We start from the raw sequence: 45,293 nt of genomic DNA on the forward strand, positions 1-45,293 counted from the left end.
ACCAGCCACACCCGCCTGCCCACCCGGAGGTGTTGCTGGGCCAGGGCCTTGGCCCCGGGCCAGATCCGGGAGGCGATCATCTCGTCATAGACTTCCTCGCCGAGCGCCTTGATGTCGGCAACACTGATGCCGGCGGCGAGGGTGAGGGCTGAATCGCGGACGGCATGGACGTCGTCGATGTTTTCGCCACGGGCAACAAACTTGAACTGCTTCCACGCCATGCCCGCGGCCTCCCGCAGCGTGAACGCCCCGCGCTGGTGCATCTTCCTGGCCACGTGGAACAGGCTGGCACCGCGCATCAGGGTGTTGTCCACGTCGAAGAACGCCGCCTCGCCCGGCTGCGGCGCAGCAACCGGGCTTGTGACGACGGCGACATATCTCTCCACGGGCATGGACTCGAGTCTAGTCAATCCGCAGGCCCGGCGGCGTCGCGTCACCGGGCAGCGTCAGCGGGGCTACGGTTAAGGCATGGCTGCACCTACCGTTGTCCTGATCACCAAAGCCGACTGCCACCTGTGCGAGGAGGCCCGCCGCACCGTGGGCAGGGTGGCCGCTGAACTGGGGCTGGAGTGGTCCGAGGAACAGGTGGACCAGCAGCCGGAACTCCGCGAGCGGTATGCCGAGGAGATTCCCGTGGTGCTGGTGGACGGGGTGCAGCGCGACTTCTGGAAAATTGATGAAAACCGGCTGGCCCGGCTCCTGCGGCGCGCGCTGGCGGAGTAGGGACCGCACGTGGCAGGCGGCCGGCCTTTGCGGGCAGGTGCTTTGTTGGCACTGGCGCCGGGGCTTTAGAGTGGAGTTCCAACGTGATGCAAGGAGGGGCTGGTGACTTCGCTGGACCCAACGCCCCAGGCTGTCCCGGACCTGCCGGACGCCTCGGCCAAGCAGATTCCCCCCGCGGCCGTGGCCCGGTTGACCATTTATCTGCGCGCCCTCAATACGCTCCTGGCTGACGGTGTGGAGCGGGTCTCCTCCGAGTCCCTGGCCGAGGCCTCCGGCGTCAGTTCAGCCACGCTGCGCAAGGACCTCTCCCATGTGGGTTCCTACGGCACCCGCGGTGTGGGCTACGAGGTGCAGTACCTCAGCCGCCACATTGCCGCCGCCCTGGGCCTGACCCACGACTGGAAAGTCGCAATCGTTGGTGCCGGCAACCTGGGCAAGGCATTGGCCAGGTATGGCGGGTTCGAGTCCCGCGGCTTTGACGTGGTGGCCATCTTCGATGCCGACCAGATGGTGGTGGGGAACGAGGTGGGCTGGCTGCGTGTCAGCGACGTGGCAGACCTCGAGACCGTGCTGCAGCGCACGGGGGCGAACATGGTGGTGCTGGCTTTGCCGGCCGCCGTCGCCCAGGGCGTCTGCGACAGGGTGGTGGCGGCCGGAGTGAACAGTGTCCTCAGCTTCGCCCCCGTGATGCTGCAGGTCCCCGAGGGCGTCAACCTGCGCAAGGTGGACATGGCCACCGAACTGCAGATTCTTGCGTACCACGCACAGCGGGCGCAGGCCCCGGGTCAGACCGCTTAGGTTCCGGCGGTTCCGGGGCCCACGCCCGCAGGGGTGGTGGTTTCGGCCGGGCTTAGCGGCCGTACGGGCTGCCGCCGTACGGGTTGGCAAACGGCTGCTGCTTCCGAAAGTAGGGCGCAGCCTTGGGCAGGTAAAGCAGCACGATTGCCACAATGCCGGCCACGGTGCCCAGGGTGCCGATGGAGGGGATGCCAAAGAGGCCGATGATGGACAGCGCCGCGAAGACGGTGCCCAGGATGCGGGCCCAGTTCTTGCCCTTGCGGACAAAGAAGGCCACCAGGAGGTACAGGGCAACGCCGATGATGGCGAAGACCACCAGGGAGCCGGTCATAAAGCCCTTGACGTCTTCATAGGAGACTCCGCTGCCCTCAAGCTGATCGTCGATGGGACCGCGCATTGCAGGATCATCCAGCTGGCCCAGGCCGGTGAACATCGAGATTACATAGATCACGGCCGAGGCGATGATGAGCCAGAAGGAGATGGTCACCAGCTGCGGAACGCCATTGGTGCCGGCATCCTCAGGCTGCCCGTACGGGGACTGCGCATAGGGCGACTGGCCGTACGGGGGCTGTCCGGCAGGCTGCTGGTTCCAGGCGGGAGCCTGCGGTGGGTTCTGGCCGAACTGCGGCGGGTTCTGGCCGTACTGCGGTGCGTCCTGGCCCGGCTGCTGGCCGTACTGCGGCGCATTTTGGCCGTACTGCGGTGCGTTTTCGCCATAGCGGGGCTGGCCGGGCTGCGGCTCGCCTGACTGCGGATCATTCGGGACGGGAGGAGTGCTCATGAAGCGGTCCTTTGCTCTCGGATTTCCAGGTGGGCTGCCGGGGGAGCGGACCTGGGCCGTACCCCCAGCATGGCTTCCTTCCACCGTACCCTTGCGCGTGCGCGTTATGGGTCATTCCTGGGAGGTATTCCGAGGGCCCGCGGGCTGCGCGGCCGGGGCGTTAGACGCCGAACCCCGGCACTGGACCTGACGGTCCGGTGCCGGGGTTCCGGGTACTGCCAGTCAGGCAGCGGGGGCGATCAGTTACGCGGCCGGAGCGATGAAGGCCAGTTCCAGGCTGATGGCAACCTTGTCGCTGACCAGGACGCCACCGGTCTCCAGGACGGCGTTCCAGGTGAGGCCGAAGTCCTTGCGGCTGATGGTGGTCTCGGCGGAGACGCCGGCGCGGGTGTTGCCGAACGGGTCAACGGCCACGCCGTTGAATTCGGTGTCCAGGGTGACCGGACGGGTAACGCCCTTGATGGTGAGGTCGCCGGCGAGTTCGTAGCTGTTGCCCTTGGCAACCAGGCCGTTGGAAACGAAGGAGATTTCCGGGAACTGCTCGACGTCGAAGAAGTCGCCGCCGCGGACGTGGCCGTCGCGGTTGGCGTCGCCGGAGTCGAAGCTGGCGGTTTTGATGGTGGCGTTAATCCGGGAATCGGCGACGTCCTCGGCCAGCTCAAGGGTGGCGGCCGCGTCGGTGAACTGGCCGCGGACCTTGCTGATGCCTGCGTGCCGGACGGTGAAGCCGATCTCGCTGTGGGAGTTGTCGAGGGTCCAGGTGCCGGTGGTGATGTCTGCGGGAAGTGCCATGGTGTGCTCCTTGAGGTGTTATGCCGGGTTCGGTTCGCTGGGACTCAATAACTTGAAGTCTCAACTAACTGCTGCATCCAGTATAAACATGCATTTGCATGTTTTGTTCCCTCCCGCGGAACATTTCTTCAAAAACTTAAGTTCTACTGGATGTAGAAGATTTCGGATCGCACGCCATCTTTGAGAAACTGGTAAACATGCCCCAAGCCACTGTCCATCTGCTCCGCCACGGCGAGGTCCATAATCCTGATGGCGTCCTGTACGGCAGGCTGCCCGAATTCCACCTGTCCCGGCTGGGCCAGGAGATGGCCCAGCTGCTGGCGGAATACTTCCGGGAACGGGCCGCTGCCGGTGCCCGCATCACCTACCTGGCAGCGTCACCGCTGGTCAGGGCCCAGGAAACCGCCGCGCCCACGGCTGACGCCCTGCACCTGCCGGTCCATACGGACAGTCGGATCATCGAGGCCCAGAACTACTTCGAGGGCATGAAGGTCAGCAAGGCGGAGCTTCGACGGCCCCGGCACTGGCCGCACCTGGTCAACCCGCTGCGGCCCTCCTGGGGCGAACCGTACAAGGAGCAGGCGGCACGGATGATGGCCGCCGTCCAGGACGCCAGGCTCCAGGCCATCAGCCTGGCTGCAGGCGATTTCGGAGCTGACGGCCCCGAGGCCATCATGGTCAGCCACCAGCTCCCCATCTGGGCCACGCGGCTCAGCGCGGAAGGCCGCCGGCTGTGGCACGATCCACGCAAGCGCGAATGCACGCTCACGTCGGTGACCTCCCTGGTGTTCGACGACGGCGGGAACCTTGCGGACGTCCGTTACAGCGAGCCCGCTGCCGCACTCCTCCCCGGTGCGGCCAGCACCCCGGGAGCCTGACCATGGCCCGGAACATCGACCGGGGGACCGGCAACCTGCCCCTCACCTCGCGCCGCAGCATGCTGGTCACCGGCGGCCTGGCCCTGACGGCCCTGACAGTTGGCCTGTCCGGCTGTGCCCAGGAGGACGCCCTGGCCAAGCAGGCCAAGGCAGGGGACAACAAAAACTACGTGGCCGGTGACGGCTCCGTCACCGAATTCGCCGCCGCGGACCGCAAATCCGCCATCCAGGTCAGCGGCACCCTGTTTAACGGCACTGACGTGGCACCCGCCGACTTCCAGGGCCAGGTCACGGTGCTGAACTTCTGGTTCGCCGCCTGCGCGCCGTGCCGCGTCGAGGCGCCGCTCCTGGAGGAACTGCACCTGGAGTTCAAGGACCAGGGCGTCCAGTTCTTCGGCGTGAACCTCCGGGACGAGAAAGCCACGGCTGAAGCGTTCGATAAGACGTTCAACCTCACCTACCCCAGCTTCGACGACAAGGATGGCGGCGTGCTGCTGGCCGTCTCGGGGCTGGTCCCTCCCGGCGCGGTCCCTACCACCCTGGTCCTGGACAAGCAGGGCCGGGTGGCTTCCCGCGTCCTTGGCGAGATCCAAAAAGGCACGCTGAAAGCCCTCATTACCGCCGCCGTGGCAGAGTAGCCCCGGGCGCCCGTGAACAGCCCCTTCGCTGAAACCATCCTCAACGGCTCGCTGCTGCTGGCCATCCCGGTGGCGCTGCTGGCCGGCCTGGTGTCTTTCCTCTCACCGTGCGTACTGCCCCTGGTGCCCGGCTACCTGGGATACGTGACCGGGCTCAGCGGCGTTGACCTGCAGAAGCAGAAACGTGGCCGGATGTTCGCCGGAATCGGGCTCTTTGTCCTGGGCTTCTCCGTGATCTTTGTCCTGCTGGGCGGCGCGTTCGGCCAGCTGGGCACCCTGATCACCGGCTCGCAGAACGCATGGATCACGCAGCTGCTGGGCCTCCTGGTGATCATCATGGGTGTGGTCTTTATGGGTGGCCTCGGCTGGCTGCAGCGCGACGCCAAGATCCATGCCAAGCCGCCCGCCGGCCTTTGGGGCGCCCCATTGCTGGGGCTGACCTTCGGACTGGGCTGGGCGCCGTGCATCGGCCCCACGTACTCCGCAGTGCAGCTGCTGAGCCTGTCCGGCGGCTCCTCCGCCGCCAAGGGCGCCTTCCTGGCCTTTGTGTACAGCCTGGGCCTGGGCATCCCCTTCCTCCTGATCGCCCTCGCGGTCCGCCGGGGGATGGGTGTGATGTCCTTCTTCCGCAAGCACCGCCTGGCCATCCAGCGGACCGGCGGCGGCATCCTGGTGCTGCTGGGCATCCTGATGGCCAGCGGTGTCTGGGGAACCTGGGTGACCGGGCTGCAGTACTGGTTCCAAACCGATGTGAAGTTGCCGATCTGATGAGCGAGCGTGTGAAGGTAAAAAAGAAATCCCCGGCCCCCGTCGCCGCCGCGAAAGCGGACGCGGCGCTGCCAGCCCTCGGGATCAAAGGTATGCTCCGCTGGGCATGGACCCAGCTGACCAGCATGCGCACGGCGCTGTTCCTGCTGCTGCTCCTGGCTGTTGCCGCGGTGCCGGGTTCCCTGTTCCCGCAGCGCCCCGCGAACCCCTCGATCGTCACGCAGTACATCAAGGACAACCCGGACTACGGCAAGGTGCTTGATGCGCTGCAGCTCTACGATGTGTATTCCTCCGCGTGGTTCTCGGCGATCTACCTGCTGCTTTTTGTCTCCCTGATCGGCTGCGTGGTGCCCCGCGCCATCGCCCACTTCAAGGCGATGCGGTCGCAACCGCCGCGGACCCCCAAACGTCTCTCCCGCCTCCCCGAGTACGGCACCCTGGTGATACCGGCCGACGCCGGGATCCCGGCGTCGGACGCCATCAACGGCGCCGCCGGGCTGCTCCGGAAGCGCGGCTACCGCGTGGACGTCCGGGACGCGGACGGCGCGCGGCCTTCGATCGGTGCCGAACGCGGCTTCGCCAAGGAGGTGGGCAACCTCATCTTCCACACCTCGCTGATCGGTGTCCTGGTCTCCGTGGCGCTGGGCGGCCTGTTCGGCTACAGCGGCCAGCGCATCCTGGTGGAGGGTGACACGTTTGTGAACACGCTGGTGGGCTACGACCAGTTCACCCCCGGCACCAACTTCCAGTCCGGGCAGCTGGAACCGTACTCCATCCAGCTGAACAAGTTTGACATCACCTTCGACCGGGAATCCCAGGGTAAGTTCGGCCAGCCCATCGACTTTTCGGCGGCTGTCACCACCAAGGAAAACCCGGACGCCCCCGCCCGGGACGAGACCCTCAAAGTCAACGACCCCATCACCCTGGGCGGCACCAGCATCTACCTCACCGGTAACGGCTACGCCCCGGTGGTGACCGTCCGCGACGGTGACGGCAACGTGTCCATGCAGGGCCCGGTGGTGGCCAAGCTCCAGGGCGACAACTACTACTCCTCCGTGGTGATCAAGGTTCCCGACGCCGCCCCGGACCAGCTGGGCTTTGTGGGCTTCTTCCTGCCCACCGCGTTCATCACTCCGGAAGGCGTCTCCTTCAGCGCCGACCCCGAACTCTTCAACCCGCAGCTGACGCTGAACTCCTACTACGGGGACCTGGGACTGGACAACGGGGCACCGCAGAACGTCTTCGAACTCGACGTTGAGGACCTCACGCCGCTCAACGCCCGGAACCTCGACGCCGGCGGCATCACCCTCACCCCCGGCGCCTCCTACACCCTTCCGGACGGTAAGGGCAGCATCAGCTTCGACGGCGTCAAGCGCTACATCGGCGTGGACATCCACCACAACCCCGGCCAGGCCTACGCCCTGGCGTTCGCGCTGCTGGCTGTCGCCGGGCTTATCCTGTCCCTCTACATCAACCGGCGCCGCGTCTGGGTCCGGACCGGGACCCATGAGGACGGCCGGACCATGGTGGAATACGGCCTCCTGGCCCGCGGCGAGGACCACCGGCTGGCCGCCGAAGCGGCAGCCCTGAAGGGGCTGTTCGCCACCCAATGGCAGCTGGAACCCGAATCCCCGGACGCATCCCAGCAAACTCCCAGCAGCAAGCGCGATAATAACGCAGGCTCCCCCACCCCAGCTGGCCCCGCCGGGCCCGAAAAGGACCAGTAATGCCGTTCGGAATCAACGAGACCATGGGCCAGTACAGCGAGCTCTTTATGCTGCTGGCCGCTGGCACCTACACCATCGCGTTCATCGCGTTTGCCTGGGACCTGGCCAAAAGCAGCAAGGCCCTGCGCGCCATCGACCTGAAGGCCGCACAGGCCGAGTCGCCCACCAGGGTGCCGGTTGCGGCCGGGGCGGCGCAAGCCGGTTCCCGCTCCGACGCGTCGCATCTGGCCGGGCCTGCGGGCCGGGCCGAACGGCCGTCGTCGGCTGCATCCGCCGGAAACGGCGGCGGGGTCATCACCGCCGACGGCGACATGAAGTACGCCGCCGAGCGCCGCGCGCCCGCGCGTATTGCCGTGGCCCTGACCGTCCTGGGCGTCCTCATCCACGCCGCCGGCGTCATCACCCGCGCCTTGGGCGCCGGGCGGGTGCCGTGGGGCAACATGTACGAATTCCTGACCACCGGCGCGTTTGTGGCCGTGGCCGTCTTCCTGCTGGTGCTGATCCGCCGCGACCTGCGGTTCCTGGGCACCTTTGTGGTAGGCCTGGCCATCATCATGCTGGTGGCGGCATCCGTTGCCTACTTCACCCCGGTGGGGCACCTGGTGCCGGCCCTGCAGAGCTACTGGCTGATCATCCACGTCTCCATCGCGGTGCTCTCCTCCGCCCTCTTCACCCTGACGTTCGCCATGTCCGCGCTGCAACTGGTGCAGTCGCACCGGCAGAAGACCGTGGCTGCCGGCGGCGCGGACAAGCTGGGCTTCATGCGCCTGGTCCCGTCCGCGCTGAGCCTGGAAAACCTCTCCTACCGCATCAACGCCATCGCCTTCATCGGCTGGACCTTCACGCTGATGTTCGGTGCCATCTGGGCCGAGAAGGCCTGGGGCCGGTTCTGGGGCTGGGACACCAAGGAAGTCTGGACCTTTGTCATCTGGGTGGTCTACGCCGGCTACCTGCACGCACGCGCCACCAGGGGCTGGACCGGAACCCGGGCAGCCTGGCTCTCGATCGTTGGCTACCTGTGCGTGGTCTTCAACTTCACCATCGTGAACCAGTTCTTCAACGGCCTGCACTCCTACTCGGGGCTGTAAGGCACCTGCAACGCCCCGGAGGGGGCTGCAAACCACAACGGGCCCTGCCTGGCTGATTCAGCCGGGGAGGGCCCGTTGTGTGTTGCCGGAGTTGCCGGTGTAGCCGGGGGAGTGGGCTGCTACTTAAGCCCGTCCGCGTCGTGTTCGTCGGATTCGTGTTTGTCCGTGCCGGTGCCCTCTTGCCGGTCCCGGGCCTCAAGGTCGGCCTGCAGCTTCTTCAGCCGCTCCGCCTCAGTCTGGTTGCGCCGGCGGGACTCGAGGTTCCGCAGGAATTCGGGATCGTCGTCCGGGGCGGTGGGGTGGCGGCGGGCCTGCTGCTGCGGCGGGGTGCCGCGCGGGCGGCCGATCAGCAGCCACAGGATCGCGCCGACCACGGGCAGGACGATCATCACTACGATCCAGGCCGGTTTGGAGATGCCCCGGGTCTGACGGGCGTCGGTACGGATCACATCCACGAGGCCATACACGAAGATGACGAGGACTGCGACGGCCAGAGCCACACGGAAGAGCATGCCATCAAGTCTATCGTTACCTGCAGGGCAAGGGCCCGGGCGGGAGGCCGCTAAACTTGAATGTGGCCTTTTTGAAATATTCCCTCATCCGTCTTGCGCTGTTCGTCCCGCTTTTCGTGTTGTTCACGATCCTGCAGTTGGGCGCCCTGATGTCAGTCATCTGCGCTGCGCTGATTGCGTTCGCCGTCAGCTACCTCTTTTTCCAGAAGCAGCGTGACGCCGCCGCAGCCAACCTGCACCACCGGTTCTCCGGCAAGGCCAAGCCCATGCGGTCCGCCGGGGAGGTCCAGGACGCCAACGCCGAGGACGCCCTGCTGGACGCCAACCCGGACATCGCCATCAGCAACAACACCAAGGACCCCGGGGCCCGCAGCTAGCGTTTGCTAGAAGCCGTGGCTGAGCACCAGGCCTGCGGCGAACAGCACGCTGTATCCGAGGTTGATCAGGCCGGTCTGCTTCAGGACCGGGATCAGGCTCTTGCGCTTGCGGCCGTTGATCATCAGCCAGGCGGGCATCAGGCACGCGGGGATCAGCAGCAGGACAATCAGCATCCATGGGCGGGCCGGGGCCAGGATGACCACCAGCAGGATGGCCACGGCCAGCATCAGGACGTAGCTTTCCCGGGCGTGCTTGTCGCCCAGCCGGACGGCCAGGGTCTTTTTGCCGGCCTGCAGGTCCGTGGGGATGTCCCGGACGTTGTTGGCCATCAGCAGGGCGGTGGCGATCAGGCCGGTTCCCACGGCGCCGATGATGGCGGGCAGGTCGATCTGGCCCGCCTGCGTGTAGGTGGTGCCGAGGGTGGCCACCAGGCCGAAGAACACAAACACAAACACGTCGCCCAGGCCCATGTAGCCGTACGGGTTCTTCCCGCCGGTGTAGCCCCAGGCCGCCATGACGCAGCCCAGCCCCACCAGGATCAGCCACCAGCTCTGGGTGATGACCACCAGGACCAGGCCAAACGCCATGGCCACGCCAAAGCACGCGAACGCGGCGAGTTTCACATGGTTCGGCTTGGCGGCCCCTGACCCCACCAGGCGCAGCGGACCCACCCGGTCATCATCCGTGCCGCGGATGCCGTCCGAGTAGTCATTGGCGAAGTTCACGCCCACCTGCAGCAGCAGCGCCACGAGCGCCGCCAGGATGGCGTTGAACAGAAGGAATGAATCCATCCCGTAGGCGGCGGCGGAGCCGATCAGCACCGGCGCAATCGCGGCAGGCAGCGTCCGGAGTCGGGCGCCTTGGATCCATTGAGCGGCTGTGGCCACGGTCAGTACCTCATGTTGGTTCGGGAAAACGGCAGGCCAGCTACGCGGCCGCCGCAATGGTGCAGGTCCACTCTACTTTCCCGCGTGCCGGGCGCTGAGCTCCGCTGTCATGGCCAGCCGGTCAGGTTTGCCGTTGGGGAGCATCAGCAGGTCCGGCGCCACCAGCACGGTTTTGGGGGCGAGGTGCCCCAGGGCATCGTGCCATTCGGCGGCCAGCCCGGCGGCGGGGTCCCCGCTGCCGCCCTCCGCCCCGGCGAACGCGACGTAGGCCGCCACGGCCTGGCCCCATTCCGTGGACGGAACGCCGGCCACAAAAGCCGCGGAGACGCCGTCGTTCTTCTCCAGCTCAGCCTGCACCAGCGCGGCGGAAACCTTGACGCCGCCGGTGATGATCACATCGTCAGCACGGCCCAGGACGGTGAGCCGGCCGTCGCCGTCAATGCTGCCCAGGTCGCTGGTCCGGTACCAGCGCACGCCGTCCTCCTCGAAGAAGGTGCGGGTTTCCTCATCCGGGGCCTCAAGGTAGCCGGCGGTGATGGTGTCGCCGCCCAGCAGGATCCGGCCGTCCTCGGCCACGCGCATGGAGACGCCCTCCATCGGGTAGCCGTTGTAGACGCAGCCGCCCGAGGTTTCGGCCGAACCGTACGTGGTGACTACGCGGACCCCGGCCTCCGTGGCGGCTGCCAGCAGCGACGCCGGCGTGGGCGCACCGCCCAGCAGGATGGCGTTGAAGCGGCGGAGCACGGCGAGGGTCTCGGGGGAGGGGTGGTCCAGCAGCCGGCGCAGCTGCGTGGGGACCAGGGACGTGAAGCGGATCTTGTCCGTCAGTTCCAGGGCCGCCTGGGTGAAGGCCTCTGGCGTGAACCCGCCGGACATGTCCATCACCCAGGGCCGGGTGCCGGCGAACAGCGACCTGACCAGCACCTGGATGCCGGCCACGTACTGGACGGGCAGCGCCAACAGCCACTGGCCCTCGCCCTTGAGCGCCAGCGCCGTGGCCATGGAGGACGCCGCCAGGGATTCCACCGTCAGGATGGTCGCCTTGGGCGTGCCGGTGGATCCGGAGGTGCGGACCACCGCCACGGCGTCGTCGCAGCCGGGGGTTTCGACGTGTCCCACCACCAGGGCGCCGTCCGCGCCGAGGGAAAGTTCGACGGCGGGACCCTCACCGTGGAGGGCGGCCGCCAGGGCCTTGAGTGCGGGATCGATGTCCAGGGGCCCGCCGGGGGCTGCCGTGCTGTTCTCTGCACTGTTCATTTGCATTGCCTGCCTTAGAAGTAGTGCGGGAAGTTGGACCAGTCGGGGTCGCGTTTTTGCAGGAAGGCTTCCTTGCCCTCCACCGCCTCATCCGTCATGTAGGCCAGCCGGGTGGCTTCGCCGGCGAACACCTGCTGCCCGGCCAGGCCGTCGTCGGCCAGGTTGAACGCGAATTTGAGCATCCTGATGGCCTGCGGGGACTGCCGGGCGATGTCCGCCGCGTACTCCAGGGCCACTTCCTCGAGCCGTTCATGGTCCACTGCTTCGTTGACGGCACCCATCCGGACCATGTCCTCCGCGGAATATTCGCGGGCCAGGAAGAAGATTTCCCGGGCCGCCTTCTGGCCGATCTGGCGGGCCAGCAGCGCCGAGCCGTAACCGGCGTCGAAGCTGCCCACAGTGGCGTCCGTCTGCTTGAACTTTCCGTGCTGGCGGGACGCGATGGTGAGGTCAGCCACCACGTGCAGGGAGTGGCCGCCGCCGGCCGCCCAGCCGTTGACCACGGCGATCACCACTTTGGGCATGGTGCGGATCAGGCGCTGGACCTCCAGGATGTGGAGCCGGCCCGCGCGGGCCGGGTCGATGCTTTCCTGGGTCTCGCCGTCCGCGTAGCGGTAGCCGTCCCGGCCGCGGATCCGCTGGTCCCCACCGGAGCAGAACGAGTGCCCGCCGTCCTTGGGCGAGGGGCCGTTGCCGGTGAGCAGGACGGTGGCCACGTCCGGGCTCATCCGGGCGTGGTCCATGGCGCGGTAAAGCTCGTCCACGGTGCCGGGCCGGAAGGCGTTCCGGACCTCGGGCCGGTTGAACGCGATCCGGACTGCGGGCAGGTCCCGGACCCATCCGCCGTCAGCATCCCGCTCCACCTGGCGGTGGTAGGTCATGTCCTGGAAGTCGTCGAATCCGGACACAACCCGCCAGCGGGTGGGGTCGAAGACGTCGGACACCGGTGCGGGGATTTGATTGCTCACCGTGCAAGTCTAGTAATTGGCCTCAGCTGATGCAGAACTCGTTGCCTTCAGGGTCCGCCATGGTGTGCCAGGAGTGCGGGCCCTGGCTGGCGGTCCACAGGAACGTGGCGCCCCTGGTTTCGAGCTCACTGCGCACCTCGTCCTTGTCCCGGCCTGCCAAGTTCAGGTCCCAGTGCACCCGGTTTTTGCCGGTCTTTTCCTCCAGTCCGATCTGGAAGAGCAGCCGACGGGTGGGGGCCTTGGACGCTATCTCCTCCGGCGGCCGGATGGCGGCGCCGTCCTTCCACACCAGGTTTCCGCGGTGCGTGATGGTCTGGTCCCCGGTGGCGAACCCCTGCTCGATCATGGACCGGATGAAGGCTGCGTCCTGCGGTTCCACCGCCCACTGCAGGGTTTCGGCCCACCAGTCGGCCAGCTGGTGGGGGTTCCGGCAATCAATGACAATCTGGATATTCAGTCCCATCCAACCAAGGTACGGTGGCAGGTGCTCCGGTGGAAGGTTGCGCTTGCGTGCCAGGTGCGGATCGGGGTGGCATGCGGCTGCGGGGAAGCGCTGCCAGGCCTTGCGGGAAAACGCCTATAACGTTGGAAAGTACTCTTGACAATATGTCATGACATGGGTCACAGTTTACCAGGAAAGGCTTTTCCCCCGGCGGTGTTGCCGGTGGCGGACAAGCCTCCAGCCAAGGGCTACGAGCTGGCCCAGGAGCATTAGCGAGAGACAGGACAAGGCATTGTCAGAGAAGACAAGAATCTCCAGCATCACCCGCCGGCAGTTCGGCATGACGGCACTAGGACTCTCAGCCCTGGCAGCGGGCCTCTCGGCCTGCGGCAGTGGCGGCGGCTCCACCGACGGCGGCGCCAAGACCCTTCAGCTGGTCCTCTCCGGCGACACCAACCAGGGCGGCGCGTTCGCAGCCGCCGCGGCCAAGTACAAGGAAGCCACCGGCATCACCATCGAAGTGGTGGACGTCCCCACCGCGGACATCACCACCAAGCTCAAAAACGCGGCCACGGCCAACGACCTGCCGGCCCTGGCGCGGGTCACCAGCGTCGACCCGCTCTGGGTCAACCAGCTCCAGGACCTCACGGACATCGCCAAGTCCCACGGCATCAGCGAAAACTTCCTGCAGGAATCCCCGGACGGCATCATCCCCGCCATCCCGTCCGACCTCACGGCCGTGGGCCTGTTCGTCAACAAGAGCCTGTTCGAAAAGGCCGGCGTGGCGTTCCCCACCGAGATCGACAAAGCCTGGACCTGGGATGAGTTCATCGCGGCAGTCACCGAGGTGCGCGAGAAAGCCGGCGCCAAGTACGGCGTGGTGATGGACCGCTCCGGCCACCGCCTGCGCGCCATGATGTACGAGTTCGGCAGCACCGCCTTCGCCAAGGAGGGCGACAAGTACGCTGCGGACGACAAAGCCGTGGAAACCCTTGAGTACTTTGCCAAGATCAACGACGACAAAACCATGCCCAAGTCGGTCTGGCTCAGCGGCGAGGACGGCAACGCGATGTTCAAGTCCGGCCAGGTGGCCGCGTACTACTCCGGCAGCTGGCAGGTTGCGGACTTCAACAAAAACATCAAGGACTTCGAGTGGATGTCGGTGCCGCTGCCCAAGCAGCCGGTCAACGCCACCAACCTCGGCGGCGGCTTTATGGTCGCCTTCAAGGACACCGGTGCCGATGAGGAAGCCAAGAAGTTCATCGACTGGTTCTACGACGACGCCAACTACACCGAGTTCGCACAGCTGGGCGGCTACATCCCGGCCAAGGACCTCAAAGTGGAGTACCAGTTCCAGCAGCCGTCCTTCGACCTGTACCAGAAGCAGATCGCGGAGAACGATGCCAAGGGCGACAACGCCATCAAGCGTGTGGTCATGGAAGCCTACGCCGAGGCCCCGTTCTCGGGTGACCCGCTGCGTGAAGAGACTGTCAAGATGCTTTCCGGCAGCCAGGACGCCAAAACCACGGTGGAGAACATCGTGAAGCTCTACAACGGCGCCTGAGTTCCATGGCACAGCCAACCATCACCCCGGCCCCGGAGCAGGCTCCTGCCCCGGCAGTCCGGAGCAAGTCCCAGCAGAACCGCCGGAACCGCTACGTCCTGGCACCGCTGATCCTCCTGGGCGTCAACGTGGTCCTGTTCCTGGTGTTCTTCGTCTGGCCCGGAGCCCTGGGTTTGTTGTATTCCTTCACGGACTACCGGGGCGTTGGCAAACTGAACTTCATCGGCCTGGCCAACTTCCAGAAGCTCTTCGCGGACAGTACCTTCTACGCTGCGCTGGGCCGGACGTTCGTTTACACCGTGCTCTCGGTGCCGCTGGTGTTTGTGTGTTCCCTCGGGGTGGCCTCGCTGCTGGTCAGCAAGGCCGTCCGGGGGCGCACCGCCGCCAAGATCATCATCTTCCTGCCCTGGCTGATCTCTCCCATCGTGGTGGGCGTCATCTGGAAGTGGCTGTTCGGCCAGGACTTCGGGTTTGTGAACTTCCTGATCACCAGCGCCGGCGGCAGCGCGGTGCCGTGGTCCAGCAATGGGAACCTGGCCCTGATGGTGGTGATCTTCGCCTCGGCCTGGGGCGGTACCGCCTTCAACATGCTGCTGTTCATCGCGGCCCTGAAAAACATCCCGGAGGCCCTGCTGGAGGCCGCCGAACTGGATGGGGCCAACGCGTGGCAGCGCTTCCGGAACGTCACGTTCCCGGGCATCGCGCCGACGTCGTTCATGGTCATCCTGCTCTCCACGATCGGCTCCATGAAGGAGTTCGCCATGATCCAGGCGCTGACCAACGGCGGCCCGGGCACGGAAAACACCCTGATCGTGCAGTACATCTACAAAACCGGCTTCGAGCAGTCGAAGGTGGGCTACGCCAGCGCCGCGTCGATGGTGCTGATGGTGGTCCTGCTGGCGATCGCGCTCATCCAGCTGCGGTTCAACCGGAAGAAGGCCTGACCCATGGCAACAGCTGCCAACCTCCCGCCCGCCGTGGCGGAAGAACCAGCCCTCGGCGCCGAAGGGGCCGCTGCCCGGCCCCGTAACCGCAAACGGAAAAACAGCGAAGCCGTAGGCCGGACCTCCCTGCCGCTGACCGTGCTGATGTGGGTCATCGCCGCCCTCTACGCAATTCCGCTGCTCTGGTTCCTGCTGAGCTCCTTCAAGCCCGGCAGTGAACTGTTCAGCTACCCGCTGTCGCTGATCCCGCGGGAATGGACGTTCCAGGGCTTTGTGGACGCGTGGGAGCGGGTGGACTTCGCCCAGTACTTCCTGAACACGGCCACGGTGGCGATCGTCACCACCGTCCTGACCGTCTTCTTCAGCGCCTGCACCGGTTACGCGCTGGCCAAGTACAACAACAAGGGCACCCGGCTGTTTTTTGTGTGCATCCTGGCCACCACCATGCTGCCCACCGAGGTGATCCTGAACCCCACCTTCACGGTGATCCGGGACCTGGGCCTGTACAACTCGCTGGCCGGCATCATCGTCCCCTCCGTCATCACCGCCACCGGCGTGTTTATGTTCCGGCAGTTCTTCCTGACGGTTCCCGATGACCTGCTGCACTCGGCACGGATCGACGGCGCCAGCGAGCTGGCCATCTTCTTCCGGATCATGCTCCCGCTGTCCAGGCCCATCCTGTTCACCCTGGCCATCTTTTCCTTCCAGTGGCGCTGGAACGACTACATCTGGCCGCTGATCGTGCTCAACGATCCCAAGTGGTACACGCTCCAGGTGGCGCTGCGCAGCATTGTGGGCGCCGAGAACATCGACTGGCCGGTCCTGCTGGGCGCGTCCGTGATCTCCCTCCTGCCGCTGGTGCTGGTGTTTTTTGTGTTCCAGAAGTACGTGCTCAACGCCGACGTCAGCGCCGGCCTCAAGGACTGACCCCGTTCCGCCCCGGCGGGACCTCTGAAAGGTAAGCATTTTGCAGACAGTTGTTGCCGACGCCGGTTTCCTTACCCGGGTGGCAAAGGCGGCGGACGGTTTTGTGGCGGCAATGCTGGACACGGACGACGGCGGCGCGCAGGTTTTGGCGCACCGGCCCGCCATGTCCCGGCTGCTGGCGTTGCTGGCCGTCTACACGGAGCCCGGTTCCGCCTATCACGGCCAGGATTGGCTGGGTGCGGACATGGACGCCTGCCTGGCCCGGCTGGAACAGCTGCAGGGCCCCACGGGCCTGTTTGACGGCACCAACCTGTGCTCGCCGCCGGACTCCGCGTTCACCCTGAACGACGTGTGCCTGGCCCTGGGCCTGATCCGGGGCGGCGCGGCGGCAGCCGCCGATCCGTTGCTGGTGGGGGTGGCGGAGCGGCTGGGGGGCATCATCGCCCGGGCCACGGACGCCATGGTGGCCGGCGGCGTGCACACCCCCAACCACCGGTGGGAGCTCTGCGCCGCGCTGGCACAGATGAACCAGCTGCAACCGCGGCCGGACATCGACCCCCGGATTGCGGAGTGGCTGGCCGAAGGGATCGACCAGCTGCCGGACGGCATGTACTCGGAGCGCAGCCCGCTGTACGCAACGGCGGTCACCAACCCTTCCCTGCTGGCCATCGCGGACAGCTCGGACCGGCCGGAACTGCTGGACCACGTCCGGGCCAACCTCACCGCGTTCCTGCCCTGGTTCAACCCGGACGGCACGGTGGAATCGGTGCACTCCCGCCGGCAGGACCAGTGGCAGGCCTTCGAAGCGGCCCCGTTCCTGCCCTTCTACCGCCGGCTCGCTGCCCAGGACGGGAACCCGGAGTTCGCGGCGGCCGCGGCCTGGCTGGAGGGCTTCCCGCTGCACGAACCGGCCAAGCTGCTGGCGCTGACCCGGCTGGATCCTTTGGTGGGCCAGGCGCTGGAGGCTGTGCCGGCGTCGGCCGCCGTTATGCCGCCGCCGCTGGTCCCGGCGGAGGCTGCGCTGGAAAGCTGCGGTGTATTCCGGTTCCGGGAGGCCGGCGCCGTGACCACGGTGTTCGGCGGCTGCGACCACCAGGAACCCGGGGTGGTATCCGGGCTGGCCACCAACCCCACGTTCCTGCGCTTCGCGGCGGGCGCGGCGGTCCTCTCCGGCGTGCGCCTTTCCCGCAGCTTCTTCGACCTGGGCCCGTTCCGCAGCCAGCACACCCGCCGCACGGGCAGCTCCGTCGCCCTGTCAGAGGAGCTGGCCGCGACCTTCTACCTGCCCCTGCCTGCCGCGAAACGCCGGGCGGACGGCATCTACGCGCTTGAACATGAGGGCCGGTTCAGCGCCGCCATGGACTTCAGCAGCCGCCCCACGGTGGTGCACCGGCTGTCCACCAGCGTGGATGTCAGCGTGGCCGGCGCCGCGACGGTTGTTGACGTGGCCTTTGACGGCACGGACACCGCCTACGCCCTGGAACTGACCTTCGCACCCGGCGGCGAGCTGGAGGGCGTGGTGCCGCTGGATGAACCGGACACCTACCAGCTGGTGGCGGAGACGGGCCGGTACCGGGTGGGGACGGACGTCATCGAGTTCGGCCCTGGCCTTGCCGCCGATCCCGATTCCCCGGCGGCATACAACCCCGGCGAAAGCTACCGGTACCTCGCGGGCACCAACGCCGCAGCAGGGGTGAAGGTGTTTATCACCGGGCGCACCATCGGCACCCGCCGCTTCACGTTCCGGGCAGCGGGCGCCTAGGCCTGCAGCTGCTGCATCTGCTCAAAGAGTTCGGGCGGGATGGCGTACAGGAACACCACTGCCAGCAGGTTCTTCGCCGCGTGGACGAAGTAGGAAAACATCAGGTTCTTCCCGGTCCACACATAGACGAACACCAGGGTTGCGCCCATGGCCAGGTAGGGGAGCAGGGCGGTGAGGGTGATGGCTTCCCGGCCGGCGATGTGCAGCGCGGCGAACAGCACCACGGACAGGGCGCAGCAGAGCCAGATGTTCAGCCGCCGGCTCAGCTTGCCGATCAGCAGGTGCCGGAAGATGAACTCCTCCACGAACGGGCCGGCCACCACCAGCAGCGGCACCATCAGCCACGCGGGCACCTGCTGCATCAGCCGCTGCAGCCCGGCCTGGTTGACGGACGTCTGGACCTCACCGCCCAGCGCCACCAGCACAGCCGTCAGGATCATCATCACGATCACGCCCGCAGGCACCATCAGCACCGTGAACCAGGGCCGCGTGGCCAGCACGCGGAGGTCCCGGCCCACCACCTTCCGCGCCGCCAGGAACGCCAGGATGCCCACCGAGGCGTAGAACAGCAGGTTCAAAGCGTAGGAGGCCGCTGCGGGTGACGGCGACAGCTGCGCCACCAGCGGGGCCAGGAACTCCCCGGCCAGGGCGAAGATCCCCGCGAAGCCGATGTAGAGAATCACGGCGGCATAATCCAGGCGGGAGAAGCGGTACAGCTGCGGCTGCAGGGCAGGGGAAATCCGGTGGGCGGTGGCCATGGTTTCAGCCTAGTCTCCCCTCCCGTTGCCCTATCACTTATGGCTCCCATTGGGCCCTTTTAGCGACCATAAGTGATAGGGCAACGGGGGGAGGTCGGGGTACAGGGGCGGGGCGGATCCGGTACTGCAGACACCGGAAGTGTTGTGCGCGTCACGTGGCACCCTTCGCGTCTTGTACGATGGACGAGCCGCGCGAAGCTTCGGCTGTGCGAAGGATCATGGATGTAATCGGTTGCCCCCGGGGCTAAACACCGAATTATGTGATCTGGATCATTCGCCCCCGGATGCGGCCAACCCCCAACCTACAAGGAATCGTTGTGCCTCAAAGTACCCCCTCAGATCTTAAGAACACCCCGGCCGCGGCCACGTCTGACCCGTCCCTCAGCGCCGAGGGATACAGCAAAACGCTGGGCCGCCGCCACGTCACCATGATCGCCATGGGCGGCGCGATCGGCGTCGGCCTCTTTATGGGTGCCGGCGGCCGGCTGGCCTCCACCGGCCCCGCCCTGATCTTCTCCTACGCCATTGCCGGCGTCATCGCGTACCTGCTGATGCGGGCCCTCGGTGAACTCATCATGTACCGCCAGACGTCAGGCTCATTCGTCAGCTACGCCGGCGAGATGTTCGGCCGCAAGGGCGCCTATGTGTCCGGCTGGATGTACTTCATCAACTGGGGCATGACGGGTATCGCTGAACTGATCGCGATCGGCCTGTACTTCCAGTTCTTCTTCCCCAACGTCCCTGTGGAGGTCAGCGCCATTGCCGCGCTCCTGCTCCTGGTGGCCGTGAACCTGCTCAGCGTCAAGGCGTTCGGCGAGTTCGAATTCTGGGCCTCCTGCCTCAAGGTGGGCGCCATCCTGATCTTCCTGGCAGTGGGCACCTTCATGGTGGTCACCAACGCCAAGGTGGGTGACGGCAACGCCTCGGTGAACAACCTCTTCGCTGCTGAAGGCGGCATGTTCCCGAAGGGCGCCCTGGTGATGGTGCTTGTCCTGAACGCCGTGATCTTCGCCTACAACGGCATCGAACTGGTCGGCATCACCGCAGGCGAGATGCAGAACCCAAAGCGCGAAGTGCCCAAGGCCATCCGCGCCGTTGTGCTCCGCATCGTGGTGTTCTACGTCGGTTCTGTAACCCTGCTGGCCATGCTGCTTCCCTCCGACCAGTACGTGGCCGGGACCTCACCGTTCGTCACCGTGTTCGGCCAGATGGGCCTGGGCTGGGTGGGCGATGTGATGAACATGATCGTCATCACCGCGGCCCTGTCCTCCTGCAACTCCGGCCTGTACTCGATCGGCCGGGTCTTCCGCACCATGGCCAACAACGGCCACGCCCCGCAGTGGCTCACCAAGATGTCCTCCCGCCACGTCCCGTACGCCGCCATCCTGGCCATCGCGGCGTTCTACCTGGTGGGCATCCTGCTGAACATCTGGCTGGGCGGCTCCTACGCCTTCGACCTCGCCCTGAACACCGCCTCGATCGGCGTGATCTTCACCTGGGGCGCCATCTTCGCCAGCCAGATCGCGCTGCGCCACCGCAAGGGCGTCACCTCCAGCCTGCCCATGCCCGGTTCGCCGTGGACCAGCTGGGCCGGGCTGGTGGCACTGCTGGTGATTGTGGTCCTGATCGGCTTCGACACCATGACCAACAAGGGCGGTGAGGTCTTCTACCTGGGCCTCTGGACCCTGGCGACCATCCCGTTCTTCGCCCTGGTGCTGTGGCTCGGCTGGCAGAAGGTCAGGAACAACGCACCGAAGAACGAGCTCTACAGCTAGGAATTCTTCGGCAGCCGCCAGGCTGGTTGGAAGCGTACGACGGCGGGACGCCCCTAGGGTGCCCCGCCGTCCGGCGTTTAACGGGAGAGCCCGTCAGGGCGCCGTCGTTTTGAGGTGGCGGGCGAAGTGGTCCTCAATCCGCTGCCAGGCTTCCGGTGCAGACTCCGGATCCGGCCCGATCCCCAGCACCCGCATCAGCGGCCGCAGGACGGCGGGCCCGGCCTCGGATTCGTTGAGGAACGCATGGCCGGCGTGGGGAAACTCCTTGACGTCGTTTTCGATCCCCAGATCATCAAGGACGGTTTCCAGCCTGGCGGCGGCACCCTTGAGGGTTTTGTCCCGGGCGCCGAAATTGGCCACGATGGGGCAGGCGTCACGGAGGGCCTCCTCCGGATGCCCGGGGAGCTTCCCGTAGTTGACCGCCGCGGCGTCAAACCCGTCGCGGGCCGCCAGGAGGGCAAAGCCGCCGCCCATGCAGAAGCCGATCACGCCCGTCCTGCCGGTGCTGTCCGAGGCGCCGGCCAGCCAGGCACGCGCCACGGAAATGTCCGTAAACGCCGTACCGTGGCCGCTGACCAGGCTTTGCATCGTTGCCACCAGGCAGCGCCTGCGGCCGTCGCTGAAAAGGTCGACGGCGAGGGTCAGGTACCCCGCCCGGGCCAGCCGGTCCGCGTGGCCCATTGAGTTCGCGTCCAGGCCGAATGCCTCGTGGATCATCACCACGGCGGGGAACGGGCCCGGCCCCGGGGGCGTGGCCAGATAGCCGCGCAGGTTGGTGGAACCGCCGGCAACTGCGCTTTCGGCGCTAAGGTCAATGAAGGTCATGGGGCAAGGCTAGCGGCGGCTGCCGGCAACAGGCCGCAGGGCTGGCTGTGCGGAATGGACTCGCCGGCTGGAATCCCTGGCTGCTGCGTCCGCACAGCAGAACGGCGGCGGATCCCGTGGGATCCGCCGCCGTCTATGCGCTGCGTTCCAGCAATGCAGCGGGCTACCCGAAGGCGGTGCCCGGCTGCCTCAGCCTGAACCTAGTTGCGCTTGAATTCGTCCTTGACGCTTTCGCCGACCTTCTTTGCGTCGGCCTTGACCTGGTCAGCCTGGCCTTCGGCCTTGAGCTTGTCATTGTCGGTTGCGTTTCCTGCAGCTTCCTTGGCTTTTCCGCCCATGTCTTCCGCTGCGTTGCTGATCTTGTCTCCGAGGCCCATGCTGGTTGCCACCTTTCGTTGCGTTGATCAAATACTGCATTTTCACCATAACACGAAGCTTGCTTACTAAATCAAGCTGGACCGGACTTTCCCTGCCTGTAAGTTGTCGGCGGCCACGGCTAGGCTCGAAGCATGGACCAAAGCACAAACGTCACCCGGCACATCCAGGCAACACCTGACCAGGTCTGGGCCGTGATCACGGACATTCCCGGCTCGGCCACCACACTGTCCGGCGTCGAAGCTGTCCAGCCGCTCACGGACGGTCCTTACGGCGAGGGAACACGCTGGAAGGAGACCCGGAAAATGATGGGCCGGTCCGAGACCGTTGAGATGTGGGTGGCCCAGGTGGATCCGACCCGCAGCACCACGGTCAAAGCGGAGCAGGGCGGTGCCGACTACAGCACCCGGTTCAGCTTGGCACCACGCGAGGGCGGCACTGACCTCACTGTCACCTTCGGCACCCACGTGGACAACCCTTCGGCGGCCATGCGCGTGATGTTGGCCGTGTTCGGCAAGGTCGGGCTGGCCATCACCCGCAAGGCCCTCGCCAAGGATCTCGCGGACATTGCGGCCAAAGCGGAGTCGCTTTAGTGGCGGCCACCCGGGCACGTGCCCCCAAGGTCGCCGCGCCGCAGCTCTCCCGGGCACTCCTGGCGGGCGTGGACCTGATGGACCTGGAGTCGGCCGGATTCCACAGCGGCGAACGGTATGACGGTGTCCGGTTCCACCGGGCAGCAGCGGACGGTCTGGACCTGGGCGGTGCTGATTTTTCCGAATGCGAGTTCCAGGGCATCTCCTTCAACGACACCCAGCTCCGCGGCGCCACCTTCCGTGACTGCATCATCGGCGAGCTGTACGCCCCCGTGTTCCGGGCCGCCCGGAGCGCCTGGCGGGACGTCGAGGTCCGGAACCCCCGGCTGGGGTCCGCGGAACTCTACGAAAGTGGCTGGCAGTCGGTCCATATCGATGGCGGCAAGCTGGACTTCCTCAACCTGCGCGGCGCCAAACTCACCGACGTCCTGATCAGCGACTGCATCATCAACGAACTGGACCTTGGGTCGGCCACCGGAACGCGGGTGGCACTGAAAAACTGCACCATCGGCACCCTTGACGTCAGCGGCGCAAAGCTCAAGGACGTTGACCTCCGCGGGACCGAATTCCGGTCCATCAGCGGGCTCGGCAGCCTGGCAGGTGTGGTGGTGGACGAGTACCAGTTAAGCCTCCTGGCGCCGTTGCTGGCGGCGCACCTGGGGTTGACGGTCCTGTAACGCCCCGGCTGGGGCGCTTCGCAACGACGGGTGCCCCGTGTACTATTTACAGAACGAACGGTCGGTAAGTGGTTTTCCGCGTTGCCGGGCGCCGATGACAGTGCTGTTGATCGCGTGAAGGGTGTTTCCATGGCTGCAACCGCAGGTCCGCAGGCTTTCCTTGTTGGCGGGGTACGAACCCCGGTGGGCCGGTACGGCGGCGCGCTGTCAGCCGTCCGCCCCGACGACCTGGCGGCCCTGGTGGTCCGCGAGGCGGTGGCCCGGGCCGGGCTCGATCCGGACAGCATCGACGAGGTCATCCTGGGCAACGCCAACGGCGCCGGTGAGGAAAACCGGAACGTGGCCCGGATGGCCACCGTCCTGGCCGGGCTGCCCCTCCACATTCCCGGTATCACTGTCAACAGGCTCTGCGCCTCGGGGCTGAGCGCCATCATCCAGGCCAGCCACATGATCAAGTCAGGCGCCGCGGACATCGTGATCGCCGGCGGGGTGGAGTCCATGAGCCGGGCGCCGTGGGTCCAGGAGAAGCCAGCCGCCGCCTTCGCCAAACCCGGCCAGATTTTCGATACCTCCATCGGGTGGCGGTTTGTGAACCCGGAGTTCCAAAAGGGACCGCTGTCCAGGGATGGCAAAATGACGTTTTCCATGCCGGAGACCGGCGAGGAAGTGGCCCGCGTGGACGGCATCACCCGCGAAGAAGCGGACGCCTTTGCCGTCCGCTCGCACGCGCTGGCGCTGGACGCCATTGCCGCCGGCCGCTTCAAGGACGAAATCGTGCCCGTGACGGTGGCTACCAGGAAATCGGAGACCGTGGTGGATACCGATGAAGGCCCCCGGGCCGGTACCACCATGGACGTCCTGGCCGGGCTGCGGCCTGTGGTCCGCGGCGGCAGCGTGGTCACCGCTGGAAACTCCTCCACCCTGAACGACGGCGCATCCGCCATCATTGTGGCCTCGGAAGAAGCCATCAAAAAGCTGGGCCTGGTCCCGCGTGCCCGCATCGTCGACGGCGCGTCGGCCGGCTGCGAACCGGAAATCATGGGCATCGGCCCGGTGCCCGCCACCCGCAAGGTCCTGGCGCGGAGCGGGCGCACCATCGGTGAGGTTGCCGCCGTCGAACTTAATGAGGCCTTTGCCACCCAGTCCCTGGCCAGCATCCGCCGCCTGGGCCTTGACCCGGACATTGTGAACCGCGACGGCGGCGCCATCGCCCTGGGCCACCCGCTTGGTTCCAGCGGCTCCAGGATCGCCATCACCCTGCTGGGCCGGATGGAGCGCGAAGATGCGGCGCTGGGCCTGGCCACCATGTGCATCGGTGTGGGCCAGGGCACCGCCCTGCTGTTGGAGAAAGTCTGATGCCGGGCGCCGTGGACCTGGCCGCCGAAACCTTCTCCGCCCTGCTGGTGGAGGAACGCGCCGACCGGGTGGTGGTGCTGCTCAACCGGCCGGAGGTCCGTAACGCCATAGACCAGCAGATGGTCGACGAGCTGCACGTGGTGTGTACGGCACTGGAACAGACCCCGCGGATCCTCGTCATCGCCGGTACTGACGGTGTTTTTGCATCCGGCGCCGACATCAGGCAGTTGCGGGAACGGCGGCGGGACGATGCGCTGCAGGGCATCAACTCCACAATCTTCATCAGGATTGCCAAGCTGCCCATGCCGGTCATCGCCGCGCTGGACGGCTACTGCCTGGGCGGCGGCGCGGAGCTGGCCTACGCCGCCGACTTCCGGATCGGCACGCCGTCAGTGCAGATCGGCAACCCGGAAACCGGGCTGGGAATCCTCGCCGCTGCGGGGGCCGGCTGGCGCCTCAAGGAGCTGGTGGGGGAGCCGGTGGCCAAGCAGATCCTGCTGGCCGGACGGGTCCTCGGCGCCGAGGAGGCCCTGGCCGTCAATCTCATTTCCGGGATCCATGACACGGCGGACCTGATGGCCGCCGCCCACAGCCTGGCGGACCGGATCGGACGGCAGGACCCGCTGGCCGTGCGGATCACCAAGCAGGTGTTCCACGCCCCGGCTGAAGCCCACCCCCTCATCGACCAGCTGGCCCAGGGCATCCTCTTCGAATCGCAGGCGAAGTTCGACAGGATGCAGGCCTTCCTGGACACCAAAGCTGCCCGGGGTACCCAGCCCGGCGGAAAGAAGGACTCATGACCAACCCCCAGCTTTCCCCCGGCCTGCCGGGGTCCATCGGTGTCCTGGGCGGCGGCCGCATGGGCGCCGGCATCGCCCACGCGTTCCTGGTCAAGGGTGCGGACGTGGTGGTGGTGGAGCGCGACGCCGAGGCTGCCGCCGCCGCCCGCGACAGGGTCCTGTCCGCCGCGGCCAAGAGTGTTGAACGCGGCGCAGTGACGGCCTCCGTGGATGACCTCGCGGCGCGCCTGGAGGTGGTCACCGGCTACGGCGCGTTCGCGGGACGGGAACTGGTGGTGGAGGCAGTTCCGGAGGACTGGGAACTGAAGGTCGCGGCGCTCCGGGGGATCGAGGAGCAGTTGACCGCCGGTGCGTGCATCGCCTCAAACACGTCCTCGCTGTCCGTGACCGGGCTGGCCAACGAACTGAAGCGGCCCGAGGACTTTTTGGGCCTGCACTTCTTCAACCCCGTCCCGGCCTCCACCCTCATCGAGGTGGTCCTGGGCGAACGGACCTCCGCCGGGCTCGCCGCCGCAGCGCGCAACTGGGTGGCAGCGCTGGGGAAGACTGCTGTTGTGGTCAACGACGCGCCGGGGTTCGCGTCCTCCCGCCTGGGGGTGGCCATTGCCCTGGAGGCCATGCGGATGGTGGAAGAGGGGGTTGCCTCTGCCGAAGACATCGATGCGGCTATGGTCCTGGGCTACAAGCACCCCACCGGACCGCTGCGGACCACGGACATTGTGGGCCTTGACGTGCGCCTGGGCATTGCCGAATACCTGCACTCCACCCTGGGGGAGCGCTTCGCCCCGCCGCAGATCCTGCGGGACAAGGTGGCCCGCGGCGAACTGGGCCGCAAGACCGGCCGCGGGTTCTTCGACTGGCCCGCCCAGTAACGCGTTCCGGCTAGTCGAAGAAGCCCACGATGTAGCCGATGAAGTAGAGCAGGAACAGCACCACGCCGGCACCGATGGCACCCACCCAGAAAATCTGCTGGCCCTTGCCGGAGCCTTTCTGGCGCGGTTCCGACGTTCCAGCCACCGATCCTTCGCCCGGCGGTGTTTCGCCCGGTGGAACGCCGCCGCCGGGTTCCAGGCCTGTGATCTTGTCGTCCTCGGGGTCCGGATTGGTACCTGACACGTCAACTCCCTCGCTCGCGGTCCTGCAGTCCCCACACTAACGGGCAGCGGAGTGTGGGCCTAGGCTGATGCAGTGACTTTTATGAACCCCGTAACCTTGACCGGCCGCCGCGTGATCCTGGAACCGCTGGCGCCGGAACACCATGACGGCCTGGTGGACGCAGCCGCGGACGGCGAACTGTGGCGTCTCTGGTACACCTCGGTGCCCACCCCGGAGGGCATGGCAGCCGAAATCCGGCGCCGGCTGGACCTCCAGGAGCAGGGCAGCATGCTGCCGTTCACCACGAGGCTGGCGGACCCGGCCACCGGCGGTCCGGGCCAGGTCATCGGGATGACCACCTACATGAACATCGACGCCGCAACACCGCGGGTGGAGATTGGCTCCACCTGGAACGCGGCGTCCTCGCAGGGCACCGGCACCAACCCGGAGTCCAAGCTGCTCCTGCTGGAACACGCGTTCGAGGCGCTCGGCTGCCCGGCCGTGGAGTTCCGCACGCACTGGCTGAACCACCAGTCACGCGAAGCGATTGCACGGTTGGGCGCCAAGCAGGACGGCGTGCTCCGGAACCACTCGCGGACCTCGGACGGGATACTCCGCGACACCGTGGTGTTCTCCATCCTGGAGCACGAGTGGCCCATGGTCCGCGCCGGGCTTGAGTACAGGCTGGCCCGGCGCGGGTAGGGGGGGCGGCTACCTCCGTGCGAGCTGTGCCGGTTTGACTGCCCCCATGATCGCTGAGGCGTAGGCACGATGCCCGGCCTGGTTCGGGTGGAAGTTGTAGTCCGCAGTGGTCAGGGCAAGATTCAGTTGCAGCCATGGGTCCGCGGAGTTGACCTGGTGTCCTGCGAACCGTGCCGTCATATCGACGTACTGTGCGTTGGCGTGGAAGGCAGTGTTGGCGGTGTTCACGGCTGCTTCGATCGTTGTATTCAGCCGGATGGTCGCCCCATTCATCAGCTGCTGGTTTTCTGCTGGAATAGGAGCAAAGGGGCTGGCCGGATCAAAAAGGAACGGATAGCCCAGGACTGCAATCCTCGCGTTTGGTGCTGCCGCATGGATGGCAGCGTAAGTCTGGGCAAGGCCGGCCTGGAGCAAACCGAGGTTAGTGGGCGACGTGAGGTAGTCCAAGGTGCCGGCGCAGACAGCCGCGGGCTGGGTGGCGCAGACTCCAAGGGCGTAGGAGAAGCCCACATCGTTGGCTCCGGCGGTGATGCTGACCAGTTCAGTATCCGCGGAGATCGCCCCCATGAAGGCCAGGGACGCGAGTTGCTCCTGCACTGTGGGAGTTACGATGACGCGGTCATAGAAGGGGCTGGCCTGTGACAGGACCGCTCCATGGCAGGCACCGTTGGCCACGAGGTTTACCCGGCCCGTTGTTCCCACCACGTCCACGTAGCCCGGATTGCTCTGCCAGCAAGCCACCCCCGCGGGGCGTAAGGCTAAGCCGGCGCCTGTGCCTGCCGTGTATGAGTCGCCCAGCGCAACATAGTCCGCCTGCGGAGGCGGCGCTGCCTGTGCAGGGAGTGCCGTGAAACCGAGTGCCATTGCCGTGGTGGCAAGGACGGCCGCAAAGGCCCCCCGCCGCCGTCGTAAAGCCAAAATTGCCATGATGTTCTCCTTTGAACAACAGCGTTCCTACGTGGCGGGCGGTGGGCTCGCAAGTGACACCGTACGCCTGATTGCGCCGCAGGTCACCGGCTGGTGTGCACGAAGTGCCTCCCGGGCTGTGATTAGCTTTCGGAATGAGGAATTCGGGCAGGTCCGTCGTCTGGGATGGCGCCGTTAATGCGTGGCACGTAACGGGCGGAGTGTTCCGCATGGGGCGCCGGGAATGGCTCACCGCGGCAGGCTGGCAGCAGGCGCACGACGACGGCATCCGCACCGTGGTGGACCTCCGTAACGCCGCGGAGGTGCGCCGCCGGGACACGGACCCTTCCGTTGTGCCCGCCGACCTGCACGGCATCACTGTGGTCGCGGCGCCCACCGAAGTGCCCGGCGACCCCGACTTTGCGGCCGTCTGCGGCCCTTACTTGAACAACCCCGCCTATTACGCGGACAACGCCCGGCTGTTCCCGGACAAGCTGGTGGATGTCTTCCGGGCGCTCGCGGCAGCCGCGGACAGGGGTGCGGTGGTGCTCCACTGCGCGGCCGGCCGGGACCGCAGCGGCATGGTCGCCGCAATGGTCCAGGACCTCGCCGGCGACACAGACGCGGAGATTGCGCAGGGATACCGGCAGGCGGCGCGCGGCATCAACGAGCGCTACCGGACCCACGGACCGCCCCATGACCGCGAACGCTACCTCGACGAAGCAGAGCTGGCGCCGCTGCTGGCCGCCCGCGGCACGCTGGTGGTGCAGTTTGTCCGGGAGCTCGACACCCGGGCGTTTCTCCTGCGACACGGTTTAACGTTTGATGAACTTACAGCGGTCCAGTCCCTGGCCGGAGCGGGAGTGGCGAAATGAAATCAGTTAACAACAGGCAGTTCCTGCCGCTGGCCGCGGCGGCAGCGCTGGTGGCGTCGTCGGCGTGGCTTGCAGCACCCGCGTGGGGCACCCCGGCTGCCCCCTCTGCGGAAGACTCATCTTCTGCACCAGCCCCCGCCGGACCGGCGGAAGGCGACCTCACCACGGCAGTCCAGCGGGACCTTGGCCTGACGCCGGCGGAGTTTTCCGCCGCCGGCCAGCTGGGATCCGCCGCTGCCGACATCGAGGCTGCCCTTCGGAACGTGCCGGGCTTCACCGCCCTGCAGGTTGTGGACGGGCGCATCGTCGTATCCGGGGACGGGCCCGGGCTGGCCGCGGCAGTGGCTGGATTGGCACTGGGCGCTCCGGTGGACCTGGCAGTGGATTCCGGTGGGCGTGCCGCCGTTGAGTCCGCCGCCCAGGCCACCGAGCCCTCCGTCGGTGACGGGGCCGCTGCCGAGGCGGCGGCTGACGCGGCAGCCGGCAGCCAAACTGCGGCCAGCACGGAGCAGCTGTTCCAGGACTACGTCAGCCAGGTAGGACCCGCAGGACTGCAGGCAGTGGTGGCGTCCGGCGCCGGATTTGTCATCAGGACCGGCGGCATCAATCAGCCCGAGGCCGCTGATGCCGCTGCCGAGGGACACCCCGGCGCTCCCGGTGTTACTGCCGGCACTGAACGCGGCAAGCTGTCGCCGGCGCGGTTCGTCTCCCGGTTCACCAACGTTAAACTCGACGCCGGGCCGCCCCTGGCCGCGGAAGCGGACGTGCTGGGCGGTACCGGGTTCTTTTCGGACCAGGGCGTGACCTGCTCCACCGGGTTCTCCGTGTTTAGCCCGGACGGCCTGCCGGCGGTCCTCACCGCCGGCCATTGTTCCACTGACGGCGCCGCCCGGACCGCAACCCTTGAGCCCCGCGGCCCGGCCGCTGCGCTGCTGGGGACCTTCGGTTTCAGCCAGTTCGGTGGCGCCGGCAACTCCAGGATCATCGAAAACCCAGACGACGCCGAGAACCCGGGCAACGTGGGCGCAGACATCTCGGTGGTGGCCCACCTCCAGAAAGGCATGGACCCCGTGCCGGCAGCCAGCACCTGGGCTGATGCTTCCGCGCCGGGCCCGGACGTGAAGATCATCGGCCAGGCCAACCCGGTGGTGGGCATGCCCGTGTGCCGCTCCGGCCGGACGTCGGCGTGGTCCTGCGGCAGCGTGGATGAGGTGGGCATCTTTGTGGTGCCGGGCCCCGGCTCCTGGGCTGATCCCGGCGACCTGCGGGCATTCCACGGCTTCCTGTCCTACGGCATCGAATCCAGTGGCGGCGACTCCGGCGGGCCCTACCTCAGCGGCAACTACGCGGTGGGCACCCATTCCGCCGGCGACGCCCCGGATGCCGCGGGCAACGTGGTCCGGAATTTCGCCGTTGCGTCCACCCTTGCCGACAACCTGAAGGTGCTGCCCGGTTACGGCCTTGAGGTATTCCTCAACAAGCCCGCCGTCACCGCGCCCGCGGCCGGCAAAAACTACACTGCTGGCCAGCCCGTCACCGGCACCGTCCCGGCGGCACCGGCATCAGCCGTGGCAGCCGGATCGAAGGTCCGCGTCAGTGTCCGCGGGGAAGCCCCTGTTGATGTTCCGGTCGACGCCGGCGGGAACTGGAGCTTCGAGGTCCCCGCAGGGTTCACCGGGAAGCTGCGGTTCACCGCCGAGACCGTCAACGGGTTCAGCACGTCCGGCCCGGCCAGCTTCAGTTTCGCGGCTCCGCCTGCTGTCCCGGCTGTCCCGGCCCAACCTGCTGCGCCCGTCAAACCGGCGCCTGTTCCCGTGAAACCGGCGGCTCCCGTCGAAGCCAAGCCGGACCCGCTGCCCATCGTGGTGGCGCCGGCCGCTGCCGACCCAGCCACAACCGCCCCAGCCACCGCTGACCCCACCGGCGCCGCGGGGGGCCCGGCCGCCGTCGTCCAGCCGCCGTCGGACACCCCCGCTGACCTGGCCATCACGGGCGTTGGTGGCAACGGCAGCACGGCGGGGCCCACAGGTGCTGCGCTTGCCAACACGGGCTCCGGCGTCGCCGGAATGGAGTGGATCGGGCTGGGAACCGGTCTGGCCGGCGCCTTCCTGCTGATCCTGGTCCGGCGCCGAAGGAAGCCGGCAACGCGGTAAAGCGCCGTTACCTGCGGTCCAGCAGCAGGTTGGTGATGCGGAGGGTGCAGAGCCGCTGGCCGGCATCGTTGGTGATGAGCACTTCGTGGGTGGTGAGGGTGCCGCCCAGGTGGATGGGCGTGGCGGTGATGGTGATTACGCCTTCCCGGGCCGAGCGGTGATGCGTGGCCGACACGTCCACACCCACGGCGGTCTTGCCCAGGGTGCTCGCGTGGATGACCGCCGCCCAGGAGCCCACTGCCTCGCCTACGGCCAGTGACGCCCCGCCGTGCAGCAGGCCGAACGACTGCCGGTTCCCCGCAACGGGCATGGTGGCCACAACGCGCTGCACGGATTCCTCGACAATCCTGACCCCCATCTTCTCGTCCAGTTCACCCAGCGTGATCTTCCACAGCTCCGGACCGGCCGCTGCCTCAGTCCCGGTGGTGGATGCGTCGCCCATGAACTCTCCTTCTGATGGCTGCAGCCGGCCGTTGCCTGCTGATGTGCGCCGCCGCACATTCATGTAGTCTACCTATATTACCGAACGGACGGTCAGTAATGATCGCCGCCAAGTTTGCCCCCCTTGCCGGAAGGACCCGTCAACGATGACCACCACAACCACAGCCCCACAGGCTCCCGCCAACACCGTGGAAACAGTCCCCAGCTTCGTCAAGGACTCCTGGTGGACCCCCGGCCCGGACGCCGACGGCGCCGCAGTCCCCGTCCGCGACGCCAGCACCGGGGAAATCCTGGCCAACGTCAGCACGGCGGGCCTGGACCTGGCCGCCGTCGTGGATTACGGCCGCACCACCGGCCAGGCCGAACTGGGCAGGCTCACCTTCCACCAGCGCGCACTCAAGCTCAAGGAACTGGCGCAGTACCTGAACGCCCGCCGCGAGCACTTCTACGGCTTCTCCGCCCAGAGCGGCGCCACCAAAATCGACTCCATGATCGACATCGACGGCGGAATCGGCGTCCTGTTCACCTTCGGCTCCAAGGGCCGGCGCGAACTGCCCAACTCGCAGGTGATGGTGGACGGTCCCATGGAGGTGCTGTCCAAGGACGGCTCATTCGTCGGCGAGCACATCTATACCCGCATCCCCGGCGTCGCCGTGCAGATCAACGCCTTCAACTTTCCGGTCTGGGGCATGCTGGAGAAGCTGGCCCCTGCCTTCCTGGCCGGGGTCCCCACCATCGTCAAGCCCGCCACCCCCACAGGCTATGTTGCCGCTTCCGTGGTGAAGGCCATCATCGAATCCAACATCCTGCCCAAGGGTTCCCTCCAGCTGATTTCCGGCTCGGTCCGGGGCCTCCTGGACGTTTTGGACTACCGCGACCTCGTGGCGTTCACCGGTTCCGCCTCCACGGCGCTGTCCCTGAAATCGCACCCCAATGTGGTGGAAGGCGGGGTCCGGTTCACCTCCGAGACCGACTCCCTCAATGCCGCCATCCTGGGCCCCGACGCCGTTCCGGGCACCCCCGAGTTCGACGCGTTCATCAAGTCCGTGGTCACCGAGATGACCGTCAAGGCCGGCCAGAAATGCACGTCCATCCGCCGGACCATCGTCCCGGCGGACCTGGTGCAGCCAGTTATTGCGGCGATCGGAAAGCGTGTTGAGGAGCGCGTGGTCCTTGGTGACCCCCGCGCGGAGGGCGTCACCATGGGCGCCCTCGCCTCCGTGGAGCAGCTCGCGGATGTCCGCGCCGCTGTGCAGTCAATGCTCGACGCCGGCGGTGAACTGGCGTACGGAACGCTCGATTCGCCGTCGGTCATCTCCACGGACGGCACCACGGGCGTGGTGGAGGCCGGCGCGTTTATGTCGCCCGTGGTTCTGAGCTGGGACGACGCTGAAACCGAAGCCATCCATTCGCTGGAGGCCTTTGGCCCGGTGGCGTCAGTGATCGGGTACAAGGACGTGCCCGACGCCGTCCGCCTCGCCGCCCGCGGTGGCGGCTCCCTTGTGGCGACTGTGTGCACCAACGATCCGGCTGTGGCACGGGAACTGGTCACCGGCATCGCCGCCCACCACGGCCGCGTCCTGATGCTCAACCGCGAAGACGCCAGGTCCTCCACCGGACATGGCTCACCGGTGCCACATCTGGTCCACGGCGGTCCCGGCCGGGCCGGCGGCGGTGAAGAACTGGGCGGCATCCGCTCGGTCATGCACCACATGCAACGCACTGCCATCCAGGGCTCACCGAACATGCTCACCGCTGTCACCGGCGTCTGGCATGCCGGCGCGGACCGCAACTTCACCGTGGACACCGAAGGAACGCACCCCTTCCGGAAGGATCTGGCGTCGCTGCGGATCGGGGACGCCGTCCGCTCCGACCTGCGCCAGGTCACCCTCGAGGACATCACGGCCTTCGCCAATTCCACGGGGGATACGTTCTACGCGCACACCAACCAGGAAGCGGCCGAAGCGAATCCGTTTTTCCCGGGCATCGTGGCGCACGGCTACCTGCTCCTGGCATGGGGCGCCGGACTCTTTGTTGAGCCGGCCCCGGGCCCCGTCCTGGCCAACTACGGCCTGGAAAACCTCCGGTTCATCACGCCGGTCGCCGCCGGCGACTCCATCCGCGTGACGCTCACAGCCAAGAAAATCACCCCGCGCGAGACGGACGAGTACGGCGAGGTGGCCTGGGATGCCGTCCTCACCAACCAGGACGACGAAACCGTGGCCACCTACGACGTCCTGACCCTCGTGGCGAAGTAGCCCCGCACCCCCGTTGCGCTATCACTTTTGGTCCCCAAACCCAGGGTTTGGGGACCAAAAGTGATAGCGCAACGGGGGTTTTGGGGGTTTTGGGGGTTTGGCGGGGCCTTTAGGGAATCAGGACTCGGCGCCGTCGTGGGTGCCGTCGTCGCTGCTGTCCTCTTCGGCGGCCGTGGCCGTCTGGTCCGACAGGTCGAGGTTTCCGCGGGCCTCGTCGATGGAGGGCTCGTCCGCAGGCACGCTGTAGGTGTCCGGGCGGATGCCGTGGGCCTGTTCCTCGATCAGGGCCTGCTCTTCGCTGAAGCGGATGGCGTTGGCCTCGTCGCCTGAATCGCCGGCGATGTCCTCACGGAGTTTCGACGGGTCCGGGACGATGAATCCGGCAGCTGCTTCTTCCTTGGGGTGGCTCATTTTTGTACCTTCCGTTCGTTCGGGTTCGTCATTCCACCGTAGTCCGGGCACAGGGGATTACCAAGCACGCTTAGCATCGCGTGGCCCGCGCAAGGGGGCTGGACGAACCGAAAGGTCAGGGCTGGGCGTGCAGGCCGTCAAAGGCCATGGTGATGATGTTGTCCGCCAGCCGCTCGGGGGAGAGGGAGCCGCCGGGTTTGTACCATTCCACGATCGAGTTGATCATGCCGAAGACCAGGCGGCTGACGGTGCGCGGATCGATGTCGTCACGAAGCGAGCCCTCGTCGCGCGCAGCGGAAATCAGGCCGGCCACCTTGTGGTCGAACGTTCGCCGCCGTTCCAGGGCGTCCCGTTCGATTTCGGTGTTGCCGCGGAGCCGCAGCAGCAGCGTAACGAACGGCAACCGGTTCACCAGCACCGAAACAGTCTGGCGGAGGACAAACTCCAGCCGGGCATCGGCGGCCCCGGACGCGGCCTCCGGCTGTTCCAGGATGGCTTCCAGGCCGCCCAGCGCGTGGTCCAGGGCCAGCTTGAGGAGGTCGCCCTTGGACGGCACATGGTGGTAGATCGCGGACTTGGAAATGCCCAGGTTCTCAGCCAGGATGCCCATGGACGTGGCGTCGTAGCCGTGCCGGTTGAAGACGTCGACGGCGATGCGCAGCACCGATTGCTGGTCATAGCCGGGCCGGCCGCGTTTGGTGCCCGCGGGCGGGCCGACCGTGCTGGATGCTTCAGTGGTGCTGGACATAGAAGCTAGTTTCTCATGAACGGTCGGTTGGTCCGGGCCGACAGGGCTGCCGGCCCGGGCGGGTCGCTCCGGCCAGCTATACCTTGGGCCGCAGGTCGTAGATCCGCCGCAGTTTGCCGTTGGACCGCTCAAGCGCGCCTGGCTCCACGATGTCCACTGCGCATGAAGAACCCACGTGGATCTTGATCTGCTCCCGCAAGGTGCGGGCCGCCGTCGTGCCCTGCTCCTGCGTGACCGTTTCACGGCGCTCGATCCGGACCGTCAACTGGTCCATGCGCTGGCCTTCAGGGCGGGTGAGCTCGAGCTGGAAGTGCGGGCTGAGCTCGGGGATGCGGAGGGCGATTTCCTCGATCTGCGACGGGAAGAGGTTCACGCCGCGCAGGATGATCATGTCGTCGCTGCGGCCGGTGATGCGGCCCATGCGGCGGTGCGCCGGGCGCGCGGTGCCGGGCAGGAGGCGGGTGAGGTCCTTGGTGCGGTAGCGGATGATGGGCAGGGCTTCCTTGGTGAGCGAGGTGAAGACGAGTTCGCCGTGCTCGCCGTCGCCCAGTACGTTTTCCTTGCCGGCCAGCGGGTTGAAGGGGTCGATGATCTCCGGCCGGAAGTGGTCCTCCCAAATGTGGCTGCCGTCCTGCGTCTCCACGGCCTCGCCGGCGACGCCCGGGCCCATCACCTCTGACAGGCCGTAAATGTCGCAGGCCTTGATGTCCATGGTGACCTCGAGCTCGTGCCGCATTTCCTGGGTCCAGGGCTCGGCGCCCAGCACCGCGAACTTCAGCGACGTGGAGGTGGGGTCGATGCCCATGTGCGCCATGGCGTCGGCGATGGTCAGCAGGTACGTGGGGGTGGCCAGGATCGCGTCCGGCTGGAAGTCCTGGATGAGCTGGATCTGGCGTTCGGTTTGGCCGCCGGACATGGGGATCACGGTGCAGCCGAGTGCTTCCGCGCCGTCGTGGGCGCCCAGGCCGCCGGTGAACAGCCCGTAGCCGTAGGCGTTGTGCACCTTCATGCCGGGGCGGATGCCGGCGGCACGGAAGCTGCGGGCCACCAGTTTGGCCCAGTCGGCCAGGTCCTGTTTGGTGTAGCCGACGACGGTGGGCCGGCCCGTGGTGCCCGAGCTCGCGTGGATGCGGGCTACTTCGCGCTGTGGCACCGCGAACATTCCGAACGGGTATTCGGCGCGGAGGTCATCCTTGGTGGTGAACGGGAAGTTGCCCAGGTCGCTGAGTTCGCGGAGGTCGGCGGGGTGGATGCCGGCGTCGTCGAACTTGCGCTTGTAGAGCGGCACGCGGTCGTAGGCGTACGCGACAGTGTGCTGCAGGCGGCTGAGCTGCAGGGCTTCCAGTTCGTCGCGGGAGATGGTTTCCTCGCGGTCCAGGTCGGCGCCGGTGCCTGTTGGGGAAACGGGTGTTTCGGGGGCGTGCAGGGTCATAGCGTTCCTACTTCCTGGGGATGGTGCGGCTGCGGCCGCGGAACTCGGCAATGAGTTCGCCGGGGGCGCCGGGGATGGTGTCTGCGGCTGCGCCTGCGGCGAACACCTGGATGTCGTAGATGCCGCTGCGGCCCGCGCTGGAGCGGAGGCTGGCTGCCGCGGTGATGACCTGGCCCTGGTAGGCGGGCTTGAGGAAGTTGATGTCGACGCCGGACGCCACGGTGATGGTGTTTTCCGCACCGGGCGCCGGGTTGGCCGGGTTGCAGGCCAGGGCGAAGGCGGAGTCGGCGAAGGCGAAGATCATTCCGCCGTGGGCCATCCCGAAGCCGTTGAGCATTTCCTGCCGGAGGGTCATCCGGATGGTGGCGTGGCCGTCGCCCACGGCGAGGACCTCGATGCCCATCCAGGCGGAGGCGTGGTCGTTCGCCAGGATGGGATGGGGGAGCCCGGACAGTGTTGTTTCAGCCATGCGTCATTGCCTCCAGCTTTATTTACCGAATGTTCATTAGGTAATCCCATCGGGGGTCCGGTGTCAAGGGCGCCCCTCACCCAACTGACTCGCAGTTGTTGTCGTTTTGAGGGCGCAAAACGACAACAACTGCGAGTCAGTTGGGTGAGGAGGGGCTGGGAGCCGGCCACACGCAGGGGGCGTGTCCGGCACCACGCAGGCGGGGCGGCCCAAGCCCGCCAACAAGTGCAAGGATGGATGGACCGGCACCAGCAAACAGCAAAGGGCGGACCATGGCCAAAGGTATTTACGTCAGCGCAACCACCCCCGGCTCGGGCAAATCCCTGGTGGCCTTAGGCCTGGCGGACACCCTGCACCGGCACGCGGACAGGATCGGTTTCTTCAAGCCCGTGGTCCACGGCAAGGTGGCGGCGGACGATCCCATGGTGGCCCTGATGAAGTCCCGGTTCGCCCTTGAGGATGAGCGCTGCCGCGGCGGGCTCACGTTCGAGGAGGTCCGCGGCCTGCTGGCGGATGGCCGGCGTGCTGACATCGATGCCCGCTGCGTCGAGATCTTCGCCGAAATTTCCCGGCACTGCGACGTGGTGATCGTGGAAGGAACGGACCTCACCGGCCAGGACGCCGCCGTCGAGTTCGACCTCAACGCCCGCCTGGCCAACAACCTGGCCGCACCCGTGGTGGCGGTGGTGGGCGCCAAGGGACGGACCGTGGCGGAGGCTGTGGCCGCCGTCGAGGTTGCCAGGAAGGAACTCCTGGCGGAAAAGTGCTCGCTGCTGGCCATCATGGTGAACCGCGCCGACCCTGAAGACCTGGCGGACATCGCCGCTGCCGTGAAACCCGGCGCCTCCGGCCGGCCCGTGTACGTGCTGCCCGAGCTGGACGAAATCGCCCGCCCCACCACCGGCGAGGTGGCTGCGGCGCTGGGCGTCCGGCAGATTGCCGGCCGCGCCGACATGGAGCGGGACGTCCGGGACATCAAGGTGGCGGCCATGAACGTGGGCAACTTCCTGAACGTGCTGGACGAGGGCGCCCTGGTGATTGTGCCGGGCGACCGGGCCGACGTGATGGTGGCCTGCCTGGCGTCCTCCTTCTCGCCTGAATTCCCGGTGCCGTCCGGCCTCATCCTCACGGGTGGGCTGGCCCCCGACGCCAACATCTACCCGCTCCTGGCGCAGGCTCCGTTCCCGGTCTTTGCCTCCAGCCAGGACACCTACACCACGGCCCGCCGGGTGGCGGAGGTCCGGAGCGAGATCTGGTCCGGACACCGCCGCAAGGTGGCCTCGGCGTTGGGCCTGTGGTCCCGCCGCGTTGACGAAGCCGAGCTGGTGGAACGCCTGCACCTGCCCCGGGCGGAGCGGATGACCCCGCTGCGGTTCCTGCACGACCTGATCGAACGGGCCCGGACCCAGCGGCGGCACGTGGTCCTGCCCGAGGGTACGGACGTCAGGATCCTGCGTGCTGCCGAGATCCTGCACCGCCGCGACGTCTGCGACCTGACCGTCCTGGGCCCGGAAACCGACGTCCGCGAGCTGGCGGCAGGCAGCGGCATTGACCTTTCCGGCATCAACGTGGTCGACCCGGCAACATCCCCGCTCCGGCAGCAGTTCGCGGAGAAGTACGCCGAGCTGCGGGCACACAAGGGCGTGGACTTGCCCAAAGCCCTGGAAATCATGCAGGATGTCAGCTATTTCGGCACCATGATGGTCCAGCTGGGAGTGGTTGACGGCATGGTGTCCGGGGCCGCACACACCACGGCCCACACCATCCGGCCCGCCCTGGAATTCGTCAAAACGCGGGACGGCGTGAAGATCGTGTCCTCGGTGTTCCTGATGCTGATGCCGGACCGGGTCCTGGTTTATGGCGACTGCGCCGTGAACCCCGATCCCAATGTGGAGCAGCTGGCGGACATCGCCCTGGCGTCCGCGGAGACCGCCGTGCAGTTCGGGGTGGAGCCGCGTGTGGCCATGCTGTCCTACTCCACCGGCGGCTCCGGCTCGGGGGAGGCCGTGGACGAGGTGCGGCAGGCCACCGACCTGGTGCGCCAGCGCCGCCCGGACCTCGCTGTCGAGGGTCCCATCCAGTACGACGCCGCCGTGGACGCCTCGATTGCCGCGTCCAAAATGCCCGGCTCCACAGTGGCCGGGCAGGCAACGGTGTTCATTTTCCCGGACCTGAACACCGGCAACAACACGTACAAGGCCGTGCAGCAAAGCTCCGGCGCCGTGGCCGTGGGGCCCGTCCTGCAGGGCCTGCGCAAACCGGTCAACGACCTCTCCCGCGGCTGCACCGTGGAGGACATCGTCAACACCGTGGCCATCACGGCCATCCAGGCGCAGGCCTGACACGGCGCCGCTGCCGCAGGAATCCGCGGAGACGGACGACGCCGGCACCTGGCTAAGGTGCCGGCGCCGCCTCCTGCGGGACTAGCTGTTGTCCGGTTTGGCCGGGCTGTCCGGGTCCTCCTGCTTGGCGGGCTCGTCGGAGAGCCCCTGCGGGGTCAGGTCCAGGTCTGCAGGGTTTTCCGGCTGCTCTGCCGCGTCACCGGTCTGGCCCGCCTTGGCGCTTCCGGTGTCGTCCAGGGCAGGGTTGGCGCCTTCAACGCCCGTGGGATCCTTGGTGCCGGAGCCGGCGTCCTGCTCTTTCCCGCTGTCAAGCGGCGCGGTGCTGCTGGACCCCGTGTTGGTGGGGTCGTTGTCTTCGGTGTGGTTGGTGCTGTTCGGCATGGAATTTCCTCCCGGGCGTGGTGCAGCGTGTGTGTTGACCATAAGCACACGGTCCGGCCATTCGCAACGGCGGGTGGTTTGATGTGAACTTTCCCGCTGAGCCCCGGAAAGTACTTGACATATTGGAAAGTACTTTCTTAGGGTGGAGTCAACAACAAGGCACCCACCGGAAGGCACACCATGGACAGCCAGAGCCCCACCTCAGCCGAAGCACTTGAGCTCCTGGCCCGCGCCGAAAGCCTCGGCAGATCGGCCACCAGAACAGCCGGCTGGCCGGCCGCCGTCACATTCACCAGCCTGGCCATCCTGGGCTCGCTGCTGATGGTCGGCTTCCACATCGTGGCCACTACAGGCTACGGAGCCCCGCTGCTGGCCGGGTCCATCGGTGTCTGGGCTGCAGTGATCTCCTGCATCATTCCCATCTTCCAACGGTCCGCGAAAACCGGTTTCACCCGCCGGTTCCTGACCTCCCTGTTCGGCTTCTTCTTCCTGTACGTGCTCGCCATCGTGGTGGGCGTTGTCCGCTTCAGCGACGGCAACCTGGCGTACTACTTGAGCGCCGCCGTCGTGCTTGCAGGCTTTGGCCTGTCCCAGGCGCTCCGCGAACTCCGCTCATGAGCACCGGTCCTGAACACCCGCGGCACCGGCTGGATGACCTGGTCCACTCGCCGGTGAGGTTTTCCATCATGGCAGCGCTGGCCGGGGCGGAGACCATGGATTTCAAGGACCTCCGCGATGCCATCCAGGTCAGCGACTCGGTGCTGAGCAAGCAGCTGTCCATCCTGGAGAAGGCCGGGTATGTGCAGATCCGCAAGAGCTTCGTTGGCAAGCTGCCCCGCACTTCCGCCAGCCTGTCCGAAGCCGGCACGGACGCCTGGCGTGCGCACCTGCAGACCCTGCGGGACATCGCCGGAGGATAGGGTCGGCGCAGGATCCGCAGCAGCGGGGGACCGCCCGATAGGCTGGGACCGGAACTGCAGGCGCACGGCTCAGGAGGCCCCACTCATGCTCGTACTGGTCATCAACTCCGGTTCATCCTCGCTCAAGTACCAGGTGCGCGACGTGGCGGCGGGAAGCGTCCTGACGGAGGGCCTGATCGAAAAGATCGGCGTGGGCAACGGCGGCGGCGGGGACGGCGAAACCGTGGGCCCGCGCGACCACGCCGAAGCGCTGGAGCAGGTGGACGCCGCCATCCAGCAGGACCTGGGCGACCTGACGCTCGACGCCGTCGGGCACCGGGTGGTGCACGGCGGCGAGCGGTTCGCCGAACCCGTGCTGATCGACAACGAGATCACCCGCGCCATCGAGCGGCTCAACCCGCTGGCGCCCCTGCATAACCCGGCCAACGTGCTGGGGATCCGGGCCATTGCCAAAAAATGGCCGGACATGCCGCAGGTAGCGGTTTTCGACACCGCTTTCCACCGCACCCTCCCCGAGCACGCCTGGCGGTACGCCGTCCCGGACGAGCTTTACACCAACCACGGCATCCGCCGGTACGGGTTCCACGGCACCTCGCACGAGTACGTCACCCGGCAGGCGGCCGCGCTGCTGGACCTGCCCGTGGACGAGTTCGACGGCGTGATCGCCCACCTGGGTAACGGCGCGTCCGTCACGGCCATCCGCGGCGGCCACTCGGTGGACACGTCCATGGGCTTCACTCCCCTCGAAGGCCTGGTCATGGGCACCCGGTCCGGCGACCTGGACCCCTCCATCCTGGTGTTCCTGGGCCGTGCAGGCTGGACCCCGGAAGACCTGGACACCCTGCTCAACCGGGAGTCCGGCCTGAAGGGGCTGGCCGGCAACAATGACATGCGCTCCGTGGTGGACGCCGCGGAGTCCGGCGACGCCAGGGCAGCCACCGCCCTGGCCGTCACGTCCTACCGGCTGGCCAAGTACATCGGCGGCTACCACGTGGCCGTGGGCGGGGCGAAGGCGCTGGTGTTCACCGCCGGCATCGGCGAGAACTCGCACCAGTTCCGTGCCCTCGTGGCGGACCGGCTAAGTGCCTTGGGTGTGGAGCTCGACGCCGGCCTGAACAGTGTCCGGACCAGGGAACCGCGCGTGATTTCCACGCCGGAGTCAGGGTTGCCGGTCCTGGTGGTCCCCACCGATGAGGAGCGGGCCATCGCGGAGGCGACGGCCGCAGTCGTCAATCTCCCCGCGGCCACCTAACCCACGGCGGGAACCCGTTCACGCCCGGCCCTTCAGGATCAGGTTCCAGTAGACCTGCGGGAAGATGTCCCGGTCCACCACCCAGGACAGCCGGCTCTCGTTCCAGGTGGGGACGCGGGGGATGCTGGGCCGGGGGCGGTACCGGTCATCGAACTCCGCGAACACCACCGTGGAGCGCGACACCGTAAAGGGGCAGACGGAGTACCCGTCGTACTTGGCCGGCAGCGCCTTGCCCTTCCGGGCGGCGACGAGGTTTTGCGCCACCACCTTGGTCTGCTTGCGCAGGGCCCCGCCGGACTTTGAATTGGTGGTGCCGGCGGCGTCGCCCAGCGACCAGACATTGGGGTAGCGGAGGTGCCGCAGGGTCTGCCGGTCCACTTCGACGAAGCCGCCCGGTTCGCCCGGCGCCGGCAGGTCTGTGGCCTTGAGCCAGTCCGGCGCCGACTGCGGAGGCACGGCGTTCAGGACGTCGTAGCGGAGGGCTTCCTCCGCCCCGGTCCCGGTGTCCCGGATGGTGGCTACCTGCGAGCCGGCGTCCACTGCCACCAGCTCGCTGTTGGTCCGGAGTTCGATGCCGTATTCGGCAATCTTCCGGTCCAGCTCGTCGTCTATTTCGGGGACACCGAACACGGTGGGGTAGGGCTGGACCATCACCACGCGGATGCTGTCCAGTACGCCCTGTTCGCGCCAGTAGTCGCAGGCAAGGTACATGGGTTTCTGGCTGGCGCCGCCGCACTTGATGGGCCCGGCCGGCATGGTGAACACGGCGGTCCCGGAGGTCATGCCGCTGAGCAGGGTCCAGGTCTTGGGCGCCAGCTCAAACTCGTAGTGCGACGAGCCGTGCGCCGAGTGGACGGCCTCGGCCAGCCCGGGCACAGCGTCCCAGTCATATTGCAGGCCCGGGCACACCACCAGCTGTCCGTAGGCCACCTCGGCGCCGGAGGCCAGGGTCACGGTGTTGGCGTCGGCGTCGATGGCGGCGGCGCCGTCGTGGATCCACGTGACGCCCGTCGGGGTGACGGACAGCTGGCTGCGGATGGCTTCCGTGGCCTGCGCCCGCCCGCCGGCGATATGGGAGAAGAGCGGCTGGTAGAGGTGGTGGTCCTTGGGCTCGACCACCGCCACATCCGTGACGCCGTAGCGGTGCAGGCGCGCGGCCAGGGAGATCCCGGCGTTGCCACCGCCGATGATCAGGACCTCGTGCCGGGCGGCCACGGCTACTTCTTCTCGCTCAGGGCCGAGGCCTTGTGCGCGGCGCGTGCACCGGTTTTGGCCGACTCCACCACATACTGCGGCTCGTCCTTGCTGGCGCGGTGCGTGTTGCCGTCCAGTTCGAAGTCGCTGGTCTTCTTTTCCACGATTTTCCCGTGCGTTTTGCCCTGGGGCGTGTTCCATTCCACGGACGTTCCCTTGCTCAATGACATCTGCTCTCCTAGCGGGGTGGTGCGGTGGGTTGGGGCTCGCCGGCGGGTGCCGTGCCCCCAGTATCCGCCGTGGGGGCCGCCGGCTCAACGGGTGCGTCCGACGCCGGCAGGCCACCTATGGCGGGTTGCGTCGCCGGTGCGGTGGTAGGGGCAGTCCCTGACGGGTCCGCCGGGGCCGGGGCCGTCCCCGTTGGAACCGGTACGCTGCCGGAACCGGAGCCGGAACTGGAGCCTGTGGGGCCGGTGGCCGGCTGGCCGCTGGGGGCAGGCGTTGCGCCCGGGCCGGGTGTTGTCCCAGGGGCGGGCGTTCCGCCGGGACCGGCGGAAGTGGCCGGGGAGGGTCCGGTGGACGGCGCGGTCCGGGCCGCAGCGGGATCAGCTTTGACGATCGCAGTGATGCGGTCCTTGTAGGCCGAAAGCCGGCCCTGGATGGAGGCCAGCGGTTGGTTGCGGAGGGTCCGGCCATAGTCGGCGATCTCCGCCCACAGTGCCTCGAGCTGCCCCTGGCTGTCCGTGCCGAGGGGGCCGTCCAGCGTCAGGACCAGCTGGCTTGCCAAGGCGTACGTGAGGCAGTCCCTGCAGTTGTAGTTGGCTGCCGCGGACAGGTTTTCCGGAACAACAACGTCCGCCTCACCCACAATCAGCACCACCTGGAAGCCGACGGCCACGGCCGCGCAGTCCGCGCAGTCGGCGAACGCGTAGGCCTCGTTGCGGGTGTCCACGGGCCCGCCGTCGTCGGCCCACACCAGAGCAAACGCCACGCTGTACTTGACCGAACCGTCAGTGGTGTTGACCGCCAGGGCCTGGTTGCCGTCGCCTTCGGGCGCGGCGGGCCGGTCGAACGGGAACACCCACGACGGCGCCGCATCCGTCCCGGAGCCGGCGGGCTGCGCGGACCCTGCCGCCGCCTTTTCGGCCGGAACCAGCACCATCCCCAGCCGTGGGTTGTCCCGGGTGGGCATGGGCTCACCCTGGGGCCACAGCGCCACGGTGCTGCCGGCAGTGCCTTCGCGCAGGATGGTGCTGCCCTGCGGAAGGACAGTGGCCGCGGCGTCGGCGAGGGTGCCGCGTTCGTACGGCTGCACGGGCCGGTACGTCCCGCCGTCGGGCCACCATGCCCAGGCCAGCCCGGCAAGCAGCGCCACGATGGCACCCATGGCTGCCGTCCGGTGCAGCGCCCGGCCGGCCGTTTTGCGCCACAGGCCGGTGACCAGCTGCCGGAGCAGCCGCAGGAAGATGTACAGCATGCCCAGGACGGGGAGGACGACGGCGGCGATCGCCAGGGCGCGCACCGCGACGCCAGCCGGGTCCCCGGCGGCGAGGCTGGCGGCGAGCAGGCCCTGCTGCGTGGCGGCGCTGGCCCAGGCGCTGCCAAGCAGCCGCGGCAGGGAAAGCACCATCATGGCCACGCTGAACAGGAGCAGCGGAACCGTAATGAGCACCCAGAGCGTCACCACGGCGCGTGCCCACGGCTTGAGCGCGCGGCTTTCGGGTTTCCCCCAATGCCACGGCAGCAGGCCCAGCAGCGTGGGCTTGATGCGCTGGAACAGGTCGGGGACGCCGGTGGCGTCCGCCAGGATGTGGTACCCGTCGTACCGCACCAGCGGCAGCAGTTGCCGGACCATCTGCAGGAGCTGGGTGACCACCACCAGCAGCAGCGCATCGAAGCCCGTGGCCCACCACAGCCCTGTGATGAGGACGGCGATGATCGCGTTGAAGTAGAGCCCGCCCAGGTCAGTGCGGAGCCGGCCGCCCCGGCCCAGCCGGTAGGAATCGGTGACGTCGGTGAAGAAGGCGGGCCAGATCAGGTACAGCCCGGCCCCCATGGCACCGGGTGTTGCGCCACCCCTGCGGGCAGCGGCGGCGTGGCCGAATTCGTGGAAACCGGCCGAAAGGATGGTGACAGCAAAAACCAACAGCAGCAGGACCGGGTTCGCGAACGCCTCGTGCGTGGCGGAGCCCAGCCCCCGCACCATCAGCACCCACCAGCTGGCGGCCAGGAATGCCGCCGTCACGGCCACCACGATCAGCGGGTTGAACAGCACCGCAAACGGGGCGGTGATCCTGCGGGTGCGTTCCGGGTCCGTCACCGTAAAACGGAAACGCATGCCCAGGAGGGGGTCCGCTTTCCTGACCTCCGGCTCCGAGCCGTCCGCCAGCCGGAGCAGGCCCATGGGCAGCAGCTGCGATTGCATCAGGGTGCCCACGTTCGCCGCGCTGACCAGCCTGCCGAAGCCCTGGCTGGTGTGGTGGGCGATTTCGGCCTCGCTCCGGCTTCCGTCCGCCGCCGCCAGCACCAGGTAGAGCAGCCGGGTCAGCTGCAGGGTCTGGCCGTCAGCGCGGCGCACCAGATACGGCGCTTCGCGGTAGCCGGAGCCTTCGGACTGGCCAAGGAGCTGCACGCCGTCGGCGTGGGAAGGATTCCGCCGCTGTGTGGCGGGAGTTTCGGCAGGGGACAGCGGCGGGCCGGCCTCGGGGCGCGGCCCGCCGG

Annotated in this window: 48 protein-coding genes; 26 read left to right on the forward strand and 22 right to left on the reverse strand. The window is 67.3% G+C overall.

The window, feature by feature from the left end; genetic code table 11:
- The coding region (locus ACU18_RS04995; protein WP_197273516.1) for a haloacid dehalogenase-like hydrolase at nt 1-392 on the reverse strand (392 nt) is incomplete at its 3' end.
- A gap of 76 nt (nt 393-468) precedes the next feature.
- Here ACU18_RS04995 and ACU18_RS05000 point away from each other — a divergent pair.
- On the forward strand, nt 469-723 hold the full coding sequence (locus ACU18_RS05000; protein WP_050684433.1) for a glutaredoxin family protein: 255 nt from the start codon (nt 469-471) through the stop codon (nt 721-723).
- Nucleotides 724-825: 102 nt separating this feature from the next.
- Nucleotides 826-1,521, forward strand: coding sequence for a redox-sensing transcriptional repressor Rex (locus tag ACU18_RS05005; RefSeq protein WP_050684434.1), 696 nt, complete (start codon nt 826-828; stop codon nt 1,519-1,521).
- A 52-nt stretch (nt 1,522-1,573) separates the two neighbouring features.
- On the opposite strand, the gene ACU18_RS05010 is transcribed toward ACU18_RS05005, so the two are convergent.
- Both ACU18_RS05010 and ACU18_RS05015 read right to left on the reverse strand, forming a co-directional pair.
- A complete protein-coding gene (locus ACU18_RS05010) occupies nt 1,574-2,302 on the reverse strand; it encodes a hypothetical protein (RefSeq protein WP_050684435.1) in 729 nt (242 codons plus the stop codon).
- 243 nt (nt 2,303-2,545) lie between these two features.
- Entirely contained in the window at nt 2,546-3,094 is a 549-nt protein-coding gene (locus ACU18_RS05015) for a YceI family protein (RefSeq protein WP_050684436.1), read from the reverse strand.
- 197 nt (nt 3,095-3,291) lie between these two features.
- Here ACU18_RS05015 and ACU18_RS05020 point away from each other — a divergent pair, with 197 nt between their 5' ends.
- Genes ACU18_RS05020 through ccsB form a run of 5 tightly spaced genes read left to right on the forward strand, consistent with a single transcriptional unit; the run spans nt 3,292 to nt 8,193 of the window.
- On the forward strand, nt 3,292-3,972 hold the full coding sequence (locus tag ACU18_RS05020) for a histidine phosphatase family protein (RefSeq protein ID WP_050684437.1): 681 nt from the start codon (nt 3,292-3,294) through the stop codon (nt 3,970-3,972).
- A 59-nt stretch (nt 3,973-4,031) separates the two neighbouring features.
- Nucleotides 4,032-4,610: a TlpA family protein disulfide reductase gene (locus ACU18_RS05025; RefSeq protein WP_050684473.1), complete on the forward strand. Its 579-nt coding sequence runs from the start codon at nt 4,032-4,034 to the stop codon at nt 4,608-4,610.
- 12 nt (nt 4,611-4,622) lie between these two features.
- Complete coding sequence (locus tag ACU18_RS05030; RefSeq protein ID WP_050684438.1) at nt 4,623-5,378, forward strand: cytochrome c biogenesis CcdA family protein; 756 nt, start codon at nt 4,623-4,625, stop codon at nt 5,376-5,378.
- The gene (resB, locus tag ACU18_RS05035) at nt 5,378-7,105 is read left to right on the forward strand and encodes a cytochrome c biogenesis protein ResB (protein WP_050684439.1); all 1,728 of its coding nucleotides are present in this window, start codon (nt 5,378-5,380) and stop codon (nt 7,103-7,105) included. Before ACU18_RS05030 ends, resB begins: the two co-directional genes overlap by 1 nt.
- Nucleotides 7,105-8,193: a c-type cytochrome biogenesis protein CcsB gene (gene ccsB / locus ACU18_RS05040; protein WP_050684440.1), complete on the forward strand. Its 1,089-nt coding sequence runs from the start codon at nt 7,105-7,107 to the stop codon at nt 8,191-8,193. The genes resB and ccsB overlap by 1 nt, the downstream gene beginning before the upstream one ends.
- A gap of 119 nt (nt 8,194-8,312) precedes the next feature.
- Here ccsB and ACU18_RS05045 read toward each other — a convergent pair whose 3' ends face one another.
- A complete protein-coding gene (locus tag ACU18_RS05045) occupies nt 8,313-8,705 on the reverse strand; it encodes a PLD nuclease N-terminal domain-containing protein (protein WP_050684441.1) in 393 nt (130 codons plus the stop codon).
- Between the two features lie 62 nt (nt 8,706-8,767).
- Here ACU18_RS05045 and ACU18_RS05050 point away from each other — a divergent pair, with 62 nt between their 5' ends.
- Nucleotides 8,768-9,082, forward strand: coding sequence for a DUF4229 domain-containing protein (locus ACU18_RS05050; protein ID WP_050684474.1), 315 nt, complete (start codon nt 8,768-8,770; stop codon nt 9,080-9,082).
- A 6-nt stretch (nt 9,083-9,088) separates the two neighbouring features.
- Here ACU18_RS05050 and ACU18_RS05055 read toward each other — a convergent pair whose 3' ends face one another.
- From ACU18_RS05055 to ACU18_RS05070, 4 genes are all read right to left on the reverse strand, one after another.
- A complete protein-coding gene (locus ACU18_RS05055; RefSeq protein WP_050684442.1) occupies nt 9,089-9,970 on the reverse strand; it encodes a 1,4-dihydroxy-2-naphthoate polyprenyltransferase in 882 nt (293 codons plus the stop codon).
- Nucleotides 9,971-10,042: 72 nt separating this feature from the next.
- Nucleotides 10,043-11,227, reverse strand: a complete 1,185-nt coding sequence (locus tag ACU18_RS05060) for an AMP-binding protein (protein ID WP_197273517.1) — start codon at nt 11,225-11,227, stop codon at nt 10,043-10,045.
- 14 nt (nt 11,228-11,241) lie between these two features.
- Complete coding sequence (locus tag ACU18_RS05065) at nt 11,242-12,195, reverse strand: 1,4-dihydroxy-2-naphthoyl-CoA synthase (protein ID WP_050684443.1); 954 nt, start codon at nt 12,193-12,195, stop codon at nt 11,242-11,244.
- A gap of 22 nt (nt 12,196-12,217) precedes the next feature.
- Complete coding sequence (locus tag ACU18_RS05070) at nt 12,218-12,658, reverse strand: VOC family protein (RefSeq protein ID WP_050684444.1); 441 nt, start codon at nt 12,656-12,658, stop codon at nt 12,218-12,220.
- A 271-nt stretch (nt 12,659-12,929) separates the two neighbouring features.
- Between ACU18_RS05070 and ACU18_RS05075 the strand changes: the two genes are divergently transcribed.
- The 4 genes from ACU18_RS05075 to ACU18_RS05090 are packed head-to-tail and all read left to right on the forward strand — an operon-like array spanning nt 12,930 to nt 17,834.
- On the forward strand, nt 12,930-14,201 hold the full coding sequence (locus ACU18_RS05075; protein ID WP_050684445.1) for an ABC transporter substrate-binding protein: 1,272 nt from the start codon (nt 12,930-12,932) through the stop codon (nt 14,199-14,201).
- 5 nt (nt 14,202-14,206) lie between these two features.
- Nucleotides 14,207-15,145 carry a carbohydrate ABC transporter permease gene (locus ACU18_RS05080; protein WP_197273518.1) on the forward strand — a complete coding sequence of 313 codons (939 nt, stop codon included), beginning with the start codon at nt 14,207-14,209 and terminating at the stop codon, nt 15,143-15,145.
- A gap of 3 nt (nt 15,146-15,148) precedes the next feature.
- Nucleotides 15,149-16,072 carry a carbohydrate ABC transporter permease gene (locus tag ACU18_RS05085; RefSeq protein WP_197273519.1) on the forward strand — a complete coding sequence of 308 codons (924 nt, stop codon included), beginning with the start codon at nt 15,149-15,151 and terminating at the stop codon, nt 16,070-16,072.
- Nucleotides 16,073-16,112: 40 nt separating this feature from the next.
- Entirely contained in the window at nt 16,113-17,834 is a 1,722-nt protein-coding gene (locus ACU18_RS05090) for a hypothetical protein (RefSeq protein ID WP_050684446.1), read from the forward strand.
- Here the strand turns inward: ACU18_RS05090 and ACU18_RS05095 are convergent.
- On the reverse strand, nt 17,831-18,592 hold the full coding sequence (locus ACU18_RS05095) for a CPBP family intramembrane glutamic endopeptidase (protein ID WP_050684447.1): 762 nt from the start codon (nt 18,590-18,592) through the stop codon (nt 17,831-17,833). The genes ACU18_RS05090 and ACU18_RS05095 overlap by 4 nt on opposite strands.
- A gap of 317 nt (nt 18,593-18,909) precedes the next feature.
- Here ACU18_RS05095 and ACU18_RS05100 point away from each other — a divergent pair, with 317 nt between their 5' ends.
- Nucleotides 18,910-20,367, forward strand: coding sequence for an amino acid permease (locus ACU18_RS05100; protein ID WP_050684448.1), 1,458 nt, complete (start codon nt 18,910-18,912; stop codon nt 20,365-20,367).
- A gap of 93 nt (nt 20,368-20,460) precedes the next feature.
- On the opposite strand, the gene ACU18_RS05105 is transcribed toward ACU18_RS05100, so the two are convergent.
- Both ACU18_RS05105 and ACU18_RS05110 read right to left on the reverse strand, forming a co-directional pair.
- Nucleotides 20,461-21,192, reverse strand: a complete 732-nt coding sequence (locus tag ACU18_RS05105) for a dienelactone hydrolase family protein (protein ID WP_050684449.1) — start codon at nt 21,190-21,192, stop codon at nt 20,461-20,463.
- A gap of 200 nt (nt 21,193-21,392) precedes the next feature.
- Complete coding sequence (locus ACU18_RS05110) at nt 21,393-21,569, reverse strand: CsbD family protein (protein WP_050684450.1); 177 nt, start codon at nt 21,567-21,569, stop codon at nt 21,393-21,395.
- A 132-nt stretch (nt 21,570-21,701) separates the two neighbouring features.
- Between ACU18_RS05110 and ACU18_RS05115 the strand changes: the two genes are divergently transcribed.
- From ACU18_RS05115 to ACU18_RS05135, 5 genes are all read left to right on the forward strand, one after another.
- Complete coding sequence (locus tag ACU18_RS05115) at nt 21,702-22,160, forward strand: SRPBCC family protein (RefSeq protein WP_050684451.1); 459 nt, start codon at nt 21,702-21,704, stop codon at nt 22,158-22,160.
- 77 nt (nt 22,161-22,237) lie between these two features.
- Entirely contained in the window at nt 22,238-22,837 is a 600-nt protein-coding gene (locus ACU18_RS05120) for a pentapeptide repeat-containing protein (protein WP_082178193.1), read from the forward strand.
- Nucleotides 22,838-22,966: 129 nt separating this feature from the next.
- Nucleotides 22,967-24,193 carry a thiolase family protein gene (locus tag ACU18_RS05125; RefSeq protein ID WP_050684478.1) on the forward strand — a complete coding sequence of 409 codons (1,227 nt, stop codon included), beginning with the start codon at nt 22,967-22,969 and terminating at the stop codon, nt 24,191-24,193.
- Nucleotides 24,193-24,993: an enoyl-CoA hydratase/isomerase family protein gene (locus ACU18_RS05130; RefSeq protein WP_197273520.1), complete on the forward strand. Its 801-nt coding sequence runs from the start codon at nt 24,193-24,195 to the stop codon at nt 24,991-24,993. The genes ACU18_RS05125 and ACU18_RS05130 overlap by 1 nt, the downstream gene beginning before the upstream one ends.
- Complete coding sequence (locus ACU18_RS05135) at nt 24,990-25,865, forward strand: 3-hydroxyacyl-CoA dehydrogenase family protein (RefSeq protein WP_050684453.1); 876 nt, start codon at nt 24,990-24,992, stop codon at nt 25,863-25,865. The genes ACU18_RS05130 and ACU18_RS05135 overlap by 4 nt, the downstream gene beginning before the upstream one ends.
- 10 nt (nt 25,866-25,875) lie before the next feature.
- Here the strand turns inward: ACU18_RS05135 and ACU18_RS05140 are convergent, their stop codons facing one another.
- Entirely contained in the window at nt 25,876-26,109 is a 234-nt protein-coding gene (locus ACU18_RS05140) for a DUF6480 family protein (protein ID WP_050684454.1), read from the reverse strand.
- Nucleotides 26,110-26,181: 72 nt separating this feature from the next.
- Between ACU18_RS05140 and ACU18_RS05145 the strand changes: the two genes are divergently transcribed.
- On the forward strand, nt 26,182-26,790 hold the full coding sequence (locus ACU18_RS05145) for a GNAT family N-acetyltransferase (protein WP_050684455.1): 609 nt from the start codon (nt 26,182-26,184) through the stop codon (nt 26,788-26,790).
- A 9-nt stretch (nt 26,791-26,799) separates the two neighbouring features.
- On the opposite strand, the gene ACU18_RS05150 is transcribed toward ACU18_RS05145, so the two are convergent.
- On the reverse strand, nt 26,800-27,717 hold the full coding sequence (locus tag ACU18_RS05150) for an SGNH/GDSL hydrolase family protein (protein ID WP_050684456.1): 918 nt from the start codon (nt 27,715-27,717) through the stop codon (nt 26,800-26,802).
- Nucleotides 27,718-27,851: 134 nt separating this feature from the next.
- Between ACU18_RS05150 and ACU18_RS05155 the strand changes: the two genes are divergently transcribed.
- The gene (locus ACU18_RS05155; protein WP_050684457.1) at nt 27,852-28,571 is read left to right on the forward strand and encodes a tyrosine-protein phosphatase; all 720 of its coding nucleotides are present in this window, start codon (nt 27,852-27,854) and stop codon (nt 28,569-28,571) included.
- Nucleotides 28,568-30,724, forward strand: a complete 2,157-nt coding sequence (locus tag ACU18_RS05160; protein ID WP_050684458.1) for a S1 family peptidase — start codon at nt 28,568-28,570, stop codon at nt 30,722-30,724. The genes ACU18_RS05155 and ACU18_RS05160 overlap by 4 nt, the downstream gene beginning before the upstream one ends.
- A 7-nt stretch (nt 30,725-30,731) precedes the next feature.
- Here the strand turns inward: ACU18_RS05160 and ACU18_RS05165 are convergent, their stop codons facing one another.
- Entirely contained in the window at nt 30,732-31,166 is a 435-nt protein-coding gene (locus tag ACU18_RS05165; RefSeq protein ID WP_050684459.1) for a PaaI family thioesterase, read from the reverse strand.
- A gap of 145 nt (nt 31,167-31,311) precedes the next feature.
- Between ACU18_RS05165 and paaZ the strand changes: the two genes are divergently transcribed.
- A complete protein-coding gene (gene paaZ, locus ACU18_RS05170; RefSeq protein WP_050684460.1) occupies nt 31,312-33,423 on the forward strand; it encodes a phenylacetic acid degradation bifunctional protein PaaZ in 2,112 nt (703 codons plus the stop codon).
- 117 nt (nt 33,424-33,540) lie between these two features.
- On the opposite strand, the gene ACU18_RS05175 is transcribed toward paaZ, so the two are convergent.
- The 4 genes from ACU18_RS05175 to ACU18_RS05190 all read right to left on the reverse strand — a co-directional run bounded on the left by ACU18_RS05175 (nt 33,541) and on the right by ACU18_RS05190 (nt 36,483).
- A complete protein-coding gene (locus ACU18_RS05175; protein WP_050684461.1) occupies nt 33,541-33,834 on the reverse strand; it encodes a hypothetical protein in 294 nt (97 codons plus the stop codon).
- A 115-nt stretch (nt 33,835-33,949) separates the two neighbouring features.
- Nucleotides 33,950-34,582 (reverse strand): TetR/AcrR family transcriptional regulator, encoded by a 633-nt coding sequence (locus ACU18_RS05180; protein WP_050684462.1) that lies wholly within the window; start codon nt 34,580-34,582, stop codon nt 33,950-33,952.
- Nucleotides 34,583-34,658: 76 nt separating this feature from the next.
- Nucleotides 34,659-36,014, reverse strand: a complete 1,356-nt coding sequence (paaK, locus tag ACU18_RS05185; protein ID WP_050684463.1) for a phenylacetate--CoA ligase PaaK — start codon at nt 36,012-36,014, stop codon at nt 34,659-34,661.
- A 7-nt stretch (nt 36,015-36,021) separates the two neighbouring features.
- Nucleotides 36,022-36,483, reverse strand: coding sequence for a hotdog fold thioesterase (locus tag ACU18_RS05190; RefSeq protein ID WP_050684464.1), 462 nt, complete (start codon nt 36,481-36,483; stop codon nt 36,022-36,024).
- A gap of 272 nt (nt 36,484-36,755) precedes the next feature.
- Here ACU18_RS05190 and pta point away from each other — a divergent pair, with 272 nt between their 5' ends.
- Nucleotides 36,756-38,825, forward strand: a complete 2,070-nt coding sequence (pta, locus tag ACU18_RS05195) for a phosphate acetyltransferase (protein ID WP_050684465.1) — start codon at nt 36,756-36,758, stop codon at nt 38,823-38,825.
- A gap of 81 nt (nt 38,826-38,906) precedes the next feature.
- Here pta and ACU18_RS05200 read toward each other — a convergent pair whose 3' ends face one another.
- Nucleotides 38,907-39,206: a hypothetical protein gene (locus ACU18_RS05200; RefSeq protein ID WP_050684466.1), complete on the reverse strand. Its 300-nt coding sequence runs from the start codon at nt 39,204-39,206 to the stop codon at nt 38,907-38,909.
- 180 nt (nt 39,207-39,386) lie between these two features.
- Between ACU18_RS05200 and ACU18_RS05205 the strand changes: the two genes are divergently transcribed.
- The 3 genes from ACU18_RS05205 (at nt 39,387) to ACU18_RS05215 (ending at nt 41,378) form a co-directional block, all read left to right on the forward strand.
- Nucleotides 39,387-39,824, forward strand: coding sequence for a hypothetical protein (locus ACU18_RS05205; protein WP_050684467.1), 438 nt, complete (start codon nt 39,387-39,389; stop codon nt 39,822-39,824).
- Nucleotides 39,821-40,126 (forward strand): winged helix-turn-helix domain-containing protein, encoded by a 306-nt coding sequence (locus ACU18_RS05210; RefSeq protein WP_050684468.1) that lies wholly within the window; start codon nt 39,821-39,823, stop codon nt 40,124-40,126. The genes ACU18_RS05205 and ACU18_RS05210 overlap by 4 nt, the downstream gene beginning before the upstream one ends.
- Nucleotides 40,127-40,211: 85 nt before the next feature.
- Nucleotides 40,212-41,378, forward strand: a complete 1,167-nt coding sequence (locus ACU18_RS05215) for an acetate kinase (protein WP_050684469.1) — start codon at nt 40,212-40,214, stop codon at nt 41,376-41,378.
- An 18-nt stretch (nt 41,379-41,396) separates the two neighbouring features.
- Here the strand turns inward: ACU18_RS05215 and ACU18_RS05220 are convergent, their stop codons facing one another.
- From ACU18_RS05220 to ACU18_RS19860, 3 genes are all read right to left on the reverse strand, one after another.
- Complete coding sequence (locus ACU18_RS05220; protein ID WP_050684470.1) at nt 41,397-42,593, reverse strand: NAD(P)/FAD-dependent oxidoreductase; 1,197 nt, start codon at nt 42,591-42,593, stop codon at nt 41,397-41,399.
- Between the two features lie 2 nt (nt 42,594-42,595).
- On the reverse strand, nt 42,596-42,802 hold the full coding sequence (locus ACU18_RS05225; protein ID WP_050684471.1) for a DUF2945 domain-containing protein: 207 nt from the start codon (nt 42,800-42,802) through the stop codon (nt 42,596-42,598).
- An 8-nt stretch (nt 42,803-42,810) separates the two neighbouring features.
- On the reverse strand, nt 42,811-45,293 hold a 2,483-nt coding region (locus ACU18_RS19860), incomplete at its 5' end, for a hypothetical protein (RefSeq protein ID WP_082178194.1).

The organism is Arthrobacter sp. ZBG10 (genome assembly GCF_001238605.1).
Lineage (GTDB): Bacteria > Actinomycetota > Actinomycetes > Actinomycetales > Micrococcaceae > Arthrobacter.

What these genes read in the sequence shown, in the direction of transcription:
- ACU18_RS05120 (WP_082178193.1), top strand. Translation starts at nt 22,238, where the DNA reads ATGGACCTGGAGTCGGCCGGATTCCACAGCGGCGAACGGTATGACGGT.
- ACU18_RS05000 (WP_050684433.1), top strand. Translation starts at nt 469, where the DNA reads ATGGCTGCACCTACCGTTGTCCTGATCACCAAAGCCGACTGCCACCTG.
- paaK (WP_050684463.1), bottom strand. Translation starts at nt 36,014, where the DNA reads ATGACCCTGCACGCCCCCGAAACACCCGTTTCCCCAACAGGCACCGGC.
- ACU18_RS05160 (WP_050684458.1), top strand. Translation starts at nt 28,568, where the DNA reads ATGAAATCAGTTAACAACAGGCAGTTCCTGCCGCTGGCCGCGGCGGCA.
- ACU18_RS05020 (WP_050684437.1), top strand. Translation starts at nt 3,292, where the DNA reads ATGCCCCAAGCCACTGTCCATCTGCTCCGCCACGGCGAGGTCCATAAT.
- ACU18_RS05190 (WP_050684464.1), bottom strand. Translation starts at nt 36,483, where the DNA reads ATGGCTGAAACAACACTGTCCGGGCTCCCCCATCCCATCCTGGCGAAC.
- ACU18_RS05105 (WP_050684449.1), bottom strand. Translation starts at nt 21,192, where the DNA reads ATGACCTTCATTGACCTTAGCGCCGAAAGCGCAGTTGCCGGCGGTTCC.
- ACU18_RS05070 (WP_050684444.1), bottom strand. Translation starts at nt 12,658, where the DNA reads ATGGGACTGAATATCCAGATTGTCATTGATTGCCGGAACCCCCACCAG.
- ACU18_RS05080 (WP_197273518.1), top strand. Translation starts at nt 14,207, where the DNA reads ATGGCACAGCCAACCATCACCCCGGCCCCGGAGCAGGCTCCTGCCCCG.
- ACU18_RS05155 (WP_050684457.1), top strand. Translation starts at nt 27,852, where the DNA reads ATGAGGAATTCGGGCAGGTCCGTCGTCTGGGATGGCGCCGTTAATGCG.
- paaZ (WP_050684460.1), top strand. Translation starts at nt 31,312, where the DNA reads ATGACCACCACAACCACAGCCCCACAGGCTCCCGCCAACACCGTGGAA.
- ACU18_RS05110 (WP_050684450.1), bottom strand. Translation starts at nt 21,569, where the DNA reads ATGGGCCTCGGAGACAAGATCAGCAACGCAGCGGAAGACATGGGCGGA.
- ccsB (WP_050684440.1), top strand. Translation starts at nt 7,105, where the DNA reads ATGCCGTTCGGAATCAACGAGACCATGGGCCAGTACAGCGAGCTCTTT.
- ACU18_RS05095 (WP_050684447.1), bottom strand. Translation starts at nt 18,592, where the DNA reads ATGGCCACCGCCCACCGGATTTCCCCTGCCCTGCAGCCGCAGCTGTAC.
- ACU18_RS05115 (WP_050684451.1), top strand. Translation starts at nt 21,702, where the DNA reads ATGGACCAAAGCACAAACGTCACCCGGCACATCCAGGCAACACCTGAC.
- ACU18_RS05205 (WP_050684467.1), top strand. Translation starts at nt 39,387, where the DNA reads ATGGACAGCCAGAGCCCCACCTCAGCCGAAGCACTTGAGCTCCTGGCC.
- ACU18_RS05165 (WP_050684459.1), bottom strand. Translation starts at nt 31,166, where the DNA reads ATGGGCGACGCATCCACCACCGGGACTGAGGCAGCGGCCGGTCCGGAG.
- ACU18_RS05025 (WP_050684473.1), top strand. Translation starts at nt 4,032, where the DNA reads ATGCTGGTCACCGGCGGCCTGGCCCTGACGGCCCTGACAGTTGGCCTG.
- ACU18_RS05130 (WP_197273520.1), top strand. Translation starts at nt 24,193, where the DNA reads ATGCCGGGCGCCGTGGACCTGGCCGCCGAAACCTTCTCCGCCCTGCTG.
- ACU18_RS05010 (WP_050684435.1), bottom strand. Translation starts at nt 2,302, where the DNA reads ATGAGCACTCCTCCCGTCCCGAATGATCCGCAGTCAGGCGAGCCGCAG.
- ACU18_RS05175 (WP_050684461.1), bottom strand. Translation starts at nt 33,834, where the DNA reads ATGAGCCACCCCAAGGAAGAAGCAGCTGCCGGATTCATCGTCCCGGAC.
- ACU18_RS05085 (WP_197273519.1), top strand. Translation starts at nt 15,149, where the DNA reads ATGGCAACAGCTGCCAACCTCCCGCCCGCCGTGGCGGAAGAACCAGCC.
- ACU18_RS05150 (WP_050684456.1), bottom strand. Translation starts at nt 27,717, where the DNA reads ATGGCAATTTTGGCTTTACGACGGCGGCGGGGGGCCTTTGCGGCCGTC.
- resB (WP_050684439.1), top strand. Translation starts at nt 5,378, where the DNA reads ATGAGCGAGCGTGTGAAGGTAAAAAAGAAATCCCCGGCCCCCGTCGCC.
- pta (WP_050684465.1), top strand. Translation starts at nt 36,756, where the DNA reads ATGGCCAAAGGTATTTACGTCAGCGCAACCACCCCCGGCTCGGGCAAA.
- ACU18_RS05180 (WP_050684462.1), bottom strand. Translation starts at nt 34,582, where the DNA reads ATGTCCAGCACCACTGAAGCATCCAGCACGGTCGGCCCGCCCGCGGGC.
- ACU18_RS05135 (WP_050684453.1), top strand. Translation starts at nt 24,990, where the DNA reads ATGACCAACCCCCAGCTTTCCCCCGGCCTGCCGGGGTCCATCGGTGTC.
- ACU18_RS05210 (WP_050684468.1), top strand. Translation starts at nt 39,821, where the DNA reads ATGAGCACCGGTCCTGAACACCCGCGGCACCGGCTGGATGACCTGGTC.
- ACU18_RS05045 (WP_050684441.1), bottom strand. Translation starts at nt 8,705, where the DNA reads ATGCTCTTCCGTGTGGCTCTGGCCGTCGCAGTCCTCGTCATCTTCGTG.
- ACU18_RS05200 (WP_050684466.1), bottom strand. Translation starts at nt 39,206, where the DNA reads ATGCCGAACAGCACCAACCACACCGAAGACAACGACCCCACCAACACG.
- ACU18_RS05125 (WP_050684478.1), top strand. Translation starts at nt 22,967, where the DNA reads ATGGCTGCAACCGCAGGTCCGCAGGCTTTCCTTGTTGGCGGGGTACGA.
- ACU18_RS05060 (WP_197273517.1), bottom strand. Translation starts at nt 11,227, where the DNA reads ATGAACAGTGCAGAGAACAGCACGGCAGCCCCCGGCGGGCCCCTGGAC.
- ACU18_RS05015 (WP_050684436.1), bottom strand. Translation starts at nt 3,094, where the DNA reads ATGGCACTTCCCGCAGACATCACCACCGGCACCTGGACCCTCGACAAC.
- ACU18_RS05215 (WP_050684469.1), top strand. Translation starts at nt 40,212, where the DNA reads ATGCTCGTACTGGTCATCAACTCCGGTTCATCCTCGCTCAAGTACCAG.
- ACU18_RS05225 (WP_050684471.1), bottom strand. Translation starts at nt 42,802, where the DNA reads ATGTCATTGAGCAAGGGAACGTCCGTGGAATGGAACACGCCCCAGGGC.